Origin of the sequence: Marinobacter excellens LAMA 842 (assembly GCF_001574445.1) — a bacterium.
GTDB lineage: Bacteria > Pseudomonadota > Gammaproteobacteria > Pseudomonadales > Oleiphilaceae > Marinobacter > Marinobacter shengliensis.
Genome location: NZ_LOCO01000013.1, coordinates 1 through 48,076, shown reverse-complemented (window position 1 = coordinate 48,076; position 48,076 = coordinate 1). Strand labels below are relative to the sequence as shown.

Below are 48,076 nucleotides of genomic sequence, written 5' to 3'. Positions count from 1 at the left end.
CCTCCATCTGCCGCATTTCTTCCTCGCATTGAGCCTCAGCCACGCGACGAGCCACAGGATTGGACAACGATAACGGCAGGTTCAGAAACTGCTTTTGGAAGCGGATCTGGTTAACACCGGTGCAGAAACTCACGGCATTGCCAAACAGCGGCTGGTAAGGCCCCACATTGGCTGGCTGCTCATAGTCCACCAGGCACCGCCCGCCCTCCAACAACCGCTGACCAAACAACAGGTTGTTCACTTCCATCAGGGAAGCCAGGACCACCTCGATGTTGAAACGATGTAAATCCCGGGTGTCGTGCTTGATATCGAGCTGAATGACCGCTTCATCGCCTTCGATAAAAAACGACAGGGCCATGTAGGCAAAACGAATCCGGAAATATTTGATCAACACCAGCAGCGCCTGCTCGAGCGTGTCGCAGCTGATGGCGGCCTGAGACAGCGCACCATGGGCAGTAAATTTCAGGCGCCGGCCAAACTCCAGCCCCAGGCTGTCGTCCTGGCAGCGAACAAAGGCTTGACGACACAGCTCAGTGAACTGGTCCAGGGTAATAAAATTATCCGGGTGGCTCAGCTGTGGCTGGCGGATACCGGCAGCGCTGACCAGCTCTTGCCGGGCAACGCCGCGCTCCTCTGCCAGCTGGCAAAGAATCTCTGCGTAATGGGCCCGGATAACAGGCAGGGTGCCACCGGAAAGCAGTGCGTTCATGGTTTGAACTTTGAGTCGTTATTATGGTTGTCAGACTAGCGCCTGCTCTGGGATCCGGCAATCACTCCACTGACACAACTCCGCCGACAATGCGGCCAGATTTTTTTCACTCAAGGCAATCCACTTCTTGCAGCCTCCCGTAAATAACCAGACTGACAAACCAGCGGCGAGTGCCTAGAATGATGACTGTAATCAGCTCAACTCATGCGACTGTCAAGGAGCGTCCGGTGACCACACTGGATCAGCAACCAGCGAAAGCCGAGGGCCGAAAGGACCCTTGGGGTGTCTTGCTGGAAAAAGTAGGCAAACACCAGGATAGAGCTGCATACCACGCTTTGTTCGAACACTTTGCGCCGCAGATAAAGTACTACGCCATTTCTAACGGCATGGCCAGCCACGCGGAGGAACTGGTGCAGGAAGTGTTCATTTCCATTTGGCGCCGCTCCTGCCTGTATGACTGGCGTAAGGCTGCGGCGTCTACCTGGATCTTTACCATTGCCCGTAACCAGCGGATTGATATGCTGCGGAAAATGCAGCGGACCAGCGCTGAAATGGCAGTGGAAACCGAGGATCTGTGGCAGATTCCTGGCGATAATGAGGATGAGCCGGTGACGTCCCTGCACCGTTTGATGTCAGAGCGCCGGATTCGTGAGTCTCTCAGCCAGTTACCGGAAGAGCAGATTACCGTCATCGCCAAGGTGTACATGGAGCATAAGTCTCACCAGATGGTGGCGGATGAACTTCAGATCCCCCTGGGAACCGTGAAGAGCCGGGTACGCCTGGCACTGAACAAGTTAAAAGTGATTTTGCAGGATCAGAACGTATGACACGGCACCACCCCGACAGTCTCAGCCTGATGGAATACAGCGCTGGCAATCTGACTGAGCCCCATGCTCTCTGCATCCGGCTGCACCTTGAGCAGTGCCCACACTGTCGGAGCCGGGTGGACACCCTGAACAGCCTGGGCGCGGTGATGATGGAACAGCAGCCCAAAGTCACTGTGTCGGATAGCAGTTTCGAGCAGTTGATGGCACGTATTGACTCAGCACCCCAGGATACTTCACCGGTTGTGCAGGCACCGCGATTGAGCCCGCTGCAGAAGTTGCTTGGTCAGGACATCAACGAGCTGCCCTGGAAACGTCAGCTGGGCGATGTCAGCGTACTGGATATTTCGGAAAAGTTTCCCGGTCAGGGTGAGCGGGTGGTACTGCAGAAACTGGTGGCAGGCGGCAAGGCCCCGGCCCACACACACCGCGGTGATGAGACAACGATCGTGCTGCAGGGTGCGTTCGCCGACCAGAAGGGCGTGTTCAACCAATGGGATTTCGTGGTATTGAATGAGCAGGACGAGCACAGGCCCGTTGCCGTAGGGTGTGAAGACTGCATTACATTGTCTGTGCTGAGCGCCCCGGTCAAGCTGACGGGCACCTTCACCAGAATGTTGAATCCGTTCATTCGGTAAGTTTAGTTGATCAGTCCAGTGAGAAACGGAGGCAGGTTGCCTCCGTTTTTTGTGGCGACCGAAGATCCGTTATCGCAATCCGGTAATGGTTTAATTGACTTGGGCGCCCATCCCCCTAAACTGATCCATAGTAGGTAACAACCCCAGCACCATTCAAAACGCAACAGCTGACACATGCCCGACATCATCGTCATGTTTTTCCTGCTCGGCCTGGTAGCAGGAACCGTCAAATCTGACCTGTCCATTCCACGAGAAGCCTACGACATTCTCAGCCTGCTGCTGATGCTCACCATTGGCCTGAAGGGCGGAATGGCCCTGTACGGGAACCTGGCACCAGGCCTGCTTCTGGAAATGCTTGCGGTAGCAGGCCTGGGCTTTGCGTTACCGCTGCTGATGATCCCGATCCTGCGCTACGGCGTCGGCCTGTCAATCGCCGACACCGCCAGTTTTGCCGCCCACTATGGCTCGGTCAGTGCGGGCACTTTTGCCGTCGCCCTGGCGTGGGTTGAAACTCGCGGCCTCAGCTCCGGCGGCCAGGTCACGCTCTATCTGGTCCTTCTGGAGTTACCTGCCATCATGGTCGGGCTCTGGTTCTACAGACGTTTTGGCAAACGCACTGGCGATGCCAAGGGCACGCCGCTCTGGCAGGAAACCCTGACCAACCGAAGCGTTATCCTGCTGGTGGGTGGCGTGGTCATCGGAGCGCTTTACGGGCCCGGACAGGGCACCGGCGTCACCGCGCCCCTGACCAGTGCCTTTTCCGTCATTCTGTCGTTGTTCCTGCTGGAGATGGGGCTGGTGGCCGCCGAAACCCTGCGCAACCTGAAGCTGATCCACTGGAGAATCGTACTATTCGGGCTTGCAATGCCCCCCGTGCTGTCGGTAGCGGGGCTAACGGTGGGCACCCTGCTCGGGCTCGACACCGGCTCTATCGTCATCCTCGCCACCCTCACCGCCAGTGCGTCCTACATCGCCGCACCGGTGGCGATTCGCCACGCCATTCCCGATGCCAATATCGGCCTGGCCATGCTGGCTTCCCTAGGCGTCACCTTTCCATTCAATGTGCTCGTCGGCATCGGGCTTTATTACTCCATGCTCAGCTGGGCGGTGCCGCTATAGTGTCCCGCATGGCGCCGCCTACCAGGGTAACTCCGAACCATCCCAACTGAAGAATCGACCGTTACTGCTGTCGTCCAGGGCGCCCAATACCCGGATCAGGTTATCAGCCGTCTGCAAGGGCTTATGTACCGTCAGTTTGGACAGTGACTGGCTGAACGGTGAACTCAGGGCCGACTCGGTGGTCCCCGGATGCAGCGCCACGCAGGCAATGGGCTTGCACCGGCGAGGCAGTTCGATGGAAAGATTCCGCACCAGCATATTCAGGGCGGCTTTTGAACTCCGATAAGCATACCAGCCGCCAAACCCGTTATCGGATATCGACCCCACCTTGGCCGAGATGGCTGCCACGCGCTTGAACTCACGATGCCGCAGCCAGGGCAGCAGCGCCTGGATCAGCAAGGCAAATCCGGTGGCGTTGACCGCGAAAGCGCGGGCCATGTTAGCGGCCGTCACGTCTTCCAATCGCTTCTCGGGAAAAAGCCGGTCGTCATGCAGCAGGCCAGCGGCGTAAATCACCGTGACGATCGGGCCGGAACCGTCCAATGCCGTTTTCAACTCGGCTTTATCAAGCCGCTGCTCATCTTCCGCATCCCAGGCCAGCAATCTCACACCGGGATGATTTCTGAGATCGTCCGGTGCCCGCTGAGGATCACGACACAGACCAATGACGGCCTGGGCCGGGCAAGTCTCCAGATAGCGTTTTGCCAGCGCCGCACCAATTGCACCGGATATACCGGCAATCACGATCGTCATTCCCACGCCCTTCCACTATCAATGGATACCATGCCGGTGATACGAAAATTCAATGCCTTCGGGCCACCAGCCAGCAAACCAAAAAATTCAAACGCTCGTATGAAGAGACACTTCCGGATTGAAACAACGACATCCGGCAGTCATTCAGACTGCTATATCCAAACAGGAGAGTATCCATGCAATACCAGGCACCAGCGAACGATCTTCGCTTTCTGTTGTTTGATGTGTTGGGCGCAGACAACCTGCACGAACTGGAAAAGTACGCCGATGCGACTCCGGATCTGATTTCGGCGGTGATCGATGAAGCCGGCAAACTGGCGGCAGAGGTCATCCAGCCTACTAACCAGGTGGGCGACCGCCAGGGTTGCAGCTACGATCCGGAAACCAAATCGGTCAAGACACCTGACGGCTTCAAAGAGGCCTACCGGAAGTTTGTGGAAGGTGGCTGGACCGCCCTGGATGCACCACTGGAATTCGGCGGGCAGGGCCTGCCCCACACCCTGAAGTTTGTCGTGGACGAAATGGTGTGCTCCACCAACCTGTCCCTGGGCATGTACCCCGGCCTGACCCACGGTGCCATCAGCGCACTCTACGCCCACGGTTCCGACGAGTTGAAGCAGACTTATCTGGAAAAACTGATTTCCGGCGAGTGGACCGGCACCATGTGTCTGACCGAGCCCCAGTGCGGCACCGATCTGGGCCTGATCCGCACCAAGGCCACACCGAATGACGACGGCAGCTATGCCATCGAGGGCACCAAGATCTGGATCACCGGCGGTGAGCACGACCTGGTCGACAATATCGTACACCTGGTACTGGCCAAGCTGCCTGGCGCACCGGACACCACCAAGGGCATCTCCCTGTTTGTGGTGCCGAAGTTCCTGCCGGATTCCGGCGAGCGCAACCCGGCCTTCTGCGGCGGTCTTGAGCACAAAATGGGCATCAAGGGCTCTGCCACCTGCGTGATGAATTTTGAAGGCGCCAAAGGCTGGCTGGTAGGCGAGCCCAATAAGGGCATGAGCGCCATGTTCACTATGATGAACGAAGCCCGGCTGATGGTTGGTATGCAGGGCCTTGGCCTGGCCGAGATGGCTTACCAGGAAAGCCTGGCATTTGCCAGGGAGCGCCTGCAAAGTCGCTCCCTGAGCGGCCCCAAGAACCCGAACGGCCCTGCTGATGCGATCATTGTGCACCCGGACGTACGCCGCATGCTGATGCGCCAGAAGGTGCTGAACGAAGGTATGCGGGCGCTGGCACTGTTCACTGGCCACCAGCTGGATCTTTCCGTGGCTCACCCGGATGAAAGCGTGCGTGAAAACGCCGACGACCTGGTGCAGCTGCTGACGCCTGTGGTTAAAGCCTTCCTGACCGACGAAGGCTATAACAACGCCAACTGGGGCCAGCAGGTTCTGGGCGGTTCTGGCTTCACCCAGGATTGGCCGCTGGAGCAGCTGGTTCGGGACGGCCGTATTGCCCGCATCTATGAGGGCACCAACGGCATCCAGGCGATGGACCTGGTGGGCCGGAAGCTGTCCCTCAAAGGTGGCCAGCTGGTTCGCGCCCTGTTCGCAGAACTGACTGGATACCTGAAGGACAACCCGGAGGCGCCGTACCGCGAAGAACTCAAGGGTGCGCTGAAGAGTCTGGAGCAGGCCACCATGTGGCTGGCCCAGAATGCCCCCAAAGATCCGGAACAGGCCGGCGCTGCCGCCACCCCGTACCTGCGGATTATGGCCCTGACCGTGATCGGTTATCTGTGGTCCCGCATGGCCGGCGTCGCAGGCCAGCAGCTGCAACTCGGAGAGGGTAATAAGCCGTTGCTTGAGGGCAAGCAGGTATCCGCCCGCTACTATTTCGAGAAGCTGATGCCTGAAGTGGACTGGCTGCTGAAAGACATCCAGACCGGCAAAGACAGCCTGATGGCATTTGAAGACGAGCACTGGGTGGCTTAAACGGCAATACCGGTCTGGCCAAAATGGCTGGCCGAAAATGACCGACAGTTGGCAACTTCTGACCTTCTTAAAGACAGATCAGAACTTGATAATAGTCACGTTGATTAGTGTCTCTGAACTAGTCCAACCCGCCTCTTGCCGAGCCGGGTACCTTCTTGAAGCCGCGCTCTTGCGCGGCTTTTTTTATGGTGTTTTCCCGCCCGCCGCTGTCTCGGTTACAATGCGCCTTTGTTTTCTCCCCTGCATTCCGGAGGCTGCATGACCGCCGATGATTATCCGTTCCGCTTTGGCGGCATAGAGCGCCTCTATGGCCGCAAGGCCCTGAACGCTTTCCGTAATGCCCACATAGCCATCGTCGGCCTGGGCGGTGTTGGCTCCTGGGCGGCGGAATCCCTGGCGCGCAGCGGTATCGGCACACTCACCCTGATTGATATGGACGATATCTGCGTGTCCAACACCAACCGTCAGCTGCACGCACTGGAAGGCCAGTATGGCCGCACCAAGACTGATGCCATGGCTGAGCGACTGAAGGCCATCAATCCCCAGGCAGATATTCGCGTGCATTTCGGGTTTCTGACCACCAAAAACGTGGGGGAGTTGATTACCGAGGATATGACCGGAGTGGTGGATGCCATCGACAGCGTGAAGGCGAAAGCAGCGCTGATTGCCCATTGCCAGCGGCGCAAGATTCCGATTGTCTGTGCCGGCGGGGCCGGCGGCCAGATGGACCCAACCCAGATTCAGGTGGCCGACCTGAGCAAGACCACCCAGGACCCGTTGTTGGCAAAGGTGCGCAATATGCTGCGCCGGGAGTACGGGTTCTCCCGGAATCCAAAGCGGCGTTTTGGAATTGAGGCGGTGTATTCACTGGAACAGCTCACCTACCCCGCCGCCGATGGCGAGGTGTGCCTTCAGAAGCCGGCCACCGAGGGTCCGGTGCGGCTTGACTGCGCCTCCGGCTTCGGCGCAGCCAGCCCGGTAACCGCCAGTTTTGGTTTCTTTGCCGCCTCCCGGTTACTGAACCGGATTGCCCGCAAAGCCAATCAGGCCGATTAACGGCAATCCAGCACCAGCTTGCCCCGCACATGACCGCCTTCCAGCAGTTCGTGGGCTGCCTGTACCTGATCCAGGGAAAATACCTGCTCAACATGGACCTTCACATCACCGTCTTCAATCAACTCGGCGATTTCATCCAGATGGAAGGCATCTGGCCGTGAGCGCATGCCATGGGCTCGAACGCCCATGGCTTCTGCGGCGCTGACCACGTCATCGGCAGTCACCGTAGGGATGGTTACCAGCACGCCGGAATCACTGAGGGTTTGCAGGGAGCGTTTGCCGGTCTCGCCCCCTACCAGGTCCAGCACAACGTCCAGGCCGTAGCATTCTTCGGTGAAGTCGGTGGTGTGGTAGTCAATCACCTCATGCACCCCCAGCTCCGCCAGAAAATCCCGGTTACGGGAGGACGCCGTCACGATGACGTGGGCGCCCCGCTCCAGCGCAAACTGAACCGCAAAGTGCCCAACACCACCGGCCCCGGCATGAATCAGGATTTTCTGGCCAGACTCCAGCTCCGCCACTTCAAACAGGGCCTGCCAGGCCGTGAGTGCCGCCAGGGGCACGCCGGCCGCCGCGATCAGGTCCAGCTCTTCCGGCACAATGGCGAGATCTTCGGCGTCGGCAATGGCGTACTCGGCGTAGGCTCCGCCGGTGACCGGGAAGCCGATCATGCCCATTACCCGATCGCCCGGCACCAGTGTGGTCACGCCCTCGCCCACTTCCACCACCTCACCGGCCGCGTCGTAACCGGGCGTCCAGGGCAGGCTGTTTTCTATCTGGGTGGCGACGAACCCCATGCCCTTACGGGTTTTCCAGTCGATGGGATTGAGGCCAGCGCCGTGTACGCGAACCAGCACCTCGCCCTCACCCGGTTGCGGGATGGGCGATTCTGTCACGCGCAGCACATCACGCTCACCAAAGCGATCATAGACCACGTGGCGCATGGTGCCGGTTTCGGTCGGGTCAGATGATTCCATGGGCGTCTCCAGACAGCAGTGAACGGTGCCGTTACCGGCCTGAACTCTCAGACTAGCAGAATTTTACCGGCCCGGCCTCAACCGGGCAGGCCCCGCCCGCCGGCAACCAGCGCGCTGCCAAGTATCTCGGCGAAGGCCTGGGGCGCCCGGGCTGGCCGCTGGGATTTCATATCGACACAGGCATGGGTGGAGAGCGCCCGCAGCAAGGTTTTGCCATCGGCCGGGCGAATCAGCTGAAACTGCCGGGCAGAGCGGAAACGGCCATCCCAGTCGGTGAGCCAGGTACCCAGCACCAGTTCATCCCCGGCATTGGCAGAGGCCAGGTAATCCAGCTCAGTGCGAGTAATCGCCATGGCCTTGCCGGTCTCTTCATGCAGGGCCCAGGTCATGCCCAGGCTGTCGATGTGCTGCCAGCTCACCTCTTCCAGCCAGCGCACATAGACCACATTATTGGCGTGCCCCAGCCGGTCGGTGTCCTCCGGGCGAACGGTGATGGTCATGGTAAACGGGTCAGGCAAGTCCCAGTTCAGCGCCTGTGTCATGGTTGCTCTCCAAGGCCGGGAATAGCGTGCAACGGTAGCCGGCCAATACGGTCATTGTGAAGTGAACCAAAGTATAGAACGCCATCATGGGGATTCACCGAGGTGATTTCCTGAAGGTGGCTGCCGCGCGTATCATGCAGGCTGGTGATCATCCGACCACTGGCATCGAATGCCACCACCAACCCATACTCCTGAGGCTGTGGCTTCAGGCTGTCCGGCAGTTTCGCCACCAGGTTTTTCAGCCAGGGCTTGCGATGCATGCTGTCTACCTGGGCATTGCGCAGGGTTGGAAACGCGACCCAATACCGGCCCTGATCATCCACGGCCAGGTTATCGGGGAAGCCTGGCAGGTTGTCTGCAAACACTTCGGCCTGGCCCGCCCTGGGCCCGGAAATCCAGTATTTCAGGATGCGGTACTTCCAGGTTTCGTTAACCAGCACATAGTCACCCGCCGGCGACACCGCCACGCCATTGGCAAAATGCAGGTTGGCCAGCAGAACTTCGGTGCGGCGGGTACGGGGGTTATAGCGAAGCAGGCGGCCATGGGGGCGCATCTCCAGCAGGTCCAGAATGTAGTCCGGCTGGCGAAAGCGGGAGCTGGCGTCGGTGAAGTAGATACGGCCATCGGGCGCAATGTCCACGTCGTCAGTAAAGCGGAACGGCGTGCCTTCGGCCTCGCGGGTCAATACCGACAGGGTGCCGTCTGGGGTGATGGACAACAGGCCTTTCCAGGCGTCAGCCACAATCAGGTTGCCCTGGGCATCGAATACCATACCCAGGGGCCGCCCGCCGGTTTCCAGCCAGTTCTCTACGGTGCCATCCGGAAACACCCGCACGATTTTGCCGTCCTGGGTGCCGGTATAAAGCACGCCGTTTGCATCAATGGTGGTATCTTCCGGACCATAGACCTGGCCCCGGGCCAGCAAGTCTGCCAGGCGCAGGCGTTCATTGGGCGCCAGTACACCGGTCATGGCCGGTGGCGATGGTGCCTCCCAGGCCTTGCTGTCAACCGGCGACGGCGTGAGCAGGAAGCTGCCCAGCAGCAGAAAGATGACCAGCAGGCCTATCAACAACCATTTCATCATGTGCGCCCGATCCATTGGTGATTGTTAGACGGTAGGCAATATCAAAGCACCCTAACCTTAGCAGACATTACCGGGTTTCTGGCAACGCAGGACAGGCTGTCAGGATCCGAGAAAACGACGACACAAAGCCGCAAAGGTATCGGGCTTTTCAGCATGCAGCCAGTGCCCGGTACCCTCGATTATCTTCAGTTCGGCGGCTGGGAACAGTTGCCGGATGGTGTCTTGATGTTTGCTTTGGATATAGGCGGAATCAGCGCCTTTGATAAACAGCACCGGACCATTGTACGGACCCTCACCCTCCGGCGCGGCGGCCAGTTTCTGATAACAGGCGTCAATCACAGGCAAATTCAGGCGCCAACGGAACAGCTGATCACCATCACCGGCCTGCTCTGCCGGTATCCGCTCCAGGTTTTTCAGCAGGAACTGCCGCACGCCCGGGATTTCAACAAATTCGGCCAGGCGCTTGTCCGCTTCCTGGCGAGTTGTTACGCCAATCAGGTCCAGGTTCTTCATGCCATCCAGAACCGCATCATGCCGGGCTTTGTAGGTGACCGGTGCTATGTCCGCGACGATGATCCCCTTGACCCGCTCCGGATAACCCAAGGCGACCTGCATCGCCACCTTGCCACCCATGGAATGACCCAGAACCCAGGCCTTGTCCAGATTGAGAGCGTCCATGTAGGCCACCACATCGGCCGCCATGGCCGGGTAATCCATGTCGTCGGTGTGGGGTGAGCTGCCATGATTGCGCTGATCGAGGGCGTGAATCTGCCAGCCATCTTCCAGGCGGCGGGCGATACCTCCAAGGTTCTCAAGGGAGCCGAACAGCCCATGCAGCAGGATCAGGGGCTCGCCCTGGCCGGTAATACGATGATTCAGTTCAACGGTCATACGCTGACAGCCTCCGGTGATGGGGATGAACCGGATACACTACCATCGCCAGACTCGGGGGCAAGGAGAAATTAGGCAGACAAACCGCAGGTACAAAAAAGCCGGGATAAACCCGGCCAGAAGGTCACAGACATTACGACGGACAGCTCAGCAGTAGAAGATGCTGTCCAGATATTCCGCCAGTGCCAAAACGTTTTTACGCTCGGCCTCGTTATGGGGTACAAAGATTTCCCGTTCCATACAACACCTCCATTTTGCCTGTTGGCTACTTCAACCTGATGCGTACCATGCTATCGTTGAAGCTATGGCAAGCCGTTGACTGGCTGTGCCAATCGTTTGACATTTTGTATCACACTGACACACAACCACCCGGAGCCAACCATCGGCATGCACGCGCAAACGGACCAAGCGGATACCCCGCAAGTTGCGGCCTCCAGCACACTGGCGCTCGTGCATTACCTGGATACGCTCGGGCTGTTGAATCGCCCCCGGATTGAAACCCTCACCGGCCTTAGCCTGGAAGCCCTCGAAGATCCGGATTTGCGCATTCCCGCCAGCACTCACTACCAGCTGTGGGAACTGGCCGAACAACTGACCGGAGACCCCGGTGTTGGACTGCACGCCGGGCAGGTAGTTGACCCTGAACGAATGGGCCTGGTCGGGCATGTATTCTTCAATTGCGACACTCTGGGCGAGGCCGTCGTGCAGTACGTGCGCCTGCACCGGCTGATCAACGAATCGGTAACCCTGAGCTTTGAGCAAACGCCGGATCAGGCCATCCTGACCTGGCAGCCAGACCACCCCGATCACTACTGTCGTCAGGATATGGATCGCACCCTGGCGGCGGCGCTGTGTCGAACCCGTCATTTTATTCACCGGGGCATTGAAGCCGACTGGCTGGAAGTGGCCCATCCGGAACCCGGCTATGGCAGTGAGTACCGGAAACTGTTTGGCGGGCCGGTTATTTTTGGTACCGGCATCACCAGAATGGCGTTCTCCAGCCAGCACCTCGGGCACCCGATTCCCCATCGCAACCCGTATGTCTATTCCGCCGTGCTGAAGCAGGTCAATGCGGTGCTGGCCCGCCTGCAAACGCGGAAATCTTTCAGCCGCAAGGTTCGCCGCCTGATTTCACGGCAAATGGCCACTGATCGCATTGATGCCGACACCCTGGCCCGGCAGTGCCACATGAGCCGCCAAACCCTGTACCGCAAGCTGAAAAAAGAGGGCCTGAGTTTTCATGATCTGGTGGAACAGGTGCGCCAGGACAAGGCCCTTCGGTATGTAGCTGACGACCAGTATGCCCTGGGGGAAATTGCCTTCCTGCTGGGTTTTTCTGAACTCAGCGCCTTCAGCCGTGCTTTCAAACGCTGGACCGGCATGGCACCGGCCCAGTTTCGGGCAAACCATCAGGAAGGTAACGAATGACTCCGGATAATCTGTCATTGCTGGCCATCCCCCTTGCCGCACTGTACCTGGCAGCCCTGGCCTGCATTTATCGGATCCTGCTCAGCTATCGCACCGCCCAGGGGGCCATAGCCTGGATCATCGCACTGGTAGGCCTGCCCTATATCGCGGTGCCACTGTTTGTTCTGTTCGGCCGAAGCCGCTTTGGCGGTTATGTCAAAGCCCGCCGGATGGGCGATCAGTCCCTGACCACCCTGCTGGACCAGTTCGAGAAGCAGACCACGTCGATCTCCAACCCCGGCCACGAACATTTCAGCGATGAGCTGCAGGTACTGTGCAAGTTGAGCCGGCAACCGTTTACCAGCGGCAACCAGTGCACACTGCTGGAAGACGGAACCGCAACATTTGAGGCCCTGTTCGAAGCTATGGAGGATGCCAGGCAATACATTCTGCTGGAGTTCTACATCGTGCGCTCAGACAAGGTGGGGCAGCGCATCAAGGCGATTCTGGAACGCAAGCTGGCGCAGGGTGTCGAGGTGTGGTTTCTTTACGACGACATCGGCAGTGTGTTGCTGTCACGGCGCTGGCTTAACGAACTGTCAGCCGCCGGCGCGCGCATCGCTTCGTTCGGCAACGGTAACGTGCGCCGCCGGCGTTTCCAGATCAATTTCCGGAACCACCGGAAGTTACTGGTCTGTGATGGCAAGGTGGGCTTTGTTGGCGGCATTAACCTGGGCGACGAATACCTGGGCACGGCGATGGACCAGGAACCCTGGCGCGATACCCACTGTCGCATTGAGGGCCCGGCCGTGACCGGGTTGCAGCTGGCGTGGCTGGAAGACTGGCACTGGGCCAGTAATATCCGCCCGGAACTGGACTGGCACCCGAGCTTTGACACCGGCGGTGATCAACAGGTTCTGGTACTGCCTACCGGGCCTGCAGATACCTGGGAGACCTGCACGCTATTCTTCCTGAACAGCATCAACAATGCCCGCACCCGAATCTGGATTGCGTCGCCCTATTTTGTTCCGGATTTCCAGATCATGAACGCCCTGCAGCTGGCGGCGCTGCGAGGGGTGGACGTTCGCATCCTGATTCCTGAAAAATCCGATAGCCGGCTTATTCGCCTGGCTGCCTATTCCTACCTGGTGCAAGCCAGCCAGGCTGGCATCGGGATCTATCGGTACCAGCCCGGCTTCATGCACCAGAAGGTGGTTCTGGTGGACGACCGTTATGCCGCCGTGGGTACGGCCAATCTGGACAATCGTTCCATGCGCCTGAATTTCGAGATCACCGCGGTGAACACCAACGAGAACTTCATACGCTCGGTCGATGCCATGCTCCGGAAAGATCTTGAGCATTGCCAGCGAATGACAGAGCGGGATTACCAGGATCGCTCCATTCTCTTCCGACTCAGCTGTCGCGCGGTGCGACTGCTGGCGCCGTTGCTGTAGCGGTTATTCTGGCTCCGGCAAAAACATTGTGCGACCATGGCCTTTCCAACGGTTCACCTGCTGTACACAGATAACCCATGAACGCATTCAAGCCCAGAGAAACCCTGACCGAACAAGTCGCCCGCCATATTGAAAACCTGATTGCCTTTGAACAGCTGAGATCCGGTGAGCGCATCTACGAAAGCTCCATGGCCAAAGAGATGGATGTCAGTCATGGTTCCATCCGCGAGGCGCTGTTACTGCTGGAAAAACGGCACCTGGTCCGCAACGTGCCACGCAAGGGGGCGTTCGTTACCCCGCTGGACGAGCACTTTGTACGAAGTCTCTATGAAATTCTCGAACTGTACCTGACCCACACCGGCCAAAAACTGGTGCGACAGTGGCAACCCGAGGACATGGCCCGGCTTGAAAATCTGTATCGGCAAATGAAGGACTGCTACCAGAAAAACGACCTGATGGCGTTTCTGGAACTGGGCATTGAATACACCAAGGCGTCACTGGTGTACGCGGACAACTACTTTATCGTCTCCGCCATTGATGACCTCTGGCCCTCGGCCAAACGCTGTGCCTTTGTCGCCTTTCGCCAAGGCGGGGCACAAGTACTGGAGGACAATCTGGCACACATGGAAGAATCCATCCGGGCCATTGGCAACCGGGACGAAGCGGCCCTGGCGAACATCCTGCATCGTTATGCCCTTCAGCAATGCGAACAGGTTCTGGCCGCCATCAACGCAGGTTGAGGCTGGCGCTGGCTGACGGTTCAGTAGAACAGCTGGGTAAAAGAGAAGCCAATGTTCAGGTAGGCGGTCCAGTTATCCTCGTTGTTGTAGGCAGCGGCCAGTTGCACCGGCCCGAGCAGGGTATCCACGCCAGCAAAGGCACTCCAGGACCGCACCGTGTCGCTCCAGCTGGCGTCACGCATACTGTCCCACGCATTGCCGGTTTCAAAACCGGCGCCGGCAAACCAGGGCATGACCGGACCACCAAACTCCTGCCGACCGTAAACGGAAGCCAACACGGCGTCGTTGCCGGTAATTTCCCCCGGGGCGTAGGCTGAAAGCTGGCGAAAGCCACCCAAACGGGCGGCATTTTCAATACCGGCCTCGCCGCTGAAAATCTGGCGGGTATACAACAGCCCGGTCAGGTTAAATCGCTCCCAGGTACCAGTGCCCAGCAGCATCGCCGTCACGCCATCAAAGTGCCGGTCTGAACCGAGATCTTCCCGCTCAATCCGCCCGCGGATCCCGGCAAAAGCACCGGATTTCGGGAAGAAGGCATCGCTCAGGGAATCGTGCACCAGCTGCAAGCTGACATGCCCCTGATGCACATTGTCGGCGGGGGCGACCGGAACACCCACTTCGTCGTCAACCGAGGCATACCCGCGCACATAGGCCAGCCGGACTTCACCATTGCCGCCCAGCTCCATGCCCAGGGCCAGGTCCACTTGCCGGAAGGTGACATCCACTTCCGAGATGCGCCGGCCCTGATCGTAAATGCTGTAATCGTCGCGCCGATATTCCACACCGACAACGGCAAACCGGTCATAACCGTAGGTTAGCGGCTGGTACCACTGGCTTCGGACCCAGGGCTGGGTGCCCAACTGAACACCGGTCAGCCATTCCGCACCCAACCGGTTCAGCTCGGTCATGCGCAGGCCAGTTGCCAGGTTAAAGCGGGTATTTCCCTCAAAGTTATCTTCATAGTTGAGCCCGAACGACAGGTAATTCGGTCCCCAGCTTTTCTCCCGCGCCCGTATCACAAGGAGCGGCCCCTCTTCCGTGGGCGCCAGCGACCAGCCCACGGATTCGTAGTAGCCGAGGCCATAAATACGCTTCAGGTCTGCCTCAAGCTCCGGTACGTCCAGCACTTCCCCCGGTTGCTGGCGAATCCGCTCCCTCAGGAAGTCCGTCGCCAGGCGCTCACCCTGGGCGATCTCAACCCGAACCACTGGCCCGGGCACCCAACTGCCGGCGGCCCGGCGCGACTGATACGCCACCCACTGTTCCTCAGACACCGACAGCCGGTTCAGGGCAACCGCATGTTCACGGGCGGCCGTGGCACCCAACTCAAACAGGACCGGCGCATCGTAAAAATCGGCGGAGCCAAAGCCTTCGAGGTCCGGGTGCACCAGCACGTCCTGCTCGGTCAGCATGGCCAGTTGGGCATCGGTATTCCTGCGGGTTATCAGGGTAGTCAGTTGCCCCACCACTGAGAAAGCCTCCCGCAATTGGTCGGCGCTCATCATCGGATCGGTGATATCCACGGCAATGACCACATCCGCGCCCATCTCCCGAGCCACGCTGACTGGAAGATTGTTGGCAACCCCTCCGTCCACCAACAGCCGACCGTCCCGCTCAACTGGCGCGTAAACGCCCGGAATGCTCATACTGGCCCGAATCGCTTCGGCAAGATTACCGTCTCCGATGACCACCTCTTCCCCGGTTTCAAGGTCGGTGGCCACGGCTCGGAAGGGAATGGGTAACTGATCGAAATTTTCAACCAGAGCGGCATTGCGGGTGAGTTCATTGAGGATAAAGCCAAGATTCTGCCCGGTCACCAGGCCTCCGCCCAGGTGGACACCTTGCCTGCTGACCCCCAGACCGGGCACCAGTGGCAGACGCCAGTCGTCCTGTTTGCGCCGGACCGGCTTGAACGCCCGGCCGGGGTCGTCGCGGAAGCTGGACAACCAGTCCAGTTCCAGAAACCGCTGCTCAATCTCGGATACCGACATGCCCGAAGCGTAGAGTGCCGCCACGGCGGAGCCGGCACTGGTGCCCACCACCACGTCCACAGGCACCCGCATTTCTTCCAGCACCCTCAGAACACCCACATGGGCCATGCCTTTGGCACCGCCACCGCTGAGCACAAGCCCAACTTTCGGGCGTTCTGAGGGTTCCGACGCCAGTACTGGCGCCCACAACAGGGGCGCCAGAATGAACAGCAGAACCAGATAATACCGCCGGTCGGGCAAATCCCGGTCAGCTCTTGTCGCGGTGTTTGTCATCGTCGGCCAGGGAAAGGTGGGAAACGTCCGGAACCATCGGCGGTGGCAGATCTCGTTTTACCCCCAGATCGGAGCCCGGGGGCGCCAGGCTCCAGTCGTCCAGATGCTCGAACATGGGCGCTTCCGGGTCTTCATGCTCCACCAGGGTGACACCCACCGGGTCCAGGGTCAGGCCTGAGCCAGCAAGGATATCGTCCACTTTCTCGCCAGCCACTGGCAGGCGATCTCCGGGTTCGGTCGCCGGCACGTTGCCCTCAGAGGCCGGTTTCGGCGGGGCCGATGGTGCTTCAGTCTCGGCTTGCTGATCAGCCTGGGAAACCGGTGCAGGTTTCGGTTTCGGTTTCGGTGCCGGGGCCGCAGCCTGAGCAGCCCCGGCCATCGGTTGTACATGGGCAATCATGCCATGCTTGCGCAGTACCGCCTGGTACTTCTCTGCGTGAACCTGTTCCAGCTTGTTACGAATAACGACTGGCTGGCCACTGAACATGCGGTCCAGTTGCTCCACGCTGGCCTTGAACAGGGCCCGGGCGTTGTTGCGGGCAGTCTCGACATCAGTACCTGGCGCGCACTCACCCCTGAATACAAGCTGGAACATGGCTATCCCTCTCACTTTCCCAATGGTTCTGGCTCCATGATAGCGGAAAACCAGCTCTGCGGCAGGCAGGCAAACACCCCGCAGCGCGGAATTATGTCCAAAATGCAAACAATTGAAAAATACCGGGAATCAATGACGAAATTTCCGACACTCTCTGCAATAATCAACCGTAACCAAACTTTACACTTGGTAACATAGAAGTTATCTCATCCGTTTTCGGGAGTGCTCGTTATGCGCACCAGACTATACGCCTTCGCATCCGCGGTTGCGTTATCGATGCCAGCCAGCCAGGTACATGCCGAAAATCTTGACGTTTTGATGAGCCAGGTGTTTTCCAACCAGGAAGCCACCTACATCGGTTTTGAAAGCGTGGAACGGGAAGACATCCCGGAACAAGCCGCCGTCGACCGTAAATATCTGATCGTCGACTTCCGACTCGCTGAGCAGAATCCGGAAAGTGAGCAGCTTCAGGCCAGCGTCCACAAAGTCTGCATGACCCTGCTGAAAGACCGGGCGCTGGTTCGCTCCCTGTCAGACTCCGGGTACGACATGGTGTCAGTGGCGTTCGACCGCAAATCCCAGTTCGACTGCCTCTAAACCGCTGGTCAGCTCAACGCTGGCCCAGCAATTTGGGGAAAGCTTCAAGGGCCGTATTAACCGCATCCAGATTGAACGCCTCTACATCCGCCAGCAGTTTTTCGCCGTAGCTGGTGACCGACGGCGAACGATGACGCTGCCCCCATTCAACAATTCGTAGCGCAAAGTCTTTCATCTGTTCCGGGTCGCCGCTTTCACGAACATCCTGCCACTGGTCACCAAAGTCCTCCGCCAGCTTCTCCCGCAGCCAGCCTCGCTCCTGCATACTCATGGTCTGGGCCAGCAGCCGCTCGGCTTCCTCCGGCGTCCCGTCATCTTCCGCCTGCTCTACGGTGGCCTCAACCCGGGGCAACACGAGAGTAAAGGTGGACCCAACATCCGGTTCACTCTTTACCGTCAGCTCACCGCCCATCATTTCCACCAGCTTCCGGCTGATGGCCAGACCCAGGCCGGTGCCCCCGTATCGCCGGGAGCTCTGACCTTCCTGCTGCTCAAAGGCATCGAAAATACGGTCCTGCTGATCCGGCGCAATGCCAATGCCGGTGTCGGCCACGGTCACTTTCAACCGGTAGTAGCGGATATCCGCGTCCTTACCGGTCGATTCCTCCAGTTCTTTGGCCACGGCCCGCACTGTCACTCCACCCTCATGGGTGAACTTGATGGCATTGCCCACCAGATTGAACAACACCTGGCGCAACCGGGTTTCATCCAACATCATTGCCGAGGGCATGCCAGAGCCTACGCTCACCTCCAGGGTAATGCCCTGCTCGGTCGCTCGCAAATCAAAGATATGCCGGACATCGCTGAGCAGCCGGCGAACCGAAACCGGGCCGAAGTCCAGGCGCATCTTGCCAGCCTCGATCCGTGACAGGTCAAGAATGTCGTTGATCAGCATTAACAGGCTGCGGCTGCCAGCGCGGATGGCGTTCAAATAGTTGCGCTGCTGGGGATCAGTCACCGAGTTGTAGAGCAGATCGCTGTAACCAATGACCGCATTCATCGGGGTTCGGATCTCATGGGACATATTGGCCAGGAACTCACTCTTGGCCCTGCTCGCCGTTTCCGCCTCCCGGGCCAGGCGTTCGGCCTCAAGCTTGGCCGCTCGCAGTTCATCTTCACTGCGACGCAAGGCATTCTCGGACCGAATCCGTTCATCCACTTCCAGCGACAGCTTGCGGTTCCAGTAGAGGAAAATCAGTACCACCACGATGGCAATCAAAATGATGCGCCTGACCACCGTGTAGTCGGCTTCCTGTTCGATATCCAGGTGTATCCAGCGGTTATACACCGCCTCGGTTTCCGATGCCGGCAGGCTGCTCAGGGCCTTGTTGAGGATGCGGTGTAAAACCGGGTTGTCCTTGCTGACCGCCAGCCGCAGGTCATATTGATAGGGCGTGATGCTGGTAATCCGCAGGTTCGACAGGCCCAGTCGGGCAACCGTGTAACTCACCGCCGGAATATGCGTGACCATCACATCCAGGTCGCCGTTGGACAGCGCCAGAAGCCCGTCTTCCACGGTTCTTTGCGGGTAAAGGTCCAGGTTTGGATGATTGATTAACAGATAGTCATGGCTGGCCTGGCGATTGACCACACCGACCCGCTCATCCCGCAGTTCCCTCAGATCACCAATGAACCGGCCAGTATCCCGGATGGCCAGGGCAATCGGTACCGACACATAGGCCCGGGTGAACAGGAATTCCTGTTCGGTTCGGGGGGTGCGGGACATGCCCGGCAGAATATCCACTTCACCCGCCTTCAACATGTCCTCGGCCGACTGTCGGGAGCTCGCAATCACCCGGTTGAAGCGAACGTCCAGGTTCTCCTCCAGGCGTTTGACCAGGTCAGAGGCAAGGCCCGCCGGGCGGCCGTCCTGCTCGAATTCAAACGGTGGCCAATCGCCACGCATACCCACTTTCAACCCTGGATGACGTTTCAGCCACTCCAGCTCCGAAGCGGTCAGGGCCACGCCACGTCCTTCCAGGGCCGGCATGTTCGCCTGCAACCAGGCCTGGCGAATATCCCGGTGCTCGTTGTGGCTCAATGCCTGAATGGCCCGGTCAAACACCCGAAAAAGGCGGTCACGGCTGGTCGGTACCTGCAACACAACATCCACCGGGCGATTGTCCAGCAGAACGGCCAGAGCGATACCATTGATCATTGCGGATTCAAGGTAATCCGAGACCACCGGTACCGGTCCAAGGAAGGCGTCGGCTTTGCCGGACAAGACCAGGCTGATGGCCTCCCCCAGACTGGCGACGGGCACCGGAGAAAAGTTATCAATCGGGTCCAGCAGTGGGAACTGGTTGGGATCGCCACTAATAATCGCGACGTTGGCAGATTCCAGATCCGATAGCGTCCGGTAGGCGGCATCACCGGCATTCACAAAGATCCCATAGGTCAGCGACATCATCGGTGAGGTGTGCCGAAGGCCCGGGATCACCGGCGATCCCGGAATGCGGGTGGTCAGAACCAGGTCGGCATCGTCGCCCTGGTCGACCGCCATGAAAGGCTCAACCGGCACGCCAAGCTTATCTGACACGCGAGCGAGATAATCAATCCAGATACCCGCCAGCGCACCCTCACCGGTATCGAACACCAGCGGCACCTGGCTCTGCCTGACAGCCACCCGAAAGCCTTCCTGCTGGCCCAACCACTCCAGATCTGCAGCGCCCAGAACCGGCGCCGGCGACGCCTGGGGCGGTTCCGCCCACACGACCCCTTGAATCAGGACAAACAAGAGGCCATACAATAACTGTGGAAGAGACTTCACTGGATATCCTCGGTGGTTCCACTACATTTCAGGGAACAATACCTGCAAATGTGGAAGATTTCATACTGCCTCACCGCACACAGGAGAAGCCTGTCTTATGGACACCAGCAAACACACTCTAAGCGTCCTTTTTCAGCAGCTTGGCTTACCATCAGATCAGAAAAGCATGGAGAGTTTTATCGCCCGGTATTCTCCACTGCCTTCGGAAATTGCCATCCAGGATGCCCCCTTCTGGTCCGAAAGCCAGTCGCAATTTCTTGAGGAGGGCCTTGAGGAAGACAGCGACTGGGCCGAGATTATTGATGAACTGGACGCCCTGCTGCGGCACTGATCGGCGCCGTCAATCCACCATGACCTGATTGCGGCCGGCATCTTTGGCCTGATACAGGGCCCGGACGGCCTGTGTGTCGGCCTTTGGGCCCTTTGGCTCGGCTTCATCAAGGCGGGTAATGGCTTTGTCAATCTGATCCTGCAGGGTTTTCCAGGCATCGATATCGAACTTTTGCTTGCGCAGGTCGGACCTCAGGCGATTGAGCAGGTTATCCAGTTCCCGAAGATACTTATCCTTCCAGGACTCCTCAGATGCCATGAAACACTCCCTCAAGAACCGGCATGATCATTGTCGTTTCGGTTGATATAGTTGGTCGAACGTCGACGCGCCCGGGGATGACTCTGATCGTACACCCGGGCAAGATGCTGAAAGTCCAGATGAGTATAGACCTGAGTGGTGGCGATGTCCGCATGGCCAAGCAGTTCCTGGACCGCACGCAGGTCGCCGCTGGACTCCAGCATATGGCTGGCAAAGGAGTGGCGCAGCAGGTGTGGATGCAAGCGCTGGTCGGCACCCTGCACCACGCCCCAGCGGGCCAGGCGGGCCTGGATACTGCGCTGGCTCAGGCGACCACCCCGCTGGCTGACGAATACCGCGGTTTCACCCTCGTTAGCCATGGCTGTTCGGTGCGCCAGCCATCTATTCAGGGCCGCGACGGCCTTGCTGCCGACCGGCAGAATCCGCTCCTTGTTACCTTTACCCAGAACACGCACCTCCCGGCCTTTCAGGTCCAGGGCGAGCAGGCTCAGGCTGGCCAGCTCTGCCAACCGGAGGCCCGAAGAGTACATCAGCTCGAACATGGCGAGGTCGCGGATTTCCAGGGGGTCGTCCGGATTGACGTCCAGCAGCTGGCTGATCTGGTCAACGTCTGCCACTTTCGGCAGCCGGCGCCCGCTTTTGGGAGCCCGAACATCCAGAGCGGGGTTGTCCCGGGCGAGACCTTCCCGAAGCAGGAACTGATAGAAACGGCGGATGGCCGACAGGTGCCTGGCAATGCTCCGACCGCTTAAACCGTCTCGGCTCAGCCGGGCCACGTAGCGGCGGATGTCGTGAATCGTCAGCTCTGACCAGGCCGGGATGTCAACTTCGATCAGCCAGTCGACCAGGCGATCGAGGTCTCGTTGATAGTGATCACAGGTACGGGGGGAATGGCGCTTTTCGGTGGCGAGATGCCGGACAAACGCAACCACCGGGGCGGCCATCGCCTCGGGTGGTCGGGTGTCCGTCGCCAGCCCGGTCACCCCTGGCCGCTCTCCACAGCCAGGCCAGACACCGGGGCATCTGTGCGATAACGATCAAGCATGGGGGGCAGCAGCCGGCTCAGGGTATCGCTGATATAGCTGAGAAACAGCGACCCCATGCTCTGATCAAAATAACCCTGCTCGCAGCTGCCGACAGCAAATACGCCAACCAGACCCTCGTGACGCAGCGGTACCAGGGCCACCGAGGCAATCGGTTCATCCCGGTCCGGGAACAGGAACTCCCGCTCGCTTTCCCGGAACTGGCCGCACACCGCACGATCACCCTCCAGCAACGAGCCCAGACGCTCCCGGGCCTGGACGGAGTTGACGATGTGCAGGGCTCCCTCGCCTTTCTCCGGCTGCGCCGAATCGCTGAACAGCAGTACCGAGGCAGCATCCAGGCCAAAATCGCCGCGGATGCTGTCATCGACGGCGGCGGCTATATCGTTGAGTGACCTGGCTTCAATCACCTGCATCAGCAACCGTTTGCTTTTCTCGAACAGCCGGTCGTTATGACGGGCGATCGATACCAGCTCCACCAGTTCACGGCGAAGGGTATCCCGCTGCTCACGGAACAGATGAACCTGGCGTTCCACCAGCGAGATGGCCCGGCCACTGTCGTGGGGCAGAGTCAGGCTGCGCAGCAGTTCATCCTGATCAAGAAAAAAATCAGGATTGGCGCGAAGATAATCGGCCACCTGCTCCCGAGTGAGTTCGCCGGCCTTCTGGCGGGCCGTTTGTTCTGTCATCGTGTTCTCCTGAGCCGTCAGGACCTTGTTTTATTGGTTCGGGAACTTCTGCGACGCCGGGGCTGGGGATCGCCCGGCAGACGAAGCTGCCCTTCAAATACCGTTTTAGCGGGGCCTTCCATCATAACAGGGGACCCATTCCCCTGCCATTCGATCACCAGAGGGCCACCCCGCAGCTCCACCTCCACCCGGGTATCCAGCAGGCCTCGCAGCTGGCCGGCCACCACCGCAGCACAGGCGCCACTGCCACAGGCCAGGGTTTCTCCCGAACCACGCTCAAATACACGCAAGCGGGCATGGCTCCGGTCGACGATCTGCAGGAATCCGATATTGGCCCGCGCGGGGAACCGGGGATGCTTCTCCAGCATGGGGCCAAGGGTGGCAACCGGCGCCGTGTCGACGTCATCCACCACCAGTACACCGTGGGGATTGCCCATGGAAACCGTCGACAATTCCACGCTCTGGCCATCAACATCGACGGTGTACACGGTCTTCTGACAGTCCGCGGCGAAGGGAATGGCGGGCGGATTGAGTTCCGGCACGCCCATATTGACCATCACCAGGCCATCCTTGCCGATTTTCAGCTCGATCACGCCCTTGGCAGTCTGTACCCGGATCACCCGCTTGTTGGTCAGGCGCTGATCACGCACAAACCGGGCAAAGCAGCGGGCGCCGTTGCCGCACTGCTCCACTTCCGAACCATCGGCATTAAAAATACGATAGCGAAAATCCACATCAGGCAGACCCGGCGGTTCGACCACCAGCAACTGGTCGAAGCCGATACCAAAGTTCCGATCCGCCAGCTCCCGGATCAACTCCGGACGCAGGCGGAAAGGCTGGCTTATGGCATCCACCACCATAAAGTCGTTCCCCAGCCCGTGCATCTTGGTAAACCGGAGCAACGGCCCCTGGCCCCGTCTTTGCGGATTCATTTCTTGCTCCCCGTTCATTCCGGCAGGCAACTTTCAGGGCCAAGCTGATCGTCCAGGGTCTCCCGGCGGCGCACCACATGCACCTGATCGCCGTCAACCATCAGCTCGGGCGGGCGATTACGGGTGTTGTAATTGGACGCCATAACAAAACCGTAGGCACCCGCTGACCGAACCGCAAGCAAATCGCCCGCTTTCAGCCGCAGTTTGCGATCCTTGCCCAGAAAATCGCCGGTTTCGCACACCGGCCCGACCAGATCCCAGGCTTTTTCCTCACCGTCCTGATGGGGCTGTACCGGGATGATGGCCTGCCAGGCGCTGTACAGTGCCGGGCGGATCAGGTCGTTCATGGCGGCATCGATAATGGCGAAGTTACGATGCTCGGTGCACTTCAGAAACTCCACGCGGGTCAGCAATATACCGGCGTTGGCGGCAATGGAGCGGCCCGGCTCCATGATCAGTTCCAGCTCCCGATCACCCAGTCGCTCGGCCAGTGCCTTGACGTAATCCGCTGGCTGCGGGGGCTGTTCCTGATTGTAGGTCACGCCCAGGCCGCCCCCCATATCCAGGTGGCGGATATGAATGCCCTGGTCCGCCAGGGTATCGATCAGCACCAACACCCGGTCCAGGGCATCCAGAAACGGGGAGACTGACGTCAGCTGGGAACCAATGTGACAGTCCACCCCATGGACATCCAGGTTCGGTAACGCTGCGGCACGGGCGTATACCTGGGGGGCCTCGGCGATATCGATACCAAATTTGTTTTCCTTCAGTCCGGTGGAAATGTAGGGATGGGTGCCGGCATCGACATCCGGGTTCACTCGCAGCGAGACCGGTGCCCTCACGCCCAACTCTCCGGCCACTTTGTTCAGGCGGTCCAGTTCGGTGTCAGATTCAACGTTGAAACAGCGCACGCCCACTTCGAGCGCCCGCTTCATTTCCCATTCCTGTTTGCCAACGCCGGAGAACACCACCCTGGCGGCATCGCCACCGGCGCGCAGCACCCGCTCCAGCTCACCGGCAGAGACAATATCAAAACCGGCGCCAAGTCGCGCCAGCACATTGAGCACCGCCAGGTTGCTGTTGGCCTTCACGGCATAGCACACCAGGTGCGGGCGGCCATTCAGGGCGCTGTCGTAGGCCCGATAGTGACGCTCGAGGGTGGCCCGGGAATATACGTAAGCCGGGGTGCCAAATCGCTCAGCGATTGACGCCACCGGAACATCTTCGGCGTACAGTTCGCCATTGCGGTAATTGAAATGATCCATGTTGATCCTGACTATCTGGATGGATTACTGCCAGGGTTGGCTGTTCAGCGTTCCGGCGACTCATCGGTGTCGGCGCGCTCATCGACCTGACCGGACCGGGCCGGATCTGCCTGCGGCACGTCCCGGTACAGTGGCCCCTTCTGGCCACAACCGGCAAGCAGCAACAACAACAGCATCGAGAGCGCCCACGGCCGGCGAGATGGTCCAACCTGCATACCCATACCCCTGAGTGAATAATGGCCGAAGTATACCCGACACCCGCCCCTGATCGCGAGGGACCCGATGGCTTACGGCAGATAACGGTTGAGGGCGTCTTCCAGCCTGGTACGGTAATACAGTGACTGACCGGTCTGGATATCCCGTTGATACAACTGCGGGTCCAGATCATGGGGCAGGTGCAGGTCGGTGAGATACACCGGATAAGATTCACCACTTTGGCGCAGCGAACGGATGTAGTGTGCGACGGCGGGAATCAGACGGTCCCCGTATTCCTGCACACTGAATTCCTGATCGTTGCAGTAAATATCGAACCGCAGTGTGCTGTCGCCCTGCTGAACACCGACGGCCTGAACCTCCAGGCCCGAAAGTGGCACCGCGGTGCCCTGATAGGGCCGGAGTTCAGCAATCCAGCGGGCGTCGCGACGTACCATTTCATAGCAACGGATACCGCCCGCCGGGTCCAGGTTCTCTGCCTGACGCAACAGGCGCCGTTCCACCAGGTTTTCCAGGAAGCGCATTAACGGACCAAGCAGGTGGTTGCGATGCCCTGCCCGGACCGAACGGGCCCACAAACTGCCATGCTCATCGACAACCCAGAGCTGGCCACGGTCACCCTGAAGCAACCAGAACACCTGTATATTGCCCGCTTCGGACGCGGCGCAGACCGCCTTTAGCACCGGCTCGTCCCGCAGGGCATGGCGGTCCGGCACTATTGGCAGATACTCATCCTGCGGCTGCAACAGCGCTGCCAGCAGAGCTTCACGACTGTCCAGGGCGACAAACCCCGGTTCCCGGCCGCTGAACTGCAGCAGGAAATAGCGATGATCCATCTCGATGATGTAACGCAAGGGGTGCGGCCCGGTGCCGCCGGCAAAGAACTGGCGTAATACATCTCCGAACAACTCCCGCACCCGGCGTGCAATGGCGCTGCCATGCCCCCGACTGGGGGCCGCCACGCGGATTTCCGGCAGCTCGGCCGGGTTCATGGCCACCTGAGCCAACACGTTTTTCAGGCACTGGATCAGGGTATCTCCGGCGGCATAGTGCTGCAGACTGATCTCATGCCAGCTGTTCAGGGTAATCTGATCAATGGTCAGCACCAGGTTATCGCGCCCACCGCTGAACCCCAGTGAATCGGAACGGGCACTGAGCTTGTGTAGCCCACGTTCGGTCAGGTGGGCTTGCGGGTCCACCGCCACATTAATCAGCAACAGGTTTTTCAGCGGGCGCACACCTCGGGACAGCGCCTCTCTGGGCGCCGGAGACATGGGCATAGGCAGAAAGCCCGACAAGACCTCCACAATGTCTTTCAGTTCGGCCACCGAGGCAACACTCTTGCCCGCCCGGACATTGAGCCGGGTGGAGCGATGCAACAAGCCGTTGCAGTAACACCACACCAACAGCTCCGCCAGATTGCCTGCGCGGCGGATCACCGGTTGCCAGAAGGCGTCGGAGGGATCTTCAAGATCCCGGTACAGCAACCACCCGTCACCTTCCCCGCCCTGTTCGGACTGGTGGTGAAAAGACAGGTTTTCCTCCGCCAGCGACGGCACCAGACCAGGGTTAACCAGTTCGATCTTGCCCGCCTTGCGCTGAAAGGCGGCGTAGAGTTTGCGGCCCAGCAGGTTGATGTCATTGGCGCTGATGGCCGCCCGGGTCTGCTGCTCCCGGGCCATGCGGGACAACAGGCGGTAACTGTGGGTAAGCTCCGCCACGATGTTCCGCCTGAGACCGGTCACCTCTTCAGCCCGCCAGCGCTGGCGATTATCCAGGGCACTGAGGCGGTCTTCGCCCCATTCCCACTGCTGCACCAGCTGTCGTAGCAGATCGATTCGCCATTGGTCACCCGCCATGCCAGCCCGCGTGAGGGGCAATCCCGCCTTCAGGTACAGGCTCCGGCGCACCAGGTCCAGGCGTTCCGGAGCACCACTGGTCAACAGCCATTGCTCCAGTCGCTGATACAGCATGACGTAGGGGTCGAGAACGTCGGCACTGGTTTGCCCCTGATACACCGACTGTTTGAAGCTGGCGGACAATAACGGCTGGGCGGTATCGGTGGCGTAACACTCAATCAGAAACAACTTGAGAATGGCCTTCCAGGGAGCATCGATGCCTTTGTAAAGCTGCCAGATACCGGCGCCGGGGAACTCCTCATCGGGAATCGACGGCACGGCGCCAAAATCAATGTACTCGCTGGCCTTGATGAAGCGGCACTCCACCAGCCGCCGGCGGCATTCCTGGTAATGCTCCTCGGCGTCCGACGGGATCAGCCACCAGAGAGGATACCGCCCCGCCAGGTGGATGCTGGTCCGGTAGAACTCGTCCAGCAAAAGGAAATGCTGGGCACTGCCGCAGTTCTCTCCGGTGACCTCGGCCCGCTGCCGGCCGGCCCGCCAATCGCTGGCCGAGAACACGAACACGTGGAGCTCAACGCCCAGCGTTGCCGCCCATTGCGACAGTTTTTCGGCCTTGCGCTCCAGGCTGCGGATACCCTGTTCAGGCAGATCATCCCGATGACAAAGCCAGGCATCCAGATCACTGGCGACCGAGTGTCCCAGGGTGCCGGGGCTGCCCATCAGGAACAGGCTGTCGAGATCGGCCTTGCGAAGCCCCTGGTCGCGAACACTGAAACTTCGGGCAAAACGGCGCGCCGAGTTCAGCACATCGTTACCCGGCGTGTAGCCGGCCAGGCCCTGGGGGCAATTGCCATCAAGATAGCCCGGCAAAGCGGGATGATTCAGATGAAACGCCAGCGGTAAGAGTTCAAGCACCACCTGCTGCCGGTAAGTCAGGGCCGAACACGCCCGTTCCCAGCGCTGACGATTGACCAACAGAAACCGGTCCCGCAGCCGCCGCAGGGTTTTTCGGTCGATGCCGTCCTCAAAGTCGAGAACGATGGGCGGTGCGAGAACGGTCAAGAGGACTCCGGCAAGTGGTTATTTTCAGTCAGATAGTCAGTATGATGAATGAATCGTGGCAAAACCGGTAAAAAAATAAAAGGATGATCCGTTTTCGGCACACACCGGAACCGGCAACTCCTGAAGAGGCACCTGCGCTGTGAAAGAATTTATCATCCAACGTTATCGGCCGGATCTGTCCGGACCTGTCATTCAGCCAACCCTGCTGCGGGTGGACGACGATGGCCGAATCGCCCACGTCGACCGCCATGCCGAGGCCATGTTCGGCTACGACGCCGGGGCGTTGATCAGACAACCGGTGCAACGCATTCTCGCGTCCCGGCAGGACGATCCCTTTGCCCCGGCCCACCGACACCACCTGGACAACGGCCAGACGGTGCTGGTGACCTTCCGCCACAAGGATGGCTTCTTTTTTACCGCCATTCTGGGCTTGCGCATGGAAATGCGCGATTCAGACCAGGCCGCCAACGCCACCATTTCCCTGAAAGACAGCGGCGACATGGACAGCCGCCTGTTACGACTGGCAGAACAAGGCGCGGGTTTCGGGCTCTGGGAGCTGGATATGACCTCCAATGAGATCAGCTGGTCTGAGGGCATGTACCGTTTGCTGGAGTTGCGCCCCGGGACGGAATTGTCACCCGAGCAGGCCTTGTTTTACTGCCAGGTCGGCCAGAACCGCGTGCGCGCCCTGTTCCGCCGCTGCATGCGCACGGGCCGGCCGTTCAGTATGGAGCTGTCGGTACTGACCAGCCGGCAACGTTTGCAACGAGTCATCCTGTCGGGCCGCGCCCTGAAAAGCGGCGGCCGGATCCAGAAGCTCGGTGGCGTGATGGTCAACCACAGTGAAGCCATGCTACATGACCACGCCCGGCAGCAGGCCCAGAGGATTCTGGAAGCAACCGCCAGCGCCACGCCAGACCTCGTGGTCGCTGTCGACACCAGCCTGAACCTGTTGCATTTCAACGCTCCCTGGGCAGAACAGTTCCGAAACGCCTTTGGCGCCGAACCAAGGCCCGGCGACAACCTTAAAACCCTGCTTGCCGACTTCACCAACGAACGGCGCATGATAGAGCGCCTGTGGCAACGTGCCTTTGACCGGGAGCACTTCGTGGCCGAGATGCCCCTGAACCGCCAGGGCGAAGGCCTGCCAGTCTACGAATTTCATTTCCAGAATATTCAGGGCCTGCAAGGCGAGGTGGTCGGTGCCGTCCATGTTGCCAAAGACATCAGCAATCGTGTCCAGCACAGCGGCAGCGGCGACTACCGGATGCGCCATGACCCGGTGACCGGATTGATGAACCGGCGCTCCTTTGTCGAGCATCTGGAACGGGCCATGAAGCATAAGCGCAAACGCCAGTCGATGGACGGCTTGCTGCTGCTCGACCTGGACAGTTTTGAACAGTTCAACGAACAGGCCGGCAGTGGCACCTGCGATCGGTACCTGCGTGAATTGGCCGGTATGCTCGGGCTGCGGGTGCGCCAGCGGGACGCCCTGGCCCGGCTGTCCGGTGACACCTTTGCTCTGTTCATAGAGAACTGCCCCGAACCCAGGGCCCGCAAGATTGCCGAGGAAATCCGGGAGCAGATTGCCCAGTTCCAGTTTGAATGGCAGGGCAGACAGTTACAGACCACCGCCAGTGGCGGCCTGCTGATTCTCGGAACCGACGCTCCGCTCCAGCCTGAACAACTACTGACCCAGGCCGCCGACCTGTGCCATACCGCCAAGACCTCCGGGCGCAACCGTATCCACACCACCCAGGCCTTGCCCGGCGAGTTGGCCAATCGGGGCACCGACCGCCAGCTTGAACAGCTGCATCAGGCCCTGGATAACGGCCAGCTGATTCTGGAGTTTCAATCCCTCAAGCCGGTGGCCAGCGTCACCTGGGGTGACCACATTGAAATCCTGTGCCGGATTCCGGGTACAGGCGACGACTCGCCCCTGCTGCCGGAGCAGTTCCTGCCAGTAGCAGAACGGTTTGACCTGGCCAAGCGCCTGGACCGCCAGGTTATCCGACAGACTCTCCAGTGGCTGAGCCAGCATCGACTGTTGGAGCCAAGGCTGAAGTACTGCGGCTTCAACCTGTCCCTGGCCACCATTCTGGATGACACCTTTGCTGATTTCATGGAACAACAGGTGCGCCAGACCCCGTTCCAGCCCCATTGTTTCTGCCTGGAGATCCGGGAATCCCACGCCACCCAGTATCCCGATGAGGTAGCCGTATTATGTGACGCCCTGCACCGGGCGGGGTGCCGGGTTGCCCTGGAAGGGGCGGGGGCATCCGTGGAAAGCTACAGCCTGGCCGCCAACCTGCCGGTGGATATCATCAAACTGGACCGGCGCATCATGAACGATCTGGAACGTGATCCGGTGCAGCAGATCATGGTGGATGCCCTGCATCGGATTGCCGAAACCGCCGGCAAGGAAACCGTCGCCACCTTTATAGAGAACGATGAAACCCTCAGGAAAGTCCGAACCCTGGGCATTCACTTTGGCCAGGGTTACCGTTTGTCACGGCCGCGGCCGCTGGAAGAGCTCAAGCCAGCGGAGGTAGAACTCAGCACCGGCCGGATAGGCGGGTAAGCGGTTGCTGGGAGCCGCCTACCAGCCCTCCATCGGGACGCCATGTTCCCTGAGGTAGTCACCGTGCTTTTCAAGATAATTTTTGGTGCCCACCTCAAAATCATCCGGGTCACCCGGTACTTCCGTGGCCTGCATGCGCATCACCTCGATTTCGTTGCCAATCTGGTTCGAAATCCAGACCACCACGGTGCCGCCGGGTGCCAGGCCAATGGTCAAGAAGTGCCGGGGGCCGGAATACACACCCATCGGCGTCTTGTAGGTTGCCGGCTCCCGCATTCGGTCCAACAGGTCTTCCGGCACTTGAATGATCTTGGTGTAATATTTCTGCTCCGCGTAGGAAAACCAGTTGACCAGAATCAGTTCCGGAAAGGGGTCAACTCCGGCCCCAGCTCCAGTTGGGCCACGGGGCCCCTTCCAGCAACACCCCACCGCGCCGATGGGCTGGCGCCAGCTCCGCTCACCCGACTTCTCCAGAAACATGTCGGTCACCCACACTTCGTAGTGCTGTGGTGCCGCTATCCTGATCATCCAAAGAGTGTCGTCTGCCTTCGACCACGCTGAACACCCGCTGCCCAACAGGGCCATGGCCACTATGCCTATGGCCAGAATTTTCTGAATCATCATTCGCCCTCTGTTTGTGGATAAACCAGGCGCTCCCCGGAGAGCACCGGTGCATGGGGATGCAATCCCTCTAACTTCGCAGGTGTTCCCGCCACCAGGGTTTCGATGCCGTTGTAGTGTGCGGAGTAATGGATATAGCGCTGGAGCAACAGGTGTTCATGTTCCGTGGTCAATGAAGGGGCGTCGCTCCCTTGTTCAACCTGTTCCAGGAGTTGTTGCAGGATGGGGGTCAGTTCATCTGGCAAGGTATTGTCGGTTCTCCTGGTATCGATATCTTGCAGCGGCGCACCGCTATCGGTGGCCAGCCGATGCATCAACCTCAAGGCCACCTGCGAATACTCCCCCCGCACCTGGCGCAGCATCCGCAACACCAGTTCCACCCGGCCATCCGGCGCCGGGTGCTCCTGGCGCCGGGTAACAATTTCCAGTCGGGCTGGTCCTTCAGGGCCCAGGTCTTTCGGCCAGGCCTGCAATTGTTCGGATTGCCGTACCGGCAGGTTGTCGGGGCCAATCCAGCCAGCGGCCTCTACCTGTTGCCGTTTGGCCTCCAGGTTGTCCCACTGCAGGGTTTTGTCCGGCCAGCGCAGCCGGTCGCGAGGTATCGGCAACCTGGGGCTTAACAGCACGTCCTCGCGCTGGCTGTCGCCGTAACCACCTCCAATATCGGAATGAACCCCAGGCAGGGAGATTTCCCGGAAGTTGGCCGGCAAGCTACCGTCGCGGCTTCGCAGACTGTTCAGAGCAAAGTTCCTGCGGTGCTCATGGGCGGCGGTCAGGTGCACTGCATGGCGCACCTTGTCCGAATTCAGGTACAGCTTTACCGGGTAGTTGCGGTTGTTATGAGCCGATAAATCACCAGCGGCCGGGTTAACGATGGCGGCCACGGAATCGAATAGTCCCACGAAGCGAATTTCTACCGTCTCCGGCCAAGGAATATGGTTCTGAGCCAGTATCTCGGCGAGCAGGCCGCTTTCCCCCTGATTAATCTCATGCGCAGCGTGGCGGGCCGCAGCAGCCCCCCGACTGAAGCCGAACAGATCCAGGGTCAACCGATTAATAGGCTTATCTTGAAATGTGTCTTTGGCCTGCTGGGCCAGTTGAGAGAAGGCGTAGGTTACCTGTGGGACAATGCCAGCCTCCCCCATGCCGGTGGCTGCGCTATACAGCACATCATCATCGCCGGTCTTGGTGCCCGCCCCAGGAGCATAGATTTTACGCCGGTAGGTGCTGGTACCCTCCTCCTCTTTTTCTTCTTCGATGTACAAATCCCACAACTTAGCCACATTGCTGGCGGCATTGGCGTAACTGTCACCCAACATCAGGCCCATCCGCCGCTCACACTCTTCCCGGCTGATGGTGTTGTTCTCGTAGGGAATCAGGCACTCCTGCTCCAGCTGCTCTTTAAAAGCCTGGGTATTCGCGGCATTGTTCATGGTGCCGTCGGTAAACAAGCCAACTTCCAGATGAATCTTGGGAGAAGGTTCCCGGGAGGAGTCCTCCTTGGCGCCTTCGGCGGCGGATGCGGACATCAGAACGGGAGCCACTAGCGCGGAAGCCCCTAAGGGCAGGCTCAGCCGGTGGTCATCTTCGCTGCCCTGAGCCGCCTGCTCCTGACGCTGACACTGCCGGTAGTGCATCGAGAACATATTCACTTCCAGCGCCCCAACCCCCCAGGGGTCAGATTGGCGCAACTGATCGGGGGTCACGCCGCATTCGTTCAGTTGCGCCACGGCGCTCTCAATCGCAGAAGGCGTGTATATCCAGCTATCATTTACCCGCCACCGCCCCCCGGCAGGCAAGCTGTCATCTGGCTGCCAGGTCACCATGGGGGAGAAGGGGCCATCCCAGCCTTCACAGACCAACATCAGCTCACCGTCTTTCACCGCCCGGTGGACAGTCTCGGCTATGTTGCCTCGGCCACGGTAGTGGTGCCTGAATAACGAGTGCATGTTTGAACGAACATGGTCGTTCTCTTTAACCAGGCGCCTGGCCTTATCGGCGGCGAAAAAGGGGGTTTCAACGTGGGGAAGATCACAGGCTCTCAGCTCCGAGGGCCTGACCAGTTTCATGAAGCTCATCGTCAGCATTCCTTGTTGACGGTAGAAAATGGGTAAGAATCAGTCGGCAATCCTAGCCGATATTTCGTATTTATGACAAAACCGCACTTCACGGTTTTGTCATAAATCTTCTACGCTGATCAGCCTATGACACACCCATGGACTACACCAGCCTTAGCCCCTTCCGGGCGCGGGCCACCGCCGCACGCACCTGGTTCGGTGCGGTGCCGCCCAGGTGATCACGGGCCTGCACGGAGCCTTCCAGGGTCAGCACGTCAAACACATCCTCACCAATTACGTCGGAGAACTGCTGCAGTTCTTCCAGGGTCATCTCGGACAGATCACGGCTTTCGGCCACACCAAAAGCAACAGACTTGCCGACGATTTCGTGGGCATCCCGGAAAGGCACGCCTTTCTTGACCAGGTAGTCGGCCAGATCGGTGGCGGTAGAGAAGCCCCGCTTGGCTGCTACCCGCATGTTATCGGCCTTGGCTTCGATCGCCGGAATCATGTCGGCGTAGGCCTTCAGGCAGCCCTTGATGGTATCGACAGTGTCGAACAGCGGCTCTTTGTCTTCCTGATTGTCCTTGTTGTAGGCCAGCGGCTGGCTCTTCATCAGGGTCAGCAGACTGATCAGGTGACCATTGACCCGGCCGGTCTTGCCGCGCACCAGCTCCGGCACATCCGGGTTCTTCTTCTGGGGCATGATGGAGGACCCGGTGCAGAAGCGGTCCGGCAGGTCGATGAAATCAAACTGGGCCGAGGTCCACAGCACCAGCTCTTCACTGAACCGGGACAGGTGGGTCATCAGCAGCGCGGCAAAGCTGCAGAATTCGATGGCGAAGTCCCGGTCAGACACCGAATCCAGGCTGTTTTCAGTCGGCCGGTCAAAGCCCAGCAGCTCGGCAGTCAGGTTGCGGTCGATCGGGTAAGTGGTGCCGGCCAGGGCGGCAGCGCCCAGGGGCATCACATTCACCCGCTTGCGACAATCCTGCAGACGATCGGCATCACGCACCAACATTTCGTACCAGGCCAGCAAATGGTGGCCAAAGGTAACCGGCTGGGCGGTCTGCAGGTGGGTGAAGCCGGGCATAATGGTGTCCGCTTCACGCTCGGCCAGATCCAACAGGCCAGCCTGCAGGCGGGCCAGTTCCTCGGCAATCACGTCGATTTCGTCCCGCAGGTACAGGCGGATGTCGGTGGCTACCTGGTCGTTACGGCTGCGGCCGGTGTGCAGCTTTTTACCGGTAATGCCGATGCGGTCGGTCAGCCGGGCTTCGATGTTCATGTGCACGTCTTCAAGGCTGACAGACCATTCGAAGCGGCCGGCCTCGATGTCTTCCTTCACGCCTTTCAGACCATCAATAATCTGGTCTCGCTCAGCGTCAGTGAGCACACCCACTTGAGCCAGCATGGTGGCATGGGCGATGGAGCCGGTAATATCATGGTGATACAGGCGCTGGTCAAAACCGACCGACGCAGTGAAGCGCTCAACAAAGGCGTCTGTGGGCTCGCTGAAGCGGCCACCCCAGGGTTTTTCGGAGGATGTGGTCTGGTCAGACTTTTTCTGATCCGTCATGGTCTATCTTTCCTGCTGACAGCCCGGCATCATCACGCCGGCAATGGATAAGTGAAAATTTGCCGCAGTATAGCATTCTGACCACGGTTAAGGAGACTCCCCTGGGAACCGACAAAGGCATCAACAAGAAGGACTCCACCGACTTCTACGTGCCCGATCTTTGCCGGGTGCGGGCGGTGTTCCTGCTGCTGGTCACCAGTGAGCTTTTTGTCCTGGTGTTGTCTATCGTGCAGGCCGAGCGCGGCTGGATAGACTGGAACTACTTCGGCTTGCTGTCCCTGTTCGTACAGTGGACCACCCTCACCAGTGCCGCACTGATCTGCCTGCTGCGGCCATGGCTGGCGCAAATGAGCGTCGCCCGCGCCACCCTCGCCATTGTGGTCATTGTGCTGCTGGATGTGCTGGCTTTCAGCCTGTTTGCCGACAACGTATTGCACCCGCAGCCGGGGGTTGCGCTGTGGCAGGGCATTGCCAAGAAACTGTTGGTGGCACTGCTGATCGTGCTGATGGTGTTACGCTACTTTTACCTGCAGGACCAGTGGCAACAACAGCGAGAGGCCGAAATGCAGGCCCGGCTGACGTCGCTGCAGGCCAGGATCCAGCCCCATTTCCTGTTTAACAGCATGAACACCATTGCCAGCCTGATTGCCAGCAATCCGGAACAGGCAGAAGAGGCGGTTCTGGATCTGTCCGAGCTGTTCCGGGCCAGCCTGCGCACCGATGATCAACTGGTACCACTCAGCCGTGAACTGGAGCTGTGCCAACGCTATCTGGCCATTGAAGCCCTGCGCCTGGGAGACCGGTTAAAGCTGGACTGGGACATACAGCCGGGCCTCGAGCAACAGGCCATTCCTCCGCTGACCTTACAACCGCTGGTAGAGAACGCCATCTACCACGGCATTCAGCCCAGACCCGAAGGCGGCACAGTGCGGATCGAGGTGTACGGCAAAGGCCATTTTGTATACTTGATGGTCCAGAACCCGAAACCGGAGTCCAGCAACCGCCAGCACCAGGGCAACCAGGTGGCCCTTGTTAACATCCAGGCCAGGCTCCAGGCTTTGTTCGGCGAGCCAGCGGTTCTCAAACACAGCCATCAACACAACATCTACACAGTTACCCTCAGGCTGCCCGCAAGGACAGCAAGCTGACAAAACAGACCAGGCGACCGCAGGAGCACCATGAACCAACAACCGCAGCGCATTCTGATCGCAGACGACGAACCCCTGGCCCGGCAGCGCATTCAGCGCCTGGTGGAAGAACTGCCGGAATACCGGGTGTGCGGTGAAGCGAGCGATGGCAATGACGCCCTGCGCAAGGTGGCCGAGCTGGAACCGGATATCCTGCTGATGGACATTCGCATGCCGGGCATGGACGGCATGGAAGCGGCGCACCAGCTGAGCCAGCTCAGCAACCCGCCGGCGGTTATTTTCTGTACAGCCTACGACCACTATGCCATCCAGGCGTTCGAGGTTCGCGCCATCGCCTACCTGCTCAAACCGGTGCGACGGGAGGCTCTGGCAGACGCCTTGGCTCGGGCGGGAAAGGTCAACCGGGTTCAGCTCCAGGCCTTGACCCACAACAGCGACCTGACCACCGAACAGGTTGCCGTGCGCACCCACCGGGGAACAGAACTGATTGATCTTACAGACATCCGCTACTGCGAAGCGGACCAGAAATACGTCACCCTGCACCACAGCCGGGGTGAAACGGTCTGTGATTACACCCTGAAAGAACTGGAGCAGGCGTATCCGGAAAAACTGTTACGCATTCATCGGCATACCCTGGTCGGCGTGCGTTTCATCCAGGCCCTGCGGCGCAACAGCGATGGTCAGAGTATGCTGGCACTGAACGACTCAGACACCCTGCTACCGGTCAGCCGCCGCCATGCCAGCCATGTCAGGCAGTGGTTGCAGGAGCACCAACCCTCCCCCTGACGGGGTACAGGGCCGTCTACGGCGGGACTTTTTCACTGCCACAAGGTAACCTTGGGGCACATTTTTTCCTACGACTGTGAGTGCCATGTCAACACGAACCCTTCGCATTGCAACCCGCAGCAGCGCCCTGGCGTTGTGGCAGGCGGAATTCATCAAATCCGAACTGGAAAGGCTGCACGATCACATCACCGTGGAGCTGGTGAAGATCAAAACCCAGGGCGACAAGATTCTGGACGTGCCCCTGGCCAAGATTGGTGGCAAGGGGCTGTTTGTGAAGGAGCTGGAAGAAGCCATGCTTGACGGCCGGGCCGACCTTGCGGTGCATTCCATGAAAGACGTGCCCATGGAATTCCCGGAGGGCCTTGGCCTGGTGGCTATCTGTGAGCGGGAAGACCCGACCGATGCGTTTATCAGCAATCAGTACGATCATCTGGACCAACTGCCCCAGGGTGCCGTGGTTGGCACCTCAAGTCTGCGCCGCGAAACCCAGCTCAGGGCCAACCGCCCGGACCTGGAAATCAAGATGCTGCGAGGCAACGTCAACACCCGATTGGCCAAGCTGGATGCCGGCGAATACGACGCCATTGTTCTGGCCAGCTCCGGCCTCAAGCGCCTGGGCTTCCACGACCGGATACGCTACTGCATGCCGGATACTGTCTCGCTTCCGGCCGTTGGCCAGGGCGCGCTGGGTATTGAATGCCGCCTTGATGACAGCGAGCTGCGGGCACTGCTGGCACCACTGAATCACGACGATACTTCTGACCGGGTGAAAGCAGAAAGGGCCCTGAACCGGCGCCTCGAAGGGGGTTGCCAGGTTCCCATTGCCGCCTATGCCCTGCTGGAAGACGACAACACATTGTGGCTGCGCGGGCTGGTGGGCGCTGTCGACGGCACCGAGATTTTTCGGGTAGAAGGCCGCGCGCCCCGCGCCGAAGGCGAACGCCTGGGCCGTGAACTGGCGGAGCAGCTGCTGGCTATGGGTGCTGACAAGGTACTGGCTGAGATCTATGGCCACACCCCAAGCTGATCGGAATAGCCAGGCCCTGCCCTTGCAGGGCCGGCGCGTACTGATTTGCCGGCCAGAACCCGAGGCAAGCCGCCTGGCACAGGCTTTTCAGGCCGCCGGCGCCGAAGTTCGCCGGATGCCCCTGATGGCCAGGGAGCCGCTGCCTGCAACACCAGAGCGCCGGTCGACCCTTCAGGATCTGGACCACTTCGCTCACATCATTGCCGTCAGCCCCTACGCAGCCAGCTTGCTGCTTGATGAGATCGATCACTGGTGGCCCCAGGTGCCCATGGGCATCCAGTGGTATGGCGTGGGTGCCGGCACCGCCGCGGTTTTCGCCCACCACGGTCTGAGCCCGAACAAGCCAGACAATGGCTGGACCAGTGAAGCCCTGCTGGCCCTGCCGGGATTGCAGAATCTAAACCACGAAAAAGTGCTACTGGCACGGGGAGAAGACGGCCGCGAGCTGATCCGACAGACCCTGGAGCAACGAGGTGCCCGTGTAACGGTTCTGCCGCTGTACCGACGCTTCCGGCCGTACTATGCTGCCAACGACTTAGAAGACAATTTCGCTGGGTTCCGGCCGGAGGTGATTATTGCGCTTTCCGGTGAAACCCTGAACAATCTGGTAGAGGCCAGCAGCGCGTTCCTGGCGACCCTGAACAATGCGCTGCTGGTGGTTCCAGCGGAACGAGTCTCGGAGCAGGCCCGCAAGGCCGGCTTCAGGAATGTGCTGGTTCCGGACGGCCTGGCTGACCAGGATCTGGTGACCAGTGTGGCTTCCTGGCTGATGCAGGAGGCCGGTGACAACGGTAAACCAAGTAAGGATGCCCGTGACTGAAACAACAAAGCAACTGCCCGCTCCGGTAAACCCTGCCAATTCCGCCCGCGTGCGCCTGTGGCCGGTATGGCTGATTGCCATGCTGGCGCTGATTATTGCCCTGGCCCTCGCGTTCTGGAACTGGCAACAATGGCAAACCCACAAAACCACTATGCTGGTGATCCAGGAGTTGCGCCAGGATACGGCACAACTGGAAGACCGTTATGGCAGCCGTGGCAGCGAGCAGAGCCAGCGCCTTCAGTCACTGGAGAATAACCTTTCAGCCCAGCGCGAGCTGATCGCCACCCAGCAGCGACAGATTGACCACAATGCCCGGGAACTGCTTGAGGCCGGGAATCGTACCCGTACCGACTGGCTGCTGGCCGAGGCGGAATACCTGCTGCGCATCGCCAACCAGCGCCTGTTGATTGAGAAAGATATCCGGGGCGCCCTGTCTGCCCTGGAATCAGCGGATGAGGTTCTGCGGGAATCCGATGACATCGGGGTTTACCCGGTTCGCCAGCAACTGGCCCGGGAAATTCTGTCACTGCGTGGCATCCAGGGCGTCGACCGCACCGGACTGTACCTGAAACTGGAAGCGGCCATTGCCAGCATCCACGACCTGACTGACCAGGCCCTGATTCATGATCAGGCCCCCGGTTTCCAGATGACCGAAGACCCGAATGCCCCGACCGATGGCCGCAACATGTTTGTGCGGGGCTGGAATCGTTTCCTCGACACCCTCAAACAGGTGGTCGTGGTCCGTCGTCTGGACGAACCGGTCAAACCCCTGTTGTCGCCGGACCAGAGCGCCTGGGCTCGCCTTAACCTTCAGTTGATGCTGGAAGAGGCCGAAATGGCCGTGCTTCGGGGCAACCAGCCATTGTATGAACGGGCCCTGAACAAGGCCATCACCACCATAAACGACTGGTATGACGCCACCAATCCGGCGATCCGGGGACTGGCCGATACGCTGACGGAACTGGCGGACCGAAATGTGGACCCAACCCTGCCGGATATCAGCCAGTCCCTCGGCTTGCTGAAAGAGCGGCTGGCCGGTCGGCTGGCGACCGGCAATGATGACGCCTCCGGAACCGAACGCGGGGGCAATGACTCATGATCAGGCTTCTGCTGCTCCTGCTGGTCGCGCTGCTGGTTGGCACCGCATTATCCCTGGGGCTGACCTATGATCTTGGCTATATTCGCATCAGCCTGGGCCATTACCTGATTGAAACCAATTTCTGGGTGGGCCTCGGGCTGATAATCCTGCTGGTGGTATTGGCGGTTTCTCTGATCAATACCTTCAGGCACCTGCGCCACGGCACCGGGATGGTGGCCGGCTGGGTATCCCGGGGCAACGAACGCCGGGCCCGGCGCCGCACCACCCAGGGCCTGCTGGCACTAGCCGAGGGCAACTGGCCACGGGCCCGCAAGCTGCTGGCCACCTCGGCAGACAAAGCCGACACACCGCTGATCAACTACCTTGCTGCCGCCCAGGCGGCCTTTGAAACCGGTGACCACGAAGCGGTGGATGAGCTGTTGCGCAAAGCCTATGACAGCACCCCTGGCTCCAGCATGGCGGTAGGGCTGACCCAGGCCCAGCTGCAACTGGCAGGCAATCGGCTGGAGCAAGCCCTGGCCACCCTGCTGCGCCTTCGCAAGGAGTCGCCCCATCATCCGTTTGTGCTGAAGCTCCTGAAGAACACCTACCTGCGCCTGGAAGACTGGCGTGAGCTGTCCCGGTTGATACCAGAGCTTCGCAAGCGGGATGTATTGCCGGGCAAAGAGCTGGACGAGCTTGAACGGCAGGTATGGCATAACCTGCTGGAAAGGGCCGCAGAAGACACCCAGAAGCTGCGCAAAGACAACCCGGAGGCGTCTCTGGAACCGCTGACCCGGCTATGGGACGAGCTGCCCGGCTTTGTGCGCCGGGACGAATACACCATCCGGGATTACGCCAGCCTGCTGGCCAGGCTGGGTGACGAAGCCCAGGCCGAAACCCTGTTGCGCAAGGTACTGAGAAACCACTGGAGCGATGAGCTCATCAACCTGTATGGGCGGGTAAAGGGCAACCAGCCCGAAGAGCAACTGCTGATTGCCGAACAGTGGCTGAAAGACCGTCCCAATAATGCGGAGCTGTTGCTGGCCCTGGGCCGCCTCAGCCTGCGTAACGAGCTCTGGGGCAAGGCAAAAGAGTATTTCCAGACCAGCCTGCACCTGCGCCGTAGCCGGGAAACCCTGGCCGAGTTAAGCCGGCTGAATGCTCACATGGGCGAAGAGGAAGCCAGTATCAAGCTGCTCATGCAGGGTCTGGAAAGCGATAACAGTTTGCCAGACCTGCCCATGCCAAGGGCCTGACACTGGAACCAAAAAGGCCGGATGGTTACCATCCGGCCTTTTTGGTTCACCATGGCGGCGTTCAATCCCGCGGAGCGTATTCCAACACATCCGAAAAGAACGCCTGCTTTGGTAACCCTTCAGCCATCAACGCATCCATCAGGGTGTAGACCATGGCTGGCGAGCCACTGGCATGCACTTCCACATTTTGCCAGTCTGCCCCGGATGCCAGCACGGCACCCACCAACTGATCGTGATGGCCACCCCAATCGTTGTCCTCGTCGTCACCGACCACCGGGAAGAAGCTGAACGGTGGCCAGTCGTCATGCCATTGCTGGGCCAGCGACCGCAGGTACATATCCTCGTGCTTGCGCACCCCCCAGTACAATTTGACCGGGTGCTGGAAACGGGTTTCCTGCAGGAATTCGCACAGGCTTTTCATCTGTGCAAAACCGGTACCTGCCGCCACCATCAGCACCGGTTTGTCCGGCGCGGCAGCCAGGCACGCCTTGCCGTGAGGCAACTCCACGGTAACATCCTGCCCTGAGGTCAGGGCATCAATCACCTTCTGGGCAGACACCCAGTCTGGCGAGGCCTGGATGTGCAACTCGATATTGGCGGCCGACGGACTGCTGGCAATTGAAAAATAGCAGGGCTCGGCACCTGGAAGGTTCACCGACAGGTACTGGCCGGCGTGAAAAGCCACCTCGCGGCGCTTCGGCAACTGCAATTCAACCCGATACACATCGTGACTGATGGAGCGCACGTCCACCACTTTTGCCAGGTATTGCCGGGGTTGATGATTTCCTGATGCCATAACGGCGGGTATCTCCAGTTTCAGGTCAGTCAGCGCCAAAGTTCGACACATCATTAAACGCTCACCAACCGTGATTAGTTTCTGATTACGGGTATTCAGGGCCAGACCGGACACCAGCCGGGCCTCACAGATTTCACAAACGCCATTTCTGCAGGCGGCCGGCACCTGAATCCCGGATTCAGCAGCGGCCAGCAGCAAGTCCGTATCGTCTGCCACCTGAAAACCCAGGCCGGATGGCTTAAGCCGAATCCGATGCATCCGGCCGCTCCTGTCAATCGGGGCGGGCGGCGGGAATTTCAATGCCGAGGCTGTCCCACAGGTCGTCCACCCGCTGCTTGACCTCATCGGTCATGGTGATCGCGGTGCCCCACTCCCGATCGGTCTCACCGGGCCATTTGTTGGTGGCATCCAGGCCCATTTTTGAACCCAGGCCAGACACCGGCGAGGCGAAGTCGAGATAGTCGATCGGTGTATTCTCCACCATCGTGGTGTCCCGAACCGGGTCCATCCGAGTGGTCATGGCCCAGATCACATCTTCCCAGCTGCGGGCATTCACATCGTCATCGGTGACAATCACGAACTTGGTGTACATAAACTGCCGCAGGAACGACCATACGCCCATCATCACCCGTTTGGCATGGCCCGGGTACTGTTTTTTCATGGTAACGATGGCCAGCCGATAGGAGCAGCCTTCCGGAGGCAGGTAGAAATCCACAATCTCCGGAAACTGCTTCTGCAGGATCGGAATAAACACTTCGTTCAACGCCACCCCGAGCACCGCCGGCTCATCGGGCGGGCGACCGGTGTAGGTGCTGTGGTAAATCGGGTCACGGCGGTGCGTGATTCGCTCCACGGTGAACACCGGGAAATGATCCACCTCGTTGTAATAACCGGTATGGTCGCCGAAGGGGCCCTCCGGAGCCATGTCGTCCGGGTAGATAAACCCTTCCAGCACGATCTCGGCGCTGGCCGGTACCTGCAAATCACTCAGGCCAGCCTTGACCAGCTCGGTACGGGCACCCCGTAACAACCCGGCGAAGGCGTACTCGGACAACGAATCCGGCACCGGGGTAACAGCGCCGAGAATGGTTGCCGGGTCCGCGCCCAGGGCCACCGCCACCGGATAGGGTTTGTCCGGGTTGGCCCGGCGGAATTCCTGATAGTCCAACGCCCCGCCCCGATGGCTGAGCCAGCGCATGATTAACCGGTTGCGACCAATCACCTGCTGCCGATAGATTCCCAGGTTCTGGCGCTCTTTATTGGGCCCACGGGTGATTACCAGCGGCCAGGTTACCAACGGGCCGGCGTCACCGGGCCAGCAGTGCTGTACCGGAATCTGGTACAGGTCAACCTGGTCCTTGTCGATCACCACGTCCTGGCAGGGTGCCGAGCGGAGCACTTTCGGGCTCATGCGCATCACCTGTTTGAAGATCGGCAGTTTTTCGATGGCATCCCTGAAGCCCTTGGGGGGATCCGGCTCTTTCAGGAACGCCAACAGCTTGCCAACCTCCCGCAATGCCGCCACGTCTTCCTGCCCCATCCCCAGCGCCACCCGTTTGGGAGTGCCAAACAGGTTGGCCAACACGGGCATGTCGTAGCCTTTCGGGTTTTCAAACAACAACGCCGGCCCACCGGCCCGCAGTGTGCGGTCGCAGATTTCGGTCATTTCCAGGTGGGGGTCGACTTCTACGCTGATGCGTTTCAGCTCACCCAGCTTTTCCAGCTGGCTGATGAAGTCTCTCAGGTCGCTGTATTTCATGGTGTGCTCCGTTTCTGGTCTACGGTACTACGGAGTTTGGGCTTATCCGGACTGCCCTGCATTTAGCCTTTTGATTTTTTAGTTCGGAGTTTGAACAAGGCCGGGAGAGGGTGTCAAAACGGAAAACGGTGGTTTTCCTGATGGTTTTGACACCCTCTCCCGGCCTTGTTCTTTGAACTTTGGGGGGTACGCCCCGAAATCAGACACGCATAGAGACCAGTATCAACGACGCTTCATGGACTGGAAGAACTCGTCGTTGGTTTTGGTGTCACGTAGCTTGTCTAGCAGGAACTCCAGTGCACCGGTGTCGTCGTCCATGGAGTGCAGCAGCTTGCGCAGAATCCACACGCGCTGGATGTCTGCCTCGCTCATCAGCAGGTCTTCACGGCGGGTGCCGGAACGACGGATGTTGATGGCCGGGTAGACACGCTTCTCGGCAATCTTGCGGTCCAGGTGCACTTCCATGTTACCGGTGCCCTTGAACTCCTCGTAGATAACCTCGTCCATCTTGGAACCGGTATCCACCAGCGCGGTCGCCAGGATGGTCAGGCTGCCGCCCTCTTCCACATTCCGGGCCGCACCGAAGAAGCGTTTGGGCTTTTCCAGGGCATGGGCGTCAACACCACCGGTGAGCACCTTGCCGGAAGACGGAATCACCGTATTGTAGGCGCGGGCCAGGCGGGTGATGGAGTCCAGCAGGATGATGACATCTTTCTTGTGCTCGACCAGGCGCTTGGCCTTTTCGATCACCATTTCCGCTACCTGCACGTGACGAGCCGGCGGCTCATCGAAGGTGGAGGCTACAACCTCGCCGCGCACGGTGCGCTGCATTTCAGTCACTTCTTCCGGGCGCTCGTCAATCAGCAGCACCATCAGGTGACATTCCGGGTTGTTGCGGGCGATGGACTGGGCAATGCCCTGCATCAGCAGCGTTTTACCGGCCTTGGGCGGGGACACGATCAGGCCACGCTGGCCTTTACCGATCGGGGCTACCAGGTCGAGTACCCGAGACGAAAGGTCTTCGGTACTGCCGTTGCCCACTTCCAGGGTCAATCGCTCCTGGGGGAACAACGGGGTCAGGTTTTCAAACAGAATCTTGTTGCGGGCGTTGTCCGGCTTATCGAAGTTAATCTCGTTAACTTTCAGCAGGGCGAAGTAACGCTCACCATCCTTGGGAGGACGGATTTTACCGGAGACGGTATCGCCGGTACGCAGGTTGAAACGGCGAATCTGGCTGGGGGAAACATAGATATCGTCCGGGCCGGCCAGGTAGGAGGCGTCGCCGGAGCGAAGGAAGCCGAAACCGTCCTGCAGAATTTCCAGTACGCCGTCGCCGTAGATGTCTTCGCCGCTCTTGGCGTGTTTCTTCAGGATGGTGAAGATAACATCCTGTTTGCGCGAGCGAGCCAGGTTGTCCAGGCCCATTTCTTGCGCGATATCGAGCAATTCGGGCACAGATTTCTGCTTGAGTTCAGTAAGATTCATAATTTGTAGGATTGTCAGGAATGGAAGTAAACGACTGTTGGAATGACAGGGGTGCCCCTGAACGCATTGATCAAAAAAGCTGAAACATGGTGCTGGCTAGATGGAGCAACCGGTGCAGATGGAAGCCGGATTTGTTTGCTGAAGCCAGAGAGTGGGAACAACCGTTCGCCGGGCAAGCCGCATAATCGACCACCTTGAAGGCGTCTGTCAAGACCTCTGTCCAAAATTAAGTCAGTTTCATGATCTTCCGCCACCAGCACACCTCCCTCTGATGGGTTACTCCCTTCCCATCTGCGGCCCGTATACGGATACTGACACTAGTATTACTGATGAACGCATCTCGAATGCAGTAGAGCGGAGCCAAGCCATGAGCACTGAGCTTACGAATGAACTCAAACCTCTGAACATTGCTATTTTGACCGTATCTGACACACGGGGTTTCGAGCAGGACACCTCCGGGCAGTTCCTCGAAGACAGCGTGATTGAGGCCGGCCACCGACTGGTGTCTCGCCGGATACTTCCGGACGACGTTTACCTGATACGCGCTATTATTTCACAATGGATTGCGGACCAGGACGTTCAGGCGGTCATCATAACCGGCGGCACCGGCTTTCATGAACGAGACAGCACACCGGAAGCGGTCAAGCCCCTGCTGGACAAGGTCATTGAGGGTTTCGGCGAGGAATTTCGCCGGTTATCGGCGCTGGAGATCCGTTCTTCCACGATTCAGTCCCGGTCATTCGGTGGCATGGCCAACAACACCGTTATTTTCTGCCTGCCGGGTTCAACCGGTGCCTGCAGGACTGGCTGGGAAGGCATTCTGAAAGACCAGCTGGACAGCCGGCACGGCCCCTGCAACTATTCCGGACTGGTCATGCGCAAGCCAGAGCGTGCTTTCAGCCGGCTTCAGGAAGTCATTGGCAACCGCGCAGAAAAATAACCGGGAGGTACCATGGCAGGCTCTGACCTGATCTCTGTTGACGACGCTCTCAACTACATATTGAGTCGCGCCACCGCTGTCACACAATCCCAGGCGGTGCCGCTCAGCGAGTGTTTGGGGCGGGTCCTGGCCGAGAACCAGTATGTGCCGGCGGACGTTCCCCCGGCTGACAACAGCGCCGTGGATGGCTATGCGGTGTACCACTCAGACGTCGCACCCGGGCGGGCGCTGGTGGTCTCTGACCGGGTGCCGGCGGGCACGGCCCCCAAACCACTGGCGCCCGGTACCGCTGTGCGAATCTTCACCGGTTCAGAGATTCCGGAGGGCGCGAATGCGGTGGTGATGCAGGAGCGGGTGGAACGTACCGGTGACAACATCCTCATCATGGCCGAAGTCAGCGCCGGGCAGAACATTCGTCGTCGCGGACAGGACCTGACCCAGGGGGACCTGGCATTGCCCCGGGGCACCCTTATTCGCCCCCAGGAAATGGGCTTACTGGCCTCGATGGGCATCGCACAGGTGCCGGTACTGGACCGGTTGCGGGTGGCCATCCTGAGCACCGGCGATGAACTGGTACAACCCGGCGAGCCGCTTGCCCCCGGCCAGATTTACAACAGCAATCGCTACACCCTGCTCGGGATGCTGGCACAGGCGGGATGTGAGGCTATCCTCTGCGAGACCGTTCGGGATACTCGCGACGGCACCCGCCAAGCGCTGCAAGAGGCGGCAAGGAAAGCCGACCTGATTATCACCAGTGGCGGCGTGTCGGTGGGCGAAGAAGACCACGTGCGCGCAGTGCTCGAGGAGTCCGGCCGGCTGTCTTTATGGCGGATGGCCATCAAGCCTGGCAAACCATTGGCGTTCGGCAGCATTGACGACACGCCGGTGCTTGGGCTGCCCGGCAACCCGGCCTCTGTGTTGATTTCCTTTATGGTCATCGTGATGCCCTACATTCGCAAACGCCAGGGGCGACCCGACGCGCTGCCGATCGGGGAATGCCTGCCCGCAGACTTCACTACCCATTCACCATCCATCCGACGGGAGTTTGTGCGCGCCCGCAAGACAGGCAACGGGGCCACCGCTTCCGTGTCCGCTGCCCCGAACCAGAGCTCCGGCGTGCTGAGTGCCGCTTGCTGGAGCTCCGGCCTGGCGGTGGTGCCGGAAAACAGCACCATCAATATCGGTGACCCGGTGATGTATTACTCGTACCCTGAACTGATGAGCTGATCATGACTGACCAGAACCTGACTGTTCGCTTTTTCGCACGGCTTCGCGAGGAGCTTGATACCGAGAGCCTTGAGTTGCCGGCAACTCCGGGCCAAACCGTTGAGGGCGTGTTGTCAGAACTGGCCGCCCGTGGCGGCCCCTGGGCTCAACTGCAGGGCGACCAGCCGGTCATGGCGGCCGTCAATCAGGCCATGGCCAAACCATCAACGCCAGTCACGCCGGGCGATGAAGTGGCCTTTTTTCCACCGGTGACCGGAGGTTGAAATGATTTCTATCCAGACGGAAGATTTCGATGTCGGCGCGGAATACGAGGCGCTGCGCGCCTCCGGCTCCGGCACGGGTGCGGTGGCGACCTTTTCCGGGCTGGTGCGGGACTCAGGGGACCTGTCCGGGGTGACCGGGTTATTCCTGGAGCATTATCCCGGCATGACGGAACAGGTGATTCAGGGATTGATTGATTCCGCCTCCCAGCGCTGGGATGTCCGCAAGGCGAGGGTGATTCATCGGGTCGGGCGGCTGGCGCTGTCGGATCAGATCGTGTTTGTCGGCGTTTGCAGTGCTCACCGGGGGGACGCATTTGCAGCCTGCGAATTCATCATGGATGCCCTGAAAACGTCAGCCCCGTTCTGGAAAAAAGAAATCACCGGAGACACCGAACACTGGGTTGAGCAAAAAGACTCGGACCTGGACCGCTCCAGGGCCTGGAAATAAAGCTCACCTTGCGACTGACGGCCAATGAGGGTGATTGAGGCAATCGAGTAGGAGGGGGAGTTGCCTCCCCCGTCCTCTCACACCACCGGGCATACGGTTCCGTACCACGGCGGTTCACGGTTGGCTCTGAAGCCGAACCATCGTATCCAGCAAGCTTACCAGAGACAGGCCATT

The 48,076-nt window shown here is 59.6% G+C and carries 43 protein-coding genes; 21 read left to right on the top strand and 22 right to left on the bottom strand.

Translation table 11 applies throughout. The features are described from left to right. Window positions 1–709 (bottom strand): AraC family transcriptional regulator (locus tag J122_RS12040; protein ID WP_061332543.1); only part of this gene is annotated, 709 nt, incomplete at its 3' end. 227 nt (window positions 710–936) lie between these two features. Here J122_RS12040 and J122_RS12035 point away from each other — a divergent pair. The 3 genes from J122_RS12035 to J122_RS12025 all read left to right on the top strand — a co-directional run bounded on the left by J122_RS12035 (window position 937) and on the right by J122_RS12025 (window position 3,290). Further along, window positions 937–1,536 carry a sigma-70 family RNA polymerase sigma factor gene (locus J122_RS12035; RefSeq protein WP_061332542.1) on the top strand — a complete coding sequence of 200 codons (600 nt, stop codon included), beginning with the start codon at window positions 937–939 and terminating at the stop codon, window positions 1,534–1,536. Then, window positions 1,533–2,171: a ChrR family anti-sigma-E factor gene (locus J122_RS12030; protein ID WP_061332541.1), complete on the top strand. Its 639-nt coding sequence runs from the start codon at window positions 1,533–1,535 to the stop codon at window positions 2,169–2,171. Before J122_RS12035 ends, J122_RS12030 begins: the two co-directional genes overlap by 4 nt. A 174-nt stretch (window positions 2,172–2,345) precedes the next feature. After that, entirely contained in the window at window positions 2,346–3,290 is a 945-nt protein-coding gene (locus J122_RS12025; protein WP_061332540.1) for a sodium-dependent bicarbonate transport family permease, read from the top strand. Between the two features lie 18 nt (window positions 3,291–3,308). Here the strand turns inward: J122_RS12025 and J122_RS12020 are convergent, their stop codons facing one another. Beyond that, complete coding sequence (locus tag J122_RS12020; protein WP_061332539.1) at window positions 3,309–4,043, bottom strand: SDR family oxidoreductase; 735 nt, start codon at window positions 4,041–4,043, stop codon at window positions 3,309–3,311. A gap of 176 nt (window positions 4,044–4,219) precedes the next feature. Between J122_RS12020 and J122_RS12015 the strand changes: the two genes are divergently transcribed. Continuing rightward, window positions 4,220–5,995 carry an acyl-CoA dehydrogenase C-terminal domain-containing protein gene (locus tag J122_RS12015; RefSeq protein WP_061332538.1) on the top strand — a complete coding sequence of 592 codons (1,776 nt, stop codon included), beginning with the start codon at window positions 4,220–4,222 and terminating at the stop codon, window positions 5,993–5,995. 258 nt (window positions 5,996–6,253) lie between these two features. Next, entirely contained in the window at window positions 6,254–7,051 is a 798-nt protein-coding gene (tcdA, locus tag J122_RS12010; RefSeq protein ID WP_061332537.1) for a tRNA cyclic N6-threonylcarbamoyladenosine(37) synthase TcdA, read from the top strand. Here tcdA and J122_RS12005 read toward each other — a convergent pair. The 4 genes from J122_RS12005 to J122_RS11990 form a co-directional block, all read right to left on the bottom strand. After that, entirely contained in the window at window positions 7,048–8,028 is a 981-nt protein-coding gene (locus J122_RS12005) for an NADP-dependent oxidoreductase (RefSeq protein WP_061332536.1), read from the bottom strand. The genes tcdA and J122_RS12005 overlap by 4 nt on opposite strands. A gap of 77 nt (window positions 8,029–8,105) precedes the next feature. After that, window positions 8,106–8,570: an acyl-CoA thioesterase gene (locus J122_RS12000; protein ID WP_061332535.1), complete on the bottom strand. Its 465-nt coding sequence runs from the start codon at window positions 8,568–8,570 to the stop codon at window positions 8,106–8,108. Then, window positions 8,567–9,652, bottom strand: a complete 1,086-nt coding sequence (locus J122_RS11995) for an SMP-30/gluconolactonase/LRE family protein (RefSeq protein WP_061332592.1) — start codon at window positions 9,650–9,652, stop codon at window positions 8,567–8,569. The genes J122_RS12000 and J122_RS11995 overlap by 4 nt, the downstream gene beginning before the upstream one ends. A 102-nt stretch (window positions 9,653–9,754) precedes the next feature. After that, entirely contained in the window at window positions 9,755–10,546 is a 792-nt protein-coding gene (locus J122_RS11990) for an alpha/beta fold hydrolase (RefSeq protein WP_058091335.1), read from the bottom strand. Between the two features lie 387 nt (window positions 10,547–10,933). Between J122_RS11990 and J122_RS11985 the strand changes: the two genes are divergently transcribed. The 3 genes from J122_RS11985 to J122_RS11975 all read left to right on the top strand — a co-directional run bounded on the left by J122_RS11985 (window position 10,934) and on the right by J122_RS11975 (window position 14,147). Then, on the top strand, window positions 10,934–11,974 hold the full coding sequence (locus tag J122_RS11985) for an AraC family transcriptional regulator (protein WP_061332534.1): 1,041 nt from the start codon (window positions 10,934–10,936) through the stop codon (window positions 11,972–11,974). After that, window positions 11,971–13,407: a cardiolipin synthase gene (cls, locus tag J122_RS11980; RefSeq protein ID WP_061332533.1), complete on the top strand. Its 1,437-nt coding sequence runs from the start codon at window positions 11,971–11,973 to the stop codon at window positions 13,405–13,407. The genes J122_RS11985 and cls overlap by 4 nt, the downstream gene beginning before the upstream one ends. Window positions 13,408–13,484: 77 nt before the next feature. Further along, window positions 13,485–14,147 carry a GntR family transcriptional regulator gene (locus tag J122_RS11975; protein ID WP_061332532.1) on the top strand — a complete coding sequence of 221 codons (663 nt, stop codon included), beginning with the start codon at window positions 13,485–13,487 and terminating at the stop codon, window positions 14,145–14,147. Between the two features lie 20 nt (window positions 14,148–14,167). On the opposite strand, the gene J122_RS11970 is transcribed toward J122_RS11975, so the two are convergent. Continuing rightward, a complete protein-coding gene (locus J122_RS11970; protein WP_061332531.1) occupies window positions 14,168–16,411 on the bottom strand; it encodes a patatin-like phospholipase family protein in 2,244 nt (747 codons plus the stop codon). Continuing rightward, window positions 16,386–17,006 carry a hypothetical protein gene (locus J122_RS11965; RefSeq protein WP_061332530.1) on the bottom strand — a complete coding sequence of 207 codons (621 nt, stop codon included), beginning with the start codon at window positions 17,004–17,006 and terminating at the stop codon, window positions 16,386–16,388. Before J122_RS11965 ends, J122_RS11970 begins: the two co-directional genes overlap by 26 nt. Window positions 17,007–17,237: 231 nt before the next feature. Between J122_RS11965 and J122_RS11960 the strand changes: the two genes are divergently transcribed. Next, window positions 17,238–17,603: a hypothetical protein gene (locus J122_RS11960; RefSeq protein ID WP_061332529.1), complete on the top strand. Its 366-nt coding sequence runs from the start codon at window positions 17,238–17,240 to the stop codon at window positions 17,601–17,603. Between the two features lie 13 nt (window positions 17,604–17,616). Here the strand turns inward: J122_RS11960 and J122_RS11955 are convergent, their stop codons facing one another. After that, window positions 17,617–20,373: an ATP-binding protein gene (locus J122_RS11955; RefSeq protein ID WP_061332528.1), complete on the bottom strand. Its 2,757-nt coding sequence runs from the start codon at window positions 20,371–20,373 to the stop codon at window positions 17,617–17,619. A gap of 97 nt (window positions 20,374–20,470) precedes the next feature. Between J122_RS11955 and J122_RS11950 the strand changes: the two genes are divergently transcribed. Next, window positions 20,471–20,704: a DUF2789 domain-containing protein gene (locus J122_RS11950; protein WP_061332527.1), complete on the top strand. Its 234-nt coding sequence runs from the start codon at window positions 20,471–20,473 to the stop codon at window positions 20,702–20,704. 9 nt (window positions 20,705–20,713) lie between these two features. On the opposite strand, the gene J122_RS11945 is transcribed toward J122_RS11950, so the two are convergent. From J122_RS11945 to J122_RS11915, 7 genes are all read right to left on the bottom strand, one after another. After that, window positions 20,714–20,962, bottom strand: coding sequence for a hypothetical protein (locus J122_RS11945; protein WP_061332526.1), 249 nt, complete (start codon window positions 20,960–20,962; stop codon window positions 20,714–20,716). An 11-nt stretch (window positions 20,963–20,973) separates the two neighbouring features. Further along, window positions 20,974–21,906 carry a tyrosine recombinase XerC gene (xerC, locus tag J122_RS11940; protein WP_061332591.1) on the bottom strand — a complete coding sequence of 311 codons (933 nt, stop codon included), beginning with the start codon at window positions 21,904–21,906 and terminating at the stop codon, window positions 20,974–20,976. Between the two features lie 35 nt (window positions 21,907–21,941). Then, complete coding sequence (locus J122_RS11935) at window positions 21,942–22,694, bottom strand: DUF484 family protein (protein ID WP_061332525.1); 753 nt, start codon at window positions 22,692–22,694, stop codon at window positions 21,942–21,944. A gap of 17 nt (window positions 22,695–22,711) precedes the next feature. Continuing rightward, complete coding sequence (gene dapF / locus J122_RS11930; protein ID WP_061332590.1) at window positions 22,712–23,626, bottom strand: diaminopimelate epimerase; 915 nt, start codon at window positions 23,624–23,626, stop codon at window positions 22,712–22,714. A 14-nt stretch (window positions 23,627–23,640) separates the two neighbouring features. Continuing rightward, a complete protein-coding gene (gene lysA, locus J122_RS11925) occupies window positions 23,641–24,891 on the bottom strand; it encodes a diaminopimelate decarboxylase (RefSeq protein WP_061332524.1) in 1,251 nt (416 codons plus the stop codon). Between the two features lie 44 nt (window positions 24,892–24,935). Beyond that, window positions 24,936–25,106 (bottom strand): LPS translocon maturation chaperone LptM, encoded by a 171-nt coding sequence (gene lptM, locus J122_RS11920; protein ID WP_138436827.1) that lies wholly within the window; start codon window positions 25,104–25,106, stop codon window positions 24,936–24,938. 72 nt (window positions 25,107–25,178) lie between these two features. Next, window positions 25,179–28,028 (bottom strand): class I adenylate cyclase, encoded by a 2,850-nt coding sequence (locus J122_RS11915; protein ID WP_061332522.1) that lies wholly within the window; start codon window positions 28,026–28,028, stop codon window positions 25,179–25,181. Between the two features lie 139 nt (window positions 28,029–28,167). Here J122_RS11915 and J122_RS11910 point away from each other — a divergent pair, with 139 nt between their 5' ends. Then, window positions 28,168–30,609, top strand: coding sequence for an EAL domain-containing protein (locus J122_RS11910; RefSeq protein WP_061332521.1), 2,442 nt, complete (start codon window positions 28,168–28,170; stop codon window positions 30,607–30,609). 18 nt (window positions 30,610–30,627) lie between these two features. On the opposite strand, the gene J122_RS11905 is transcribed toward J122_RS11910, so the two are convergent. The 3 genes from J122_RS11905 to argH form a co-directional block, all read right to left on the bottom strand. Next, the gene (locus J122_RS11905) at window positions 30,628–31,233 is read right to left on the bottom strand and encodes a DUF2931 family protein (RefSeq protein ID WP_227510188.1); all 606 of its coding nucleotides are present in this window, start codon (window positions 31,231–31,233) and stop codon (window positions 30,628–30,630) included. Next, entirely contained in the window at window positions 31,230–33,308 is a 2,079-nt protein-coding gene (locus J122_RS11900) for a T6SS phospholipase effector Tle1-like catalytic domain-containing protein (protein WP_227510187.1), read from the bottom strand. Before J122_RS11900 ends, J122_RS11905 begins: the two co-directional genes overlap by 4 nt. Window positions 33,309–33,450: 142 nt before the next feature. After that, window positions 33,451–34,866 (bottom strand): argininosuccinate lyase, encoded by a 1,416-nt coding sequence (gene argH / locus J122_RS11895; RefSeq protein WP_061332520.1) that lies wholly within the window; start codon window positions 34,864–34,866, stop codon window positions 33,451–33,453. Between the two features lie 59 nt (window positions 34,867–34,925). Between argH and J122_RS11890 the strand changes: the two genes are divergently transcribed. The 6 genes from J122_RS11890 to J122_RS11865 all read left to right on the top strand — a co-directional run bounded on the left by J122_RS11890 (window position 34,926) and on the right by J122_RS11865 (window position 40,984). Then, on the top strand, window positions 34,926–36,014 hold the full coding sequence (locus tag J122_RS11890; RefSeq protein ID WP_227510186.1) for a sensor histidine kinase: 1,089 nt from the start codon (window positions 34,926–34,928) through the stop codon (window positions 36,012–36,014). 30 nt (window positions 36,015–36,044) lie between these two features. Next, a complete protein-coding gene (locus tag J122_RS11885; RefSeq protein WP_061332519.1) occupies window positions 36,045–36,800 on the top strand; it encodes a LytR/AlgR family response regulator transcription factor in 756 nt (251 codons plus the stop codon). An 85-nt stretch (window positions 36,801–36,885) separates the two neighbouring features. Beyond that, window positions 36,886–37,827 (top strand): hydroxymethylbilane synthase, encoded by a 942-nt coding sequence (gene hemC, locus J122_RS11880; protein ID WP_061332518.1) that lies wholly within the window; start codon window positions 36,886–36,888, stop codon window positions 37,825–37,827. After that, window positions 37,808–38,647 (top strand): uroporphyrinogen-III synthase, encoded by an 840-nt coding sequence (locus tag J122_RS11875; protein WP_061332517.1) that lies wholly within the window; start codon window positions 37,808–37,810, stop codon window positions 38,645–38,647. Before hemC ends, J122_RS11875 begins: the two co-directional genes overlap by 20 nt. Continuing rightward, on the top strand, window positions 38,634–39,746 hold the full coding sequence (locus J122_RS11870) for a uroporphyrinogen-III C-methyltransferase (protein ID WP_082780581.1): 1,113 nt from the start codon (window positions 38,634–38,636) through the stop codon (window positions 39,744–39,746). The genes J122_RS11875 and J122_RS11870 overlap by 14 nt, the downstream gene beginning before the upstream one ends. After that, the gene (locus tag J122_RS11865; RefSeq protein WP_061332516.1) at window positions 39,743–40,984 is read left to right on the top strand and encodes a heme biosynthesis HemY N-terminal domain-containing protein; all 1,242 of its coding nucleotides are present in this window, start codon (window positions 39,743–39,745) and stop codon (window positions 40,982–40,984) included. Before J122_RS11870 ends, J122_RS11865 begins: the two co-directional genes overlap by 4 nt. A gap of 61 nt (window positions 40,985–41,045) precedes the next feature. On the opposite strand, the gene J122_RS11860 is transcribed toward J122_RS11865, so the two are convergent. The 3 genes from J122_RS11860 to rho all read right to left on the bottom strand — a co-directional run bounded on the left by J122_RS11860 (window position 41,046) and on the right by rho (window position 45,024). Beyond that, window positions 41,046–42,038: a 2Fe-2S iron-sulfur cluster-binding protein gene (locus tag J122_RS11860; RefSeq protein ID WP_061332515.1), complete on the bottom strand. Its 993-nt coding sequence runs from the start codon at window positions 42,036–42,038 to the stop codon at window positions 41,046–41,048. Between the two features lie 13 nt (window positions 42,039–42,051). Then, window positions 42,052–43,539 carry a 4-hydroxy-3-polyprenylbenzoate decarboxylase gene (gene ubiD / locus J122_RS11855; RefSeq protein ID WP_061332514.1) on the bottom strand — a complete coding sequence of 496 codons (1,488 nt, stop codon included), beginning with the start codon at window positions 43,537–43,539 and terminating at the stop codon, window positions 42,052–42,054. Window positions 43,540–43,761: 222 nt separating this feature from the next. After that, window positions 43,762–45,024: a transcription termination factor Rho gene (gene rho / locus J122_RS11850; protein WP_058091947.1), complete on the bottom strand. Its 1,263-nt coding sequence runs from the start codon at window positions 45,022–45,024 to the stop codon at window positions 43,762–43,764. A gap of 367 nt (window positions 45,025–45,391) precedes the next feature. On the opposite strand from rho, the gene moaB reads away from it, so the two are divergent. The 4 genes from moaB to J122_RS11830 are packed head-to-tail and all read left to right on the top strand — an operon-like array spanning window position 45,392 to window position 47,902. Then, entirely contained in the window at window positions 45,392–45,964 is a 573-nt protein-coding gene (moaB, locus tag J122_RS11845) for a molybdenum cofactor biosynthesis protein B (RefSeq protein ID WP_061332513.1), read from the top strand. A 12-nt stretch (window positions 45,965–45,976) separates the two neighbouring features. Continuing rightward, entirely contained in the window at window positions 45,977–47,191 is a 1,215-nt protein-coding gene (glp, locus tag J122_RS11840; RefSeq protein ID WP_061332512.1) for a gephyrin-like molybdotransferase Glp, read from the top strand. 2 nt (window positions 47,192–47,193) lie between these two features. Further along, window positions 47,194–47,454 carry a molybdopterin converting factor subunit 1 gene (gene moaD / locus J122_RS11835; protein WP_061332511.1) on the top strand — a complete coding sequence of 87 codons (261 nt, stop codon included), beginning with the start codon at window positions 47,194–47,196 and terminating at the stop codon, window positions 47,452–47,454. 1 nt (window position 47,455) lies between these two features. Further along, window positions 47,456–47,902 carry a molybdenum cofactor biosynthesis protein MoaE gene (locus J122_RS11830; protein WP_061332510.1) on the top strand — a complete coding sequence of 149 codons (447 nt, stop codon included), beginning with the start codon at window positions 47,456–47,458 and terminating at the stop codon, window positions 47,900–47,902. Window positions 47,903–48,076: the final 174 nt, after the last annotated feature.

What these genes read in the sequence shown, in the direction of transcription:
- J122_RS11950 (WP_061332527.1), top strand. Translation starts at nt 20,471, where the DNA reads ATGGACACCAGCAAACACACTCTAAGCGTCCTTTTTCAGCAGCTTGGC.
- J122_RS11965 (WP_061332530.1), bottom strand. Translation starts at nt 17,006, where the DNA reads ATGTTCCAGCTTGTATTCAGGGGTGAGTGCGCGCCAGGTACTGATGTC.
- J122_RS11935 (WP_061332525.1), bottom strand. Translation starts at nt 22,694, where the DNA reads ATGACAGAACAAACGGCCCGCCAGAAGGCCGGCGAACTCACTCGGGAG.
- J122_RS11960 (WP_061332529.1), top strand. Translation starts at nt 17,238, where the DNA reads ATGCGCACCAGACTATACGCCTTCGCATCCGCGGTTGCGTTATCGATG.
- lptM (WP_138436827.1), bottom strand. Translation starts at nt 25,106, where the DNA reads ATGCAGGTTGGACCATCTCGCCGGCCGTGGGCGCTCTCGATGCTGTTG.
- J122_RS11860 (WP_061332515.1), bottom strand. Translation starts at nt 42,038, where the DNA reads ATGCATCGGATTCGGCTTAAGCCATCCGGCCTGGGTTTTCAGGTGGCA.
- cls (WP_061332533.1), top strand. Translation starts at nt 11,971, where the DNA reads ATGACTCCGGATAATCTGTCATTGCTGGCCATCCCCCTTGCCGCACTG.
- J122_RS12020 (WP_061332539.1), bottom strand. Translation starts at nt 4,043, where the DNA reads ATGACGATCGTGATTGCCGGTATATCCGGTGCAATTGGTGCGGCGCTG.
- xerC (WP_061332591.1), bottom strand. Translation starts at nt 21,906, where the DNA reads ATGGCCGCCCCGGTGGTTGCGTTTGTCCGGCATCTCGCCACCGAAAAG.
- J122_RS11990 (WP_058091335.1), bottom strand. Translation starts at nt 10,546, where the DNA reads ATGACCGTTGAACTGAATCATCGTATTACCGGCCAGGGCGAGCCCCTG.
- moaD (WP_061332511.1), top strand. Translation starts at nt 47,194, where the DNA reads ATGACTGACCAGAACCTGACTGTTCGCTTTTTCGCACGGCTTCGCGAG.
- J122_RS11995 (WP_061332592.1), bottom strand. Translation starts at nt 9,652, where the DNA reads ATGAAATGGTTGTTGATAGGCCTGCTGGTCATCTTTCTGCTGCTGGGC.
- lysA (WP_061332524.1), bottom strand. Translation starts at nt 24,891, where the DNA reads ATGGATCATTTCAATTACCGCAATGGCGAACTGTACGCCGAAGATGTT.
- J122_RS11975 (WP_061332532.1), top strand. Translation starts at nt 13,485, where the DNA reads ATGAACGCATTCAAGCCCAGAGAAACCCTGACCGAACAAGTCGCCCGC.
- J122_RS12025 (WP_061332540.1), top strand. Translation starts at nt 2,346, where the DNA reads ATGCCCGACATCATCGTCATGTTTTTCCTGCTCGGCCTGGTAGCAGGA.
- argH (WP_061332520.1), bottom strand. Translation starts at nt 34,866, where the DNA reads ATGACGGATCAGAAAAAGTCTGACCAGACCACATCCTCCGAAAAACCC.
- J122_RS11885 (WP_061332519.1), top strand. Translation starts at nt 36,045, where the DNA reads ATGAACCAACAACCGCAGCGCATTCTGATCGCAGACGACGAACCCCTG.
- J122_RS11830 (WP_061332510.1), top strand. Translation starts at nt 47,456, where the DNA reads ATGATTTCTATCCAGACGGAAGATTTCGATGTCGGCGCGGAATACGAG.
- J122_RS11875 (WP_061332517.1), top strand. Translation starts at nt 37,808, where the DNA reads ATGGCCACACCCCAAGCTGATCGGAATAGCCAGGCCCTGCCCTTGCAG.
- J122_RS12005 (WP_061332536.1), bottom strand. Translation starts at nt 8,028, where the DNA reads ATGGAATCATCTGACCCGACCGAAACCGGCACCATGCGCCACGTGGTC.
- moaB (WP_061332513.1), top strand. Translation starts at nt 45,392, where the DNA reads ATGAGCACTGAGCTTACGAATGAACTCAAACCTCTGAACATTGCTATT.
- rho (WP_058091947.1), bottom strand. Translation starts at nt 45,024, where the DNA reads ATGAATCTTACTGAACTCAAGCAGAAATCTGTGCCCGAATTGCTCGAT.
- J122_RS12000 (WP_061332535.1), bottom strand. Translation starts at nt 8,570, where the DNA reads ATGACACAGGCGCTGAACTGGGACTTGCCTGACCCGTTTACCATGACC.
- ubiD (WP_061332514.1), bottom strand. Translation starts at nt 43,539, where the DNA reads ATGAAATACAGCGACCTGAGAGACTTCATCAGCCAGCTGGAAAAGCTG.
- hemC (WP_061332518.1), top strand. Translation starts at nt 36,886, where the DNA reads ATGTCAACACGAACCCTTCGCATTGCAACCCGCAGCAGCGCCCTGGCG.
- J122_RS11905 (WP_227510188.1), bottom strand. Translation starts at nt 31,233, where the DNA reads ATGATGATTCAGAAAATTCTGGCCATAGGCATAGTGGCCATGGCCCTG.
- glp (WP_061332512.1), top strand. Translation starts at nt 45,977, where the DNA reads ATGGCAGGCTCTGACCTGATCTCTGTTGACGACGCTCTCAACTACATA.
- J122_RS11870 (WP_082780581.1), top strand. Translation starts at nt 38,634, where the DNA reads ATGCCCGTGACTGAAACAACAAAGCAACTGCCCGCTCCGGTAAACCCT.
- J122_RS11945 (WP_061332526.1), bottom strand. Translation starts at nt 20,962, where the DNA reads ATGGCATCTGAGGAGTCCTGGAAGGATAAGTATCTTCGGGAACTGGAT.
- tcdA (WP_061332537.1), top strand. Translation starts at nt 6,254, where the DNA reads ATGACCGCCGATGATTATCCGTTCCGCTTTGGCGGCATAGAGCGCCTC.
- dapF (WP_061332590.1), bottom strand. Translation starts at nt 23,626, where the DNA reads ATGAATCCGCAAAGACGGGGCCAGGGGCCGTTGCTCCGGTTTACCAAG.
- J122_RS12030 (WP_061332541.1), top strand. Translation starts at nt 1,533, where the DNA reads ATGACACGGCACCACCCCGACAGTCTCAGCCTGATGGAATACAGCGCT.
- J122_RS11985 (WP_061332534.1), top strand. Translation starts at nt 10,934, where the DNA reads ATGCACGCGCAAACGGACCAAGCGGATACCCCGCAAGTTGCGGCCTCC.
- J122_RS11865 (WP_061332516.1), top strand. Translation starts at nt 39,743, where the DNA reads ATGATCAGGCTTCTGCTGCTCCTGCTGGTCGCGCTGCTGGTTGGCACC.
- J122_RS11900 (WP_227510187.1), bottom strand. Translation starts at nt 33,308, where the DNA reads ATGAGCTTCATGAAACTGGTCAGGCCCTCGGAGCTGAGAGCCTGTGAT.
- J122_RS12015 (WP_061332538.1), top strand. Translation starts at nt 4,220, where the DNA reads ATGCAATACCAGGCACCAGCGAACGATCTTCGCTTTCTGTTGTTTGAT.
- J122_RS11970 (WP_061332531.1), bottom strand. Translation starts at nt 16,411, where the DNA reads ATGACAAACACCGCGACAAGAGCTGACCGGGATTTGCCCGACCGGCGG.